The sequence below is a fragment of the Paraburkholderia sp. CNPSo 3274 genome (assembly GCF_024206475.1).
In the GTDB taxonomy this organism is placed as follows: Bacteria; Pseudomonadota; Gammaproteobacteria; order Burkholderiales; family Burkholderiaceae; genus Paraburkholderia.
The window spans coordinates 1-49,039 of the sequence record NZ_JAMBPR010000069.1; the positions used below are offsets into that span (position 1 = coordinate 1).

At 65.0% G+C, this 49,039-nt stretch carries 44 protein-coding genes; 7 read left to right on the forward strand and 37 right to left on the reverse strand.

What is annotated here, in order from left to right:
- The coding region (locus M3I54_RS34015; RefSeq protein WP_254343753.1) for a cupin domain-containing protein at positions 1–1,171 on the forward strand (1,171 nt) is incomplete at its 5' end.
- Between the two features lie 232 nt (positions 1,172–1,403).
- A complete protein-coding gene (locus tag M3I54_RS34020) occupies positions 1,404–1,679 on the forward strand; it encodes a hypothetical protein (RefSeq protein ID WP_081771656.1) in 276 nt (91 codons plus the stop codon).
- A 167-nt stretch (positions 1,680–1,846) separates the two neighbouring features.
- On the opposite strand, the gene M3I54_RS34025 is transcribed toward M3I54_RS34020, so the two are convergent.
- The 3 genes from M3I54_RS34025 to M3I54_RS34035 form a co-directional block, all read right to left on the reverse strand.
- Positions 1,847–4,123 (reverse strand): ATP-dependent DNA helicase, encoded by a 2,277-nt coding sequence (locus M3I54_RS34025; protein WP_254343754.1) that lies wholly within the window; start codon positions 4,121–4,123, stop codon positions 1,847–1,849.
- A 76-nt stretch (positions 4,124–4,199) separates the two neighbouring features.
- On the reverse strand, positions 4,200–4,433 hold the full coding sequence (locus M3I54_RS34030; protein WP_028204122.1) for a DUF465 domain-containing protein: 234 nt from the start codon (positions 4,431–4,433) through the stop codon (positions 4,200–4,202).
- A gap of 86 nt (positions 4,434–4,519) precedes the next feature.
- Positions 4,520–5,527 (reverse strand): colicin transporter, encoded by a 1,008-nt coding sequence (locus M3I54_RS34035; protein WP_254343756.1) that lies wholly within the window; start codon positions 5,525–5,527, stop codon positions 4,520–4,522.
- Positions 5,528–5,706: 179 nt separating this feature from the next.
- On the opposite strand from M3I54_RS34035, the gene M3I54_RS34040 reads away from it, so the two are divergent.
- Positions 5,707–8,058 carry a Tex family protein gene (locus tag M3I54_RS34040; protein WP_254343758.1) on the forward strand — a complete coding sequence of 784 codons (2,352 nt, stop codon included), beginning with the start codon at positions 5,707–5,709 and terminating at the stop codon, positions 8,056–8,058.
- 96 nt (positions 8,059–8,154) lie between these two features.
- On the opposite strand, the gene M3I54_RS34045 is transcribed toward M3I54_RS34040, so the two are convergent.
- From M3I54_RS34045 to ndk, 17 genes are all read right to left on the reverse strand, one after another.
- Entirely contained in the window at positions 8,155–10,041 is a 1,887-nt protein-coding gene (locus M3I54_RS34045; RefSeq protein WP_254343760.1) for a potassium transporter Kup, read from the reverse strand.
- 261 nt (positions 10,042–10,302) lie between these two features.
- Positions 10,303–10,872, reverse strand: coding sequence for a phosphoribosyltransferase (locus M3I54_RS34050; protein ID WP_201697216.1), 570 nt, complete (start codon positions 10,870–10,872; stop codon positions 10,303–10,305).
- 23 nt (positions 10,873–10,895) lie between these two features.
- Positions 10,896–12,242: an adenylosuccinate synthase gene (locus M3I54_RS34055; RefSeq protein ID WP_254343761.1), complete on the reverse strand. Its 1,347-nt coding sequence runs from the start codon at positions 12,240–12,242 to the stop codon at positions 10,896–10,898.
- Between the two features lie 179 nt (positions 12,243–12,421).
- A complete protein-coding gene (locus M3I54_RS34060; RefSeq protein WP_254343762.1) occupies positions 12,422–13,573 on the reverse strand; it encodes an ATP phosphoribosyltransferase regulatory subunit in 1,152 nt (383 codons plus the stop codon).
- A 122-nt stretch (positions 13,574–13,695) separates the two neighbouring features.
- A complete protein-coding gene (locus M3I54_RS34065; protein ID WP_028210024.1) occupies positions 13,696–13,887 on the reverse strand; it encodes a DUF2065 domain-containing protein in 192 nt (63 codons plus the stop codon).
- A gap of 47 nt (positions 13,888–13,934) precedes the next feature.
- A complete protein-coding gene (hflC, locus tag M3I54_RS34070) occupies positions 13,935–14,849 on the reverse strand; it encodes a protease modulator HflC (RefSeq protein ID WP_254343763.1) in 915 nt (304 codons plus the stop codon).
- A gap of 13 nt (positions 14,850–14,862) precedes the next feature.
- Complete coding sequence (hflK, locus tag M3I54_RS34075; protein WP_254343764.1) at positions 14,863–16,353, reverse strand: FtsH protease activity modulator HflK; 1,491 nt, start codon at positions 16,351–16,353, stop codon at positions 14,863–14,865.
- A 98-nt stretch (positions 16,354–16,451) separates the two neighbouring features.
- The gene (hflX, locus tag M3I54_RS34080) at positions 16,452–17,636 is read right to left on the reverse strand and encodes a GTPase HflX (protein ID WP_254343765.1); all 1,185 of its coding nucleotides are present in this window, start codon (positions 17,634–17,636) and stop codon (positions 16,452–16,454) included.
- Positions 17,637–17,695: 59 nt separating this feature from the next.
- Positions 17,696–17,932 (reverse strand): RNA chaperone Hfq, encoded by a 237-nt coding sequence (gene hfq, locus M3I54_RS34085; protein WP_027793540.1) that lies wholly within the window; start codon positions 17,930–17,932, stop codon positions 17,696–17,698.
- 166 nt (positions 17,933–18,098) lie between these two features.
- Positions 18,099–19,433, reverse strand: coding sequence for a ribosome biogenesis GTPase Der (gene der, locus M3I54_RS34090; RefSeq protein WP_254343766.1), 1,335 nt, complete (start codon positions 19,431–19,433; stop codon positions 18,099–18,101).
- 431 nt (positions 19,434–19,864) lie between these two features.
- A complete protein-coding gene (gene bamB, locus M3I54_RS34095; RefSeq protein ID WP_254343767.1) occupies positions 19,865–21,010 on the reverse strand; it encodes an outer membrane protein assembly factor BamB in 1,146 nt (381 codons plus the stop codon).
- 87 nt (positions 21,011–21,097) lie between these two features.
- Positions 21,098–21,727 carry a tetratricopeptide repeat protein gene (locus M3I54_RS34100; protein ID WP_254343768.1) on the reverse strand — a complete coding sequence of 210 codons (630 nt, stop codon included), beginning with the start codon at positions 21,725–21,727 and terminating at the stop codon, positions 21,098–21,100.
- Positions 21,728–21,834: 107 nt separating this feature from the next.
- Positions 21,835–23,172 (reverse strand): histidine--tRNA ligase, encoded by a 1,338-nt coding sequence (gene hisS / locus M3I54_RS34105; protein ID WP_254343769.1) that lies wholly within the window; start codon positions 23,170–23,172, stop codon positions 21,835–21,837.
- Positions 23,173–23,257: 85 nt separating this feature from the next.
- Positions 23,258–24,565 (reverse strand): flavodoxin-dependent (E)-4-hydroxy-3-methylbut-2-enyl-diphosphate synthase, encoded by a 1,308-nt coding sequence (ispG, locus tag M3I54_RS34110; protein WP_254343809.1) that lies wholly within the window; start codon positions 24,563–24,565, stop codon positions 23,258–23,260.
- 125 nt (positions 24,566–24,690) lie between these two features.
- On the reverse strand, positions 24,691–25,878 hold the full coding sequence (locus tag M3I54_RS34115) for a helix-turn-helix domain-containing protein (RefSeq protein ID WP_254343772.1): 1,188 nt from the start codon (positions 25,876–25,878) through the stop codon (positions 24,691–24,693).
- Between the two features lie 202 nt (positions 25,879–26,080).
- Positions 26,081–27,256, reverse strand: a complete 1,176-nt coding sequence (gene rlmN / locus M3I54_RS34120; protein WP_254343773.1) for a 23S rRNA (adenine(2503)-C(2))-methyltransferase RlmN — start codon at positions 27,254–27,256, stop codon at positions 26,081–26,083.
- Between the two features lie 147 nt (positions 27,257–27,403).
- Complete coding sequence (gene ndk / locus M3I54_RS34125) at positions 27,404–27,829, reverse strand: nucleoside-diphosphate kinase (RefSeq protein ID WP_201697227.1); 426 nt, start codon at positions 27,827–27,829, stop codon at positions 27,404–27,406.
- 303 nt (positions 27,830–28,132) lie between these two features.
- On the opposite strand from ndk, the gene M3I54_RS34130 reads away from it, so the two are divergent.
- Entirely contained in the window at positions 28,133–28,831 is a 699-nt protein-coding gene (locus tag M3I54_RS34130; RefSeq protein ID WP_254343774.1) for a Bax inhibitor-1/YccA family protein, read from the forward strand.
- Between the two features lie 122 nt (positions 28,832–28,953).
- Here the strand turns inward: M3I54_RS34130 and M3I54_RS34135 are convergent, their stop codons facing one another.
- The 10 genes from M3I54_RS34135 to M3I54_RS34180 all read right to left on the reverse strand — a co-directional run bounded on the left by M3I54_RS34135 (position 28,954) and on the right by M3I54_RS34180 (position 38,146).
- Positions 28,954–29,730 carry an MBL fold metallo-hydrolase gene (locus M3I54_RS34135; RefSeq protein WP_254343775.1) on the reverse strand — a complete coding sequence of 259 codons (777 nt, stop codon included), beginning with the start codon at positions 29,728–29,730 and terminating at the stop codon, positions 28,954–28,956.
- Between the two features lie 11 nt (positions 29,731–29,741).
- Entirely contained in the window at positions 29,742–30,881 is a 1,140-nt protein-coding gene (gene bamC / locus M3I54_RS34140) for an outer membrane protein assembly factor BamC (RefSeq protein WP_254343776.1), read from the reverse strand.
- Positions 30,882–31,017: 136 nt separating this feature from the next.
- The gene (gene dapA, locus M3I54_RS34145; RefSeq protein ID WP_254343777.1) at positions 31,018–31,923 is read right to left on the reverse strand and encodes a 4-hydroxy-tetrahydrodipicolinate synthase; all 906 of its coding nucleotides are present in this window, start codon (positions 31,921–31,923) and stop codon (positions 31,018–31,020) included.
- A 96-nt stretch (positions 31,924–32,019) separates the two neighbouring features.
- Positions 32,020–32,601, reverse strand: a complete 582-nt coding sequence (locus M3I54_RS34150) for a bifunctional 2-polyprenyl-6-hydroxyphenol methylase/3-demethylubiquinol 3-O-methyltransferase UbiG (RefSeq protein WP_254343778.1) — start codon at positions 32,599–32,601, stop codon at positions 32,020–32,022.
- 8 nt (positions 32,602–32,609) lie between these two features.
- Positions 32,610–33,812 carry a tryptophan--tRNA ligase gene (locus tag M3I54_RS34155; protein WP_254343780.1) on the reverse strand — a complete coding sequence of 401 codons (1,203 nt, stop codon included), beginning with the start codon at positions 33,810–33,812 and terminating at the stop codon, positions 32,610–32,612.
- Between the two features lie 4 nt (positions 33,813–33,816).
- The gene (locus M3I54_RS34160) at positions 33,817–34,482 is read right to left on the reverse strand and encodes a site-2 protease family protein (RefSeq protein ID WP_233881344.1); all 666 of its coding nucleotides are present in this window, start codon (positions 34,480–34,482) and stop codon (positions 33,817–33,819) included.
- A gap of 61 nt (positions 34,483–34,543) precedes the next feature.
- Entirely contained in the window at positions 34,544–35,182 is a 639-nt protein-coding gene (locus M3I54_RS34165; RefSeq protein ID WP_254343782.1) for an L-threonylcarbamoyladenylate synthase, read from the reverse strand.
- Positions 35,183–35,346: 164 nt separating this feature from the next.
- Entirely contained in the window at positions 35,347–36,177 is an 831-nt protein-coding gene (locus tag M3I54_RS34170) for a 3',5'-nucleoside bisphosphate phosphatase (protein ID WP_254343784.1), read from the reverse strand.
- Positions 36,178–36,285: 108 nt separating this feature from the next.
- A complete protein-coding gene (locus M3I54_RS34175) occupies positions 36,286–37,179 on the reverse strand; it encodes an alpha/beta fold hydrolase (RefSeq protein WP_254343786.1) in 894 nt (297 codons plus the stop codon).
- Positions 37,180–37,240: 61 nt separating this feature from the next.
- Complete coding sequence (locus M3I54_RS34180; protein ID WP_254343788.1) at positions 37,241–38,146, reverse strand: ferritin-like domain-containing protein; 906 nt, start codon at positions 38,144–38,146, stop codon at positions 37,241–37,243.
- Between the two features lie 190 nt (positions 38,147–38,336).
- Here M3I54_RS34180 and M3I54_RS34185 point away from each other — a divergent pair, with 190 nt between their 5' ends.
- From M3I54_RS34185 to M3I54_RS34195, 3 genes are all read left to right on the forward strand, one after another.
- The gene (locus M3I54_RS34185) at positions 38,337–38,861 is read left to right on the forward strand and encodes a gamma carbonic anhydrase family protein (protein WP_254343796.1); all 525 of its coding nucleotides are present in this window, start codon (positions 38,337–38,339) and stop codon (positions 38,859–38,861) included.
- Between the two features lie 66 nt (positions 38,862–38,927).
- Complete coding sequence (gene hslO, locus M3I54_RS34190; protein ID WP_254343798.1) at positions 38,928–39,890, forward strand: Hsp33 family molecular chaperone HslO; 963 nt, start codon at positions 38,928–38,930, stop codon at positions 39,888–39,890.
- A 212-nt stretch (positions 39,891–40,102) separates the two neighbouring features.
- Entirely contained in the window at positions 40,103–40,462 is a 360-nt protein-coding gene (locus M3I54_RS34195; protein ID WP_254343811.1) for a hypothetical protein, read from the forward strand.
- Between the two features lie 104 nt (positions 40,463–40,566).
- Here the strand turns inward: M3I54_RS34195 and ftsB are convergent, their stop codons facing one another.
- The 7 genes from ftsB to M3I54_RS34230 all read right to left on the reverse strand — a co-directional run.
- Positions 40,567–40,989 carry a cell division protein FtsB gene (ftsB, locus tag M3I54_RS34200; RefSeq protein ID WP_254343800.1) on the reverse strand — a complete coding sequence of 141 codons (423 nt, stop codon included), beginning with the start codon at positions 40,987–40,989 and terminating at the stop codon, positions 40,567–40,569.
- A gap of 101 nt (positions 40,990–41,090) precedes the next feature.
- The gene (eno, locus tag M3I54_RS34205; RefSeq protein ID WP_064268981.1) at positions 41,091–42,374 is read right to left on the reverse strand and encodes a phosphopyruvate hydratase; all 1,284 of its coding nucleotides are present in this window, start codon (positions 42,372–42,374) and stop codon (positions 41,091–41,093) included.
- Positions 42,375–42,708: 334 nt separating this feature from the next.
- A complete protein-coding gene (kdsA, locus tag M3I54_RS34210) occupies positions 42,709–43,563 on the reverse strand; it encodes a 3-deoxy-8-phosphooctulonate synthase (protein WP_254343802.1) in 855 nt (284 codons plus the stop codon).
- The gene (locus tag M3I54_RS34215; protein ID WP_254343804.1) at positions 43,560–45,221 is read right to left on the reverse strand and encodes a CTP synthase; all 1,662 of its coding nucleotides are present in this window, start codon (positions 45,219–45,221) and stop codon (positions 43,560–43,562) included. The genes kdsA and M3I54_RS34215 overlap by 4 nt, the downstream gene beginning before the upstream one ends.
- A 139-nt stretch (positions 45,222–45,360) precedes the next feature.
- The gene (locus M3I54_RS34220; protein WP_254343806.1) at positions 45,361–46,164 is read right to left on the reverse strand and encodes an alpha/beta fold hydrolase; all 804 of its coding nucleotides are present in this window, start codon (positions 46,162–46,164) and stop codon (positions 45,361–45,363) included.
- A gap of 76 nt (positions 46,165–46,240) precedes the next feature.
- Positions 46,241–48,745, reverse strand: coding sequence for a ComEC/Rec2 family competence protein (locus M3I54_RS34225; protein ID WP_375542263.1), 2,505 nt, complete (start codon positions 48,743–48,745; stop codon positions 46,241–46,243).
- Positions 48,746–48,861: 116 nt separating this feature from the next.
- On the reverse strand, positions 48,862–49,039 hold a 178-nt coding region (locus M3I54_RS34230; RefSeq protein ID WP_254343812.1), incomplete at its 5' end, for a transposase domain-containing protein.

Consider the following 49,039-nt stretch of genomic DNA (forward strand, 5'->3'; position numbering starts at 1 on the left):
GGCATGCCCCGCGCCCGATGTTGCCACGCCGCTTCTGGGCGGCCTGACTCCGGCGCAGTTCATGCGCAAATACTGGCAGAAAAAGCCGCTGTTGATCCGCCAGGCGATTCCCGACGTCGAAGCGCCGCTCTCGCGCGAAGCTCTCTTCGCGCTCGCAGACAGCGACGATGTCGAGTCGCGTCTCATCACACATTTTCGTCGCCGCTGGGCGCTCGAACACGGCCCGTTTTCGCCGGACGAACTGCCCACGCCGAAGACCCGCCAGTGGACACTCCTCGTACAAGGCGCCGACCTGCACGACGACCGCGCGCGTGCCCTGCTCGAGCGCTTTCGCTTCGCGCCGGACGCTCGGCTCGACGACCTCATGATCTCGTACGCATCGGACGGCGGTGGTGTCGGCCCGCACTTCGATTCGTATGATGTCTTCCTGCTGCAGGTGCAGGGCAAGCGCCGCTGGCGCATCGGCGCACAGCGCGACCTGTCGCTGCAGGAAGGCCTGCCGCTCAAGGTTCTCGCGAACTTCCAACCTGAAGAAGAGTGGGTGCTGGAGCCGGGCGACATGCTGTACCTGCCGCCGCACATCGCGCACGACGGCATCGCCGAAGGCGAATGCATGACGTGCTCGATCGGCTTTCGTTCTCCTTCCACGAACGAACTGACGAGCCAGTTTCTTTACTGGCTGGCCGAGCGCGGCGCCGATAACGGCAATGGCAAGCCCACGCTCTATCGCGACCCCGACCAGCCGGCCGTGGCGCATCCGGCGCAGCTTCCTCCGGCACTCGTAGAGCGTGTTGGCGGCGTGCTTGCTAAAGTGCGCTGGAGCGCCGCCGACGTCTCCTCGTTCGTGGGTTCGTGGCTGTCCGAACCGAAAGCCAATGTTGTGTTCGACGCCCCCGCAAAACCGCTCGACGAAACCCGTTTCGTTGCGCAAGCGGCAAAAAACGGGATAACACTCGACCGCAGGACAATCCTGCTTTACGATTCGCGGTCGTATTACCTGAACGGGGAACAGTACTTGCTCAAAGAAGCAAGAAAGTGGCTGCCGGCAATGGCCGACAGGCGCTCTATGGACGGGAAACGCTTTGTAACACTCTCACACGATTCGTGTGTGACAGCGTTGCTACACGAGTGGTATCGTGCGGGCTGGATTCGGACCGGGGTGCTTGCCTAAGCGCTTCGGACTGTTATACCGTACTAAAATAGTGCTTGTATGAGAAAGACAACGTATTGTCCCCGGATTTGTCGACGGTCGATACGAAAGTGCCTATAATTTCCGGCCAGGCCGTAGGGAAGATTCACGCTCTTGCAGTGCGTCTCCACCAGCGGCTCAGGTCGGTGTTGGGGCACATTTACCGGTATTATTTTGCGCTGTTGCTTACCTTTAACCATAAAAGGACGTGATCATGAAGAAATCCCTCCTCGTAGCATCCCTGCTGGCAGCTGTTGCACTCGCTGCGTGCAACAAGAGCAGCGACCAAGCTGCTGCGCCGGCTAGCGATGCTGCTGCTGCTTCGGCACCGGCTGCTGCTGCTTCGGATTCGGCAGCTGCTGCTTCGGGCGCTGCTGCTGCTGCGAGCGACGCTGCTGCTTCGGCTACCGCCGCTGCTTCGGACGCTGGCGCTGCTGCTTCGGACGCAGGCGCTTCGGCTCCGGCTGCTGCTTCGGGCGCAAGCCAGTAAGTTGCGTTCGCGCGACGCTCGCTTGGGACCTCGGTCCCGGTGGGCATCGCAGCGAACCGTCGTACGGTCTGCTGCTTGCGTCAAACGCGCTTCAGACATACGGCGGGCAAGCGAAAAAGCCACGAATTTACGTTCGTGGCTTTTTTGTTATGCGGCGCGCATGAGACTTAACGCGCTTCGCCAGACTCCCCTGCCTCCCCGTTCTTCTCTTCGAAGAACGCCTGCACCACTTCGATCTCCCGGGTCCGCTTGAACGGCGGCAGGCTTTGCCAGATACGTCGTCCATACGGTTTATCGACGAGACGGGTGTCGCAAATCATCAACACGCCGCGGTCGGTTTCCGCGCGAATCAGTCGCCCCGCGCCCTGCTTGAGCGTGATCACTGCCTGCGGGAGCTGGTGGACCGCGAACGGGCTCAGACCTTTCTTCGCCAGCGCATCAAGGCGCGCAGCGAGCACTGGGTCATCGGGCGGCGCGAACGGCAACTTGTCGATGACCACGAGCGAGAGCGCATCGCCGCGCACGTCGACACCTTCCCAGAAGCTCTGGCTGCCCACGAGGATCGCGTTGCCATAGGCCCGGAAGCGCTCGAGCAGTTCCGTGCGGCTCGCGTCGCCCTGCACAAGCAGCGGCGTATTCCAGCCGCGCGCCTCGATCGTGTCGCGCAGCTTCTGCGCAATGCGGTCGACAGCACGCAATGTCGTGCATAGCATGAAGACACCGCCACCCGACGCCTCGATCGCCGGCAGCGCCGCGTCGAACACGGCGTCGGTGAACTGCGGCGAAGACGGCTGCGGCATGTTGCGCGGCACGTAAAGCAGCCCTTGCGTGGGATAGTCGAACGGGCTCGGCAGCGTCATCGAGCGGCGCGAACTCAGGCCCATTTGCGCCGCGTAGTGCGTGAAGTCACCACGCACCGAAAGCGTGGCCGACGTGAAGACCCACGTGCGCGGCACACCGGCGCGCTGCTTGGCGAAGATCGGCGCCACGGAAAGCGGGGTTTCGTGCAACTGCACCGTGTGCGAGAACACCTCGACCCAGCGGACTTTCTCGTCCGCGTCGTCCGGCGCGTGAGCGTTTTCGTCTTGCCCATCCGCATCGGCCTTGCGTGTTTCGCTCGATGGGGCGGCGCCCGGCGGCACGGTCCAGCCCGCGAGGATGCCCTGCAGCTCGCGTGCGCGGCGCAGGCACGCTCCAATCGATTCGGCACGCTCGGCCTGCCCAGCGAGTGCCGTGGCAAGCGCACCCAGTTCGGTCTGCAGCGCGTCGAGCGCATCGAAGAGCGGGTGATCCTCGGGCAACTGCGTGATCGACAGCCGCAGCGAATCTTCCTTGAACGCGAGCCGCACGTCGCGCGCCGCGCGCTCCAGCGCCGCACCGAGCTTGACCCACTCCACCGCGTCGCGCGCATGGCTCAGGCCTTCGGCCACGCAATCGCGCGCGAGCTCGAGGAACTGCGCAGTCGAGAGCGTTTCGCCGAAAAAGAGCGTTGCCGTTTCGGGCAACTGGTGCGCTTCGTCGAAGATGATCGTATTCGCGCTCGGCAGCAGTTCGGCCATGCCGGTGTCGCGCAGCATGATGTCGGCGAAGAACAGATGGTGATTCACGACCACGATGTCGGCCTGCTGCGCCTCGCGACGCGCCTGCATCACGAAGCAGTCCTTGTAATGCGGGCACTCCTGGCCAAGACAGTTATCGCGCGTCGACGTGACCATCGACCACACGGCCGCTGTCTCGGGCACGCTCGCGAGCTCGGCCTTGTCGCCCGAGCGCGTGATCTTCGCGAAGCGCACGATTTCCTGCAGATATGCGGTTTCCTGGCGCGACGGCAGCCGGCCGTTGTCGGCCGTGCGCTGCAGATAGTAGTGGCACAGATAGTTGGCGCGGCCCTTGAGCATCGCCACGCTCACGGGCACCGCCAGGGCATCGCGCACCGTGGGAATGTCGCGCGCGAAGAGCTGGTCCTGCAAATGCTTCGTGCCCGTCGAGACGACCACCTTGCCGCCCCACAGCATGGCCGGCACAAGGTACGCATAGGTCTTGCCAGTGCCCGTGCCTGCCTCGACGATCAGCGTGTTGTCGCCGTTTTCGGCCGCGGCGCGCACCGCTTCCTCGGCGCCGGGCTGCGCCGGCGCCGGCGCACCACGCTCGACCCGCCGCGCCGGGCGCGACTGGAGTTCGAACATCGCGGGGTCGGCCAGAGATTGCGCGGCGGCTTCCATCGCGGCCGCGACCGCGCGAGCCATTTCGATCTGCGCAGCGCGTGGGCGATAGCCGTCGATCTCGCGGGCGAGCAAGCCGTCGGCCGCGAAGAGCTCCTCGAGCTCGGCAGCGCGGCGTGTGCTCAATACGGGTGCAGCGGCTGTTTGCGTCGCACGCGCGTCGGCCTCCGGCGCGCCGCCTTCGCGCGCGGGCCGGGAACGGGAAACGGTCGTTGAATTCAAGGCAAGCGGTTCCTGCTCGGTCCGGAAGGGCGCAACCCGCCGACTGCCGCGCCCCGGCGCCTGCCAGGACCCGGAATCAGGCGTGCCCGTCCGAAGTCTTCGTTGAATCGGGGTCCAGCTGCAGTTGCAGCAGGAGGATGTTGTCCTTGACCTTGAGCTTGCGCTTCTTCAGTCGCTGCAGTTCGAGATCGTCATAGTCCGGGGTGTCGGACATCCTGTCTATCAGGCGGTCCAGATCGCCATGTTCCGATTCCAGTTGCAGAATGCGGTCACGAAGGACCTCGGTCTTGACTTCACGATGCTCGCGCATGCTCGCCTCCTCGACATATGCGGCGCGCGCTTGCGAAGGACGACGCGCCTGAGGTTGCAGTCTGGCTGAAAAGCGTGCTACTCGTGCTACTGGTCCTGCTGTTCTTCCTGCTGCTTTTGCTGTTGCTGCTGCTGTTCTTCTTGTTGCTGCTTTTGCTGCGCCTTCTCGGCCGCCTGTTTCTGACGCTCTTCGACATCGCCCTTATGCTTCGCCGCGTCTTCCTGCTTCTGCTGGTAGCGCTGGGCCTTGTCGGCGCGTTCCTGAGCCTTTTGTTCGCCCTGGCGGCGCGCTTCATCAAGCTGGTTCTGGTAGTTTGCCTGCTTCTGGTCGTACGCCGCCTGGTTCGCATTGCGCTGCGATTGCTCGCCCTGGCGCTGTGCCTGAGCCAGCGCATGCTGCCGCTGCTTTTCCTGATACGCCTGCTCGTTCGCCGCACGCTGCGGCGCCTCGGCCTGGCGCTGCGCCTGATCGAGCGCGTGTTGCTGCTGCTTCTGTTCGTACGCCTGTGCGCTTGCCGTTTCGTTGGCGGCGCGCTGCGGCGCATTGGCTGCGTCCTGCGCGCGTTGCAATGCGGCCTGCTGGTCGCGCTGCTGCGCATGCGCGGCACGTTTTTCGTCGTCGAGCGCCAGTTGCTCGCGGCGGATATCGGCCTGCACGACACGCATCTTGTCGCGCGCCTTGCCGATGCAATGATTCACGAAGAACGTGCTGTAGCAGTTGTGCTGCGCGACTGCATACTGATAGTCGTTCTCCGCGCTACGTCGGTCCAGCACCTGTTGCCGCGCGTCGAAATCGCTCTGCTGCGATTGTGGCGTGCCAGCGCCCCCAGCCGCGTCAGACGCCGCGAACGGCGCGCTGCCCGAAGCCGCCGGCTGCACCGGCGCAGTTGCCGCACCTTGCTGCTGCAGCGGCCCTGACACCCCGACCGCCTGCCCGAGGGCCGGAACGCTTGCACCAAGGCTCAACGCGACGGCACAAATTGCCCCAAGAGCGGGGAACCGCCGAGTGACGCCAACAGGCGTGCAAAACCGGGCAAGGGGCAAATCAGGCGAGAAGCGGGAGGTCGTCAACGTCTTCTGTGGGCAGCGGAACATGGCTGAAATTCTAACACCGCCCGGGTTGAGCGCTCGGCCATTTATGGCAAAATGCCCCGCTCCACCGGCCGGCGGGCGCACCCGGCAACGTGCCTTTTTGCACACTGGGCGCTTCGGGCGCTCGCGCCTGCACCGGCCGCCGGACCGCAAACCGATCCTCGCAGGAATATCCAGACCCTATGACGGAAACCGTAGCACTCAAGATCGTCCAGCGTATCGCCACTGAACTGAGCGTGCAGCCGCGCCAGGTCGCAGCCGCCGTGCAGCTTCTCGACGAAGGCTCGACCGTTCCGTTCATCGCCCGTTACCGCAAGGAAGTCACGGGCAATCTCGACGATACGCAACTGCGTACGCTCGAAGAGCGCCTGCTCTATCTGCGCGAACTCGAAGACCGCCGCGCGACGATCCTCGCGAGCATCGAGCAACAAGGCAAGCTCACCGACGAATTGCGCAGCGCCATCGAAACCGCTGACAGCAAGCAGGTCCTCGAAGACCTCTATCTGCCCTACAAGCCCAAGCGCCGCACGCGCGCGCAGATCGCACGCGAAGCCGGTCTGCAGCCGCTCGCCGATGCGCTACTCGCGAACCCGCTGCTCGACCCGCAAACGGAAGCTGCACAGTACGTGGACGCCGAAAAAGGTGTCGCCGACGTCAAGGCCGCGCTCGACGGCGCGCGCGACATCCTCTCCGAACAGTTCGGCGAAACGGCCGAGCTGCTCGGCAAGCTACGCGACTGGCTGCACAACCAGGGCGTTGTGATGTCGAGCGTGGTCGAGGGCAAGGAAAACGAGGAAGGCGAGAAGTTCCGCGACTACTACGACTATTCCGAGACCATCAAGACCGTGCCGTCGCACCGTGCGCTCGCGCTGTTCCGCGGCCGCAACGCCGGTGTGCTGATGGTCAAGCTCGGCGTCGGCGGCGAGCTGGACACGCAGGTGCCGCATCCGGGCGAAGCGATGATCGCGCGCCACTTCGGCATTGCGAACCAGAATCGCCCGGCCGACAAATGGCTCTCCGATGTCTGCCGCTGGTGCTGGCGCGTGAAGGTGCAGCCGCATATCGAAAACGAGCTGCTCACCAACCTGCGCGAGCAGGCGGAAAATGAAGCGATCCACGTGTTCGCGCGCAATCTCAAGGATCTGCTGCTTGCCGCGCCGGCCGGCCCCAAGGCCGTGATCGGCCTCGATCCGGGCCTGCGCACGGGCGTGAAGGTCGCCGTGGTCGACCGCACGGGCAAGCTGCTCGCCACCGACACGATCTACCCGCACGAGCCGCGCCGCGACTGGGACGGCTCGCTCGCGAAGCTCGCGCGCATCGCCGCGCAGACGCAAGCGGAACTCATCAGCATCGGCAACGGCACGGCCTCGCGTGAAACGGACAAGCTCGCGAGCGAGCTGATCTCGAAGCATCCCGAATTCAAGCTGCAGAAGATCGTGGTTTCCGAAGCCGGCGCGTCGGTTTATTCGGCGTCCGAACTGGCTGCGAAGGAATTCCCCGAGCTCGACGTGTCGCTGCGCGGCGCCGTTTCCATCGCGCGCCGTCTGCAGGACCCGCTCGCCGAACTCGTGAAGATCGAGCCGAAAGCGATTGGCGTGGGCCAGTACCAGCACGACGTGAACCAGCGCGAACTCGCGCGCTCGCTCGACGCCGTGGTCGAGGACTGCGTGAACGCCGTGGGCGTCGATGCGAACACGGCCTCCGTTGCCCTGCTCGCCCGCGTGTCGGGCCTGAACTCGACGCTCGCGCGCAATATCGTCGATTACCGCGATGCGAACGGCCCGTTCCCTTCGCGCGAGCACCTGAAGAAAGTGCCGCGTCTGGGCGACAAGACCTTCGAGCAAGCCGCTGGCTTCCTGCGCATCAACGGCGGTGACAATCCGCTCGATCGCTCGTCGGTGCACCCGGAAGCGTACCCCGTCGTCGAGCGCATGCTCGCGAAGATCAAGCGTACGATCGGCGACGTGCTCGGCAGCCGCGAAGCGCTTTCGGGCCTCGCACCCACCGAGTTCGTGGATGAACGTTTCGGTCTGCCGACGGTGCGCGACATCCTGAGCGAGCTGGAAAAGCCGGGCCGCGATCCGCGCCCCGAGTTCAAGACGGCAACGTTCCGCGATGGCGTCGAGAAAGTGTCCGACCTCGTGCCGGGCATGCTGCTCGAAGGCGTCGTGACGAATGTGGCCGCGTTCGGCGCATTCATCGACGTGGGCGTGCATCAGGACGGGCTCGTGCACGTCTCTGCCATGTCGACGAAGTTCATCAAGGACCCGCACGAAGTCGTGAAGGCCGGTCAGGTCGTGAAGGTGAAGGTACTCGACGTCGACGTGAAGCGTCAGCGCATCGCGCTCACGATGCGTCTGGACGACGACCCCGCAAGCACCGGCGCGCCGCGTAGTGGCGGCAGCGCGGGCCAGCCGGGCAACCGCGACAATCGCGGCGGCGGCAATCGCGATAACCGTGGCGGCCAGCGTTCGCGCGATGCGGAGCCGGCGGGCGCGATGGCGGCGGCATTTGCGAAGCTCAAGCCACGCTGATGTCCGCATGACGCAACGTGGGCCGCAACGGCTCACGTTGCATGCGCAACAAAAAAGGCACCCAGGGTGCCTTTTTTACTGGTCGAAACGACGCGATCAGATCTCGATCTTCGTCCCGAGTTCGACCACGCGGTTCGCGGGAATGCTGAAAAAATCGGTGGGCTTCGCGGCGTTCTGATGCATCCACGCGAACACGCGTTCGCGGAAGATCGACATCCCCGGAAGTTGCGTCGGCACGACCGTCTCGCGCGCGAGGAAGAACGACGTGTCCATCATCTCGAACGTCATGTTGTGTGTGCGCGAAATGTCGTCAAGCACCGCCTGCACGTCGGGCGTTTCGTTGAAGCCGTAATCGGCCTGCACGAGATAGAGCCCGCCGCCGACATCCTTCACCGCCGCGCGCTCTGCGTCCACCACATACGGAATGTCGCGGATCACGAACGTGAGGAAGACCGTGCGTTCGTGCAGCACCTTGTTGTGCTTGAGGTTGTGCAGCAGGCTCACCGGCACGAGCGATTCGCTGCCCGTGAGATAGATCGCCGTGCCGGACACGCGATGCGGCGGGTGCGCGAGCAGCCCCTGCAGGAAGGGCATGAGCGGAATACCGTCGGCGGCCGTGCGCTCCTTCACGATCATGCGACCCTTGAACCAGGTCATCAGCAGGAAGAACAGCAGCGCACCGATGCCGAGCGGCAGCCAGCCACCCTCCTCGACCTTCAGCAGGTTCGCGCCGAAAAAGCCCAGATCGACGGCCAGCAGCACAGCGATGATGCAGGTGACGAGCGCCTTGTTCCACTTCCACACCTTCGTCATCACGACGGCGACGAGCACCGTGGTGATCACCATCGTCGCGGTCACGGCAATACCGTATGCGGCGGCCAGATTGTCCGAACTCTTGAAGGCGACCACGATGCACAGAATGATGAAAAGCAGCATCCAGTTCACGACCGGCACGTAGATCTGGCCGATGGCGAGGTCCGACGTGTGTAGCACCTTCATGCGCGGCACGTAGCCCAGCAGAATGGCCTGACTCGTGAGGGAGTAGGCGCCCGAGATCACGGCCTGCGAAGCGATCACGGTCGCCACCGTGGAAAGCACGACGAGCGGCAGCAATGCCCAATCCGGCGCAAGCAGGAAGAACGGATTTTCGATCGCGCGATGGTCCTGCATCAGCAGCGCACCCTGCCCGAAGTAGTTCAGCACGAGCGAGGGCATCACGAGCACGTACCAGGCGTAGCGAATCGGCTGCGCGCCGAAGTGACCCATGTCGGCGTAGAGCGCTTCCGCGCCGGTCAGCACCAGCACGACCGAGCCGAGCACCACGTAGGCCTGCAGCATATGTGCGCCCATGAAGGCGACCGCATAGTACGGATTGAGCGCGGCGATGACACCCGGCGCCTGCACGATGCGCGAAACGCCAAGCACGCCGATGGTGATGAACCACAGCACCATGATCGGCCCGAACAGGCGCCCGACGAGCGCCGTGCCGTGACGCTGGATCCAGAACAGTGCGACCAGGATCACCATGGTGAATGGCAGCACGAGGTGCGAAAGCTTCGGCGCGGCGATCTCGAGGCCCTCCACCGCCGATATCACCGAGATGGCTGGCGTGATGACCGCGTCGCCGTAAAACATGCACGCGCCGAAGATGCCGAGCGCCGTGAGCAGCGCGGCAGCCTTGCTCTTGCGATTGAACGAGCGCATGGCGAGCGCCATAAGCGCGAGCACGCCGCCCTCGCCGTTGTTGTCGGCACGCATCACAAAAAGGACATATTTGACGCTCACGACGATCACGATCGCCCAGAACAGCAGCGAGATGACGCCGAGGATGGACGTCTCGTTGAGCGGAATGCCGTGTGCCGGGCTGAACGCCTCTTTCAGCGAATACAGCGGGCTCGTGCCGATGTCGCCGAACACCACGCCGATGGCCGCTACGGCGAGAGAAGGTAGCGGCTGTTTGGCCACGTGTGTGCTAGTTGTCATATACGCGGTAATCCGTTGCGAGGCGGAAAAAACGAGCGCTATTCTAAACCGGGCTGCGGCGGAAGCCGAGCGGTCGTCGCGGCACTGCGACATCCTCTTGTCCCCGCGCAGTTTAGCACCGGCCCCAGATGCCGTCTGCCCGCCTGCGCCAGCGCTGGCGAATCGTGGGGCGATGCACAAAAAAAACGGAGCCATGAAGGCTCCGTCGCTGGATCTGGCCGCCGCGGGTTTGGGAACACTGGCGGCGGCACAACCCCTGCATTACTTCTGTGCGTCTTGCGCTTGCTGCAGACCACGCTTGATCCACGCACCGAGATTGTGCGGGCGCACCGTATCCCACTCCTCGAACGGCTGGTGGATCCACGGATTGGTCGGCAAATGCTGGACGAAATAGTCCGGCGTCACCTTCGAGCAGCCCTTGTACCAGAGCACCGCCGAGCGCACGCCGGTCACGGCCGGGTAACGCTCCTTGAGGTGCTCCTGTACGCGTGCGAGCGTGACGCCCGAATCGACGAGATCGTCGACGAGCAGCACGTTGCCCTCCAGGTGACCGCGCGTCATCGTGATGTACTGCGCGATGTCGAGCTCGCCCTGCTCCGTGCCGGCGGCTTCGCGGTACGAACTGGTTGCGAGGATCGCCAGCGGCAGGTCATAGATGCGCGAGAGCTGGTCGCCCACGCGCAGACCGCCGCGTGCGAGGCACAGGATCTGGTCGAACTTCCAGCGCGACTCGTGCACCTTGAGCGCGAGCAGTTCGATCAGCCGGTGATACTCGTCCCAGCCGACCCACAGGTTCTTTTCATCGTTGCGCGGGTCCATCATCTGAATCATTTTTGCTTCTGCCTTCTTGCTACTTAGACCTTGAACGGATGACGCAGCAGGATCGTTTCGTCGCGATCCGGGCCGGTCGAAACCATGTCGATCGGCACACCGGCGACTTCCTGCACGCGCGTGAGATACGCCTGCGCGCTCCTGGGCAGCGCGTCGAACTGCGTGATGCCGATGGTGCTTTCGTTCCAGCCTTCAAACGTCTCATAGACCGGCTCGCACGCGGCCACTTGCGAGGCGCCGCGCGGGAGAATGTCCACGTCCTTGCCGTTCACCTTGTAGCCGACGCAGAGCTTCACTTCGTCGAGACCGTCGAGCACGTCGAGCTTCGTGATGCACAGACCCGTCACGCCGTTGATCTGGATCGAGCGGCGCAGCGCGGCGGCGTCGAGCCAACCGGTGCGGCGCGGACGGCCGGTGACCGAACCGAATTCCTTGCCGACCTTCGCGAGCGTGAGGCCCACTTCTTCCTGGCGATCGGCGTTGTCGGCGTCGTACAGTTCGCTCGGGAACGGGCCCGAACCGACGCGCGTACAGTACGCCTTGGTGATGCCGAGCACGTAGTTGAGCTTTTGCGGGCCCACGCCCGCGCCTGCCGATGCCGCACCCGCGACGCAGTTACTCGACGTGACGAACGGATAGGTGCCGTGATCGATGTCGAGCAGCGTGCCTTGCGCACCTTCGAACAAGAGGTTGCCGCCTTCGTGGTTCACGTCATACAGACGACGCGAAACGTCCGTTACCATCGGCTTCAGACGATCGGCGTACGAGAGCATCGTCTCGAGCGTTTGCTGATAATCGACGGCCGGCGCACCCAGGTACTGCGTGAGCACGAAGTTGTGGTAGTCGAGGTTCTCGCGCAGGCGCTCGGCGAAGGCTTCCGGCTCGAACAGGTCCTGCACGCGCAGACCGCGGCGTGCCACCTTGTCTTCGTATGCCGGACCGATGCCGCGACCCGTCGTACCGATCTTCGCGGCGCCGCGCTTGGCTTCGCGCGCCTGGTCGATAGCGATGTGGTACGGCAGGATGAGCGTGGTGGCTTCGGAGATGAACAGACGCTTCTGGACGTCGATGCCCGCTTCTTCGAGCTCGCCGATTTCCTTGAAGAGCGCTTCGGGCGAAAGCACCACGCCGTTGCCGATGTAGCAGGCGACGCCGGCTCGCATGATGCCCGACGGGATCAGCCGGAGAATGGTCTTCTTGCCGCCGATGATGAGCGTATGGCCGGCGTTGTGACCGCCCTGGAAACGCACCACGCCTTGCGCGTGGTCCGTCAGCCAGTCGACGATCTTGCCCTTGCCCTCATCGCCCCATTGGGTGCCCACGACGACGACATTGCGCCCCGGGGTTACATTCACTGCGCTGGCAGACATGGTGTTTCGTTAGCTGGTTAAAAACGTATTCTACCTGGGTTCAGCGGCAAGGCCGCCTTTTTTTCCCGGGATTCGCGGAATTTCCTTTTGCACTCAATGGCATGCGCGATGCGAAGCGTACTTTGGCGCGCTTGCGCGGCGGCTACCGGGGCGGCGTGAATAGCCGCCCGAGTGCGGTATCAGGCGTGCTTTTCGACGACCCAGACGCCGTCGCGCTCGATGAGCACGCGGTCGCAGGCGAACTCGTCCATGTCGTGCTCGTGGCCCGGCAGCGCCTGAATCACGACCTCGCCTGCATCGCGCAGCGCGGCGACAGCGGTGCGCAGCGCCTCGTCATGGCGCCACGGCGCGAGGATCGCGCTGCTGCGCGCTTCGACCGGTGAAATACGCGCCACTTCGCGCAAATCGAGCGAGAAGCCCGTTGCCGCGCGGGCACGCCCGTAGGCCTCGCCCACCTTGTCGTACCGGCCACCACGGGCCACGGCGTTCGGCACGCCGTCCACGTAGGCCGAGAACATCACGCCGCTGTGGTACGCGTAGCCGCCGAGATCCGCGAGGTCGATCATCAACTCCGCTCCCTCGATCTCACGCACGAGGAACGCGAGGTCGTCGAGCGCGCGAGCGATGCCCGGCAACGCCGGCAGACGCGTGCGCGCCTCGTCGATCACGCTCGCGTCGCCGTAGAGCGACGGCAGCGCGCGCAGGGCGTCGCGCGTGGCGGCACCGAGGTCCTGCGTGAGTTCCGCGAGACGCGGCACGTCCTTGCCGGCGAGCGCTTCATACAATGCATCGCCAAGCGCGGCCGCAGCCGGATCCGCTTCGAAGATCGCCGCGAGCACACCTGCGTGCGAAAGGTCGAGGCGCACCTTGGCGAGGCCCGCGAGACGCAGCGCATCGAGCATCAGCTGCTGGATTTCGAGGTCCGCTTCGAGGCCCGCGTGACCATAGATTTCCGCGCCGGTCTGGATCTGTTCGCGCGTGGCGTGCAGACCGCGCGGCAGCGTGTGCAGCACGTTGCCCGCGTAGCACAGGCGCGTCACGCCCTGGCGGTTCAAGAGGTGCGCGTCGATGCGCGCGACCTGCGGCGTCATGTCGGCGCGCAGGCCGAGTGTGCGGCCCGAGAGCTGATCGACGAGCTTGAACGTGCGCAGGTTCAGGTCGCGCCCGCTGCCCACGAGCAGCGACTCGAGATATTCGAGCAACGGCGGCATGACCATTTCGTAGCCATAGGTGCGAAAACGGTCCAGCAGGCGGCGGCGCAGCTCTTCGATCTTGCGCGCTTCGGACGGCAGCACGTCCGCAATATTCTCGGGGAGTAACCAGGTCGACATCGGTTGAGTCCTACCACAATGAGGGCCGCGCGCGGCGAAACGCCACGCGGCCCGATAATTCGGAATCCGTCAAAAAACGCCAATCGCACACCGCATCTGAAGACAGCGACGGCACCAGGCCGTCAGGTCGCCAGCATCAGCAGGACGAGGCCGAGCCCCATCACGATGAGCCCGCCAATCCTGATGTGATGCGGCGGCCGTTCCGCGATTTTACGGAATGTGTCGCGCCACGCCGTCGGAAAGACGAACGGGAACATGCCCTCGATAATCAGCATCAGCGCGATCGCGAGCAAGAGGGAGCCAGCTATGTCCATGCGAAGAAATACGCCGCGCAGTGCGCGGCGCGTGTGTCTCGTTTTGTCTAGTGTTTGCGCGGGGTGGCCGAAGCCGGAGTGTTATCTCCGCCATTCGCGCCGCCGTTCGGACCACGCATGAAGCGGAAGAAGTCGCTCGACGAATCGACCACGATGACGTCGCCGGGCCGGAAGCTCTCGCGGTACGCGAGCATGCTCTGATAGAACCGGTAGAAGTCCGGGTCGCGCCCGAACGCCTCGGCGGCAATCGCGGCGGCCCGGCCGTCGCCCTCGCCCTTGATCGCTTGCGCCTGGGCATAGGCATCGGCCAGCACGCCCTGCTGCTTGCGCCCCGCGTCGTCCTTGATCTGCTGCGCTTCGGCCGCGCCCTTCTCGCGAATCTCGGCAGCGGCCTGCTCGCGCGCGGCGCTCATGCGCTTGAAGACCGTCTGCGCCAGCTCCGGCGGGTAATCGACGCGCGTGAGTTCGATTGCGATCACGTCGATGCCGAGCGGCGCCGCGGTTTGCCTCAGCGCATCGCGCGCGCCGTTGGCGATGGCTTCCTGCTGCGCCAGCGCTTCGGTGAGCGTAACTTTCGAGATCGCGTCGCCGAGCGCGTCGCGTGACAGCGAGGCGAGACGGTCGGAAAGCGTCTGCGCATCGCCCTTCGTGGCCGCGAAGAGCTTGAGCGGATCGGAAATGCGATAACGCACCACCGGGTTCACGAGCAGCTCGGTCTTGTCCGAGGTCGTGTAGCGGTCGGCGTCGGGCGCATCGAACGCCTGAATGCGCGTGTCGATGAACGTGACGGTCTGGAACGGCGGCGGCAGCTTTACATGCAGCCCGGGACCGGCGAGCGTGGCATTGGCCCCGCCCGACGAAGAAATGATGGCGACGTGGCGCGGATCGACCATGAAAACGGCCGACGACGCAACCAGCACGACAACCACGACGGCAACGACGAGCGCAATGATCTTGTTCATATCGGCGCGCCCCTTATTGCACGTCGCTTTCGCGGCCGCGCGAGCGGAACGCATCGCGCGAACGGAAGGCGTCGCTCGCGGCGGCTGCCGCATCGCTAGCCGTGGTTGCGGGAGCCGCGCCCGGCTGCTGGGCGCCCTGCTGTTGCGCGCCCGGTTGTACGCCCGGTTGCGCGCCTTGCTGTGAGTCGCTGCCGGCTGCCGGCGCGGAAGCCGCATTGGCGTCCGAAGCCGCGCCTGCCGTTGCCGCCGTTGCCGCACCAGCGCCTGAGGCCGAGGCCGCAGCCGCGCCCGTTGCGCCCGCCGCCACGGCGGCGCGCTGCCGTGTCATGTCGACGAGCTTGTCGAGCGGCAGATAAATCACGTTGTTGCCCGACTTGCTGTCGACGAACACTTTCGTCGCATTCGAATAGATGTGTTGCATCGTCTCGAGATACATACGCTCGCGGATCACCGCCGGCGCCTTCGCATATTGTTCGTAGACCTGCGTGAACCGTTGTGCGTCGCCTTGCGCCTGCGAAACCACGCGTTCGCTGTACGCCTTGGCTTCGTCGACGAGACGCGCCGCGTCGGTCTGCGCGCGCGGCAGCAGCTGGTCGGCATAGGCCTGCGCGTCGCGCGTCGCGCGGTCGCGGTCCTGGCGCGCCTTGGCTTCGTCGTCGAGCGCAGCCTGCACCTGATCAGGCGCCGAGACGCTCTGGATCGCGACGCCGGTCACGCCGAGGCCTGTCTTGTACTCGTCGAGCGCGTGCTGGATCGTGTCGGCAAGCTGGGCGCGAATCGGCTCGCGGTCCGCGTAAAGCATGTCATTCGTGCTGCGCGCGCCCACCACGGTGCGCACCGCCGCCTGCGCGGCCTGCGTGACGGTGAGGTCGGGATCGACGCTGAGGAACAGATAGTCGGTTGGCTGCTTGACCTGGTACTGCACGGTAAAGCGCACGTTGAGAATGTCGCCGTCGTGCGTGATGACCGCGGCGTCCTTCACGTTTGCCGGACGCACGAGGTTGCTGCGGCCGATCTCGACGGTGCGGATCTGCCCGACATTGACGATTTCGTGAGTCTGGAATGGATACGGCATGCGCCAGTGCACGCCCTGGCCTACCGTGTGGCGATACTGGCCGAACTGCAGCACGACGCCGGCCTGCCCTTCCTGAACGACGAACACGCCGCTGCCCACGTAGATCGCGATGAGCACGCCGAGCACGATGCCCACGCCGATACGCGCGCCATGGCCATTGTCCGGGCGCGGCCCGAAGCCGCCCGGGCCCTTGCCCTTGCGACCGAAGAAAGCGGAGACGCGGCGGTTGAAGTCGCGCCACATTTGGTCGAGATCCGGCGGACCGTCGCCCTTGTCGCCGTTGCCACCCTTGTTGCCGTTATTGCCCGGCGGGCGGCGCCCGTCGTCAGAACGCTGGCCATTGTCGTCGCCTCGACCCCAACGCGGGTCGTTCAGCGAGAAAATGGCGCGCGCGCGCTGCCAGCCAGTCCGCTTGTTGTAATCGTTCACCTGTGTTCGTTCACCAGAGTAGACAGCGGGTCAATTGCGTGCGGATTCCATCGGAGCCGCTGGGCCGGCCTTGCGTGCAAGACAATGCCGGGCGCGCTTCAGCGCTCGTGTTCGGGTTCCCAGCGAGGTTCTTCCTGCACCGCGCTCCAGTCTGCGGCCAGGGACTGCGACGCATCGGCAAGCGGCTCGGCAGTCGCGATTTCGGCGATGGCGGAGCGCAGCGCATCCAGTCCGACACCTGTGCGCGCGCTCAAAAAGACGCGCGAAATATTACCATATTCATCACGCTCGACCGTTCCGCCGCGGGCCGCCAGTTCCGGCACGGCGTCGACCTTGTTGATGACCAGCACCTGGCGGATCGTGTCCGCGCCGATATCGTGCAGCACCCCGTTCACCTGATCGATCTGATCGAGGCGCACGGTGCTCGACGCGTCCACCACGTGCAGCAGCAGGTCGGCCTGAACCGTCTCCTGCAGCGTTGCGCGAAACGCGGCGACGAGCTGGTGAGGCAACTCGCGGATGAACCCGACCGTATCAGACAGCACGATCTGCCCCACTGCGTCACCGAGCCAGACGCGCCGCGAGGTTGTGTCGAGCGTCGCGAACAGCTGATCGGCGGCGTAGGCCTGCGCCTTCGTGAGCGCATTGAAGAGCGTGGACTTGCCGGCGTTCGTATAGCCCACGAGCGACACCGACATGGTGCGGTTGCGTTCGCGCTGACGCCGTTGCGTGCCGTGCTGGCGACGCAGCTTCGCAAGCTTGCCTTGCAGCATCTTGATGCGCTCGCCGATGAGCCGGCGGTCGGTTTCGAGCTGCGTTTCACCCGGGCCACGCAGGCCGATACCGCCCTTCTGGCGCTCGAGGTGAGTCCAGGCGCGCACGAGGCGCGTGGCTAGATATTGCAGCTGCGCGAGCTCGACCTGCAGCTTGCCTTCGTGGCTGCGAGCGCGCTGGGCGAAGATGTCGAGGATGAGGCTCGTGCGGTCGACCACGCGGCGATTGAGCGCGCGTTCCAGATTACGTTGCTGGGCGGGCGACAGCGCGTGATTGAAGATGACGATTTCGATGTCGTTCGCTTCACAGGCGAGACGCAGTTCCTCGGCCTTGCCGCTGCCTATGAACATGGCGGCGTCGGGGCTGGAGCGGCGCCCGGTGAGCGTGACAGCGGGAGTGGCGCCCGCGCTTTTGGCGAGCAGGCTGAGTTCTTCGAGACTGGCTTCGAAGTCGGTCTTGCCGAAGTCGATGCCGACGAGTGCGGCGTTGATCAAATTAGAGGATGTCAAAATGAAAGCGGCCGGACCAGAGCAGCCTGCGAGGCGCCCCGGGCCGGCCGCGTCATGGGTCAGGACGCTTCCGTATCCGGGTGGAAGTTCACCGGACGGGCCGGAACCACCGTGGAGATGGCGTGCTTGTAAACCATTTGCGTAACCGTATTACGGAGCAACACGACGTACTGGTCGAACGATTCGATGTTCCCTTGAAGCTTGATGCCGTTGACCAGATAGATCGAAACAGGCACGTGCTCCTTGCGCAGCGCGTTCAGAAACGGGTCTTGTAACAATTGCCCTTTGTTGCTCATAGCAAACTCCGTATTTTTTTGCAGGTTTAACTTACATCGGGGTGAAGAAAAAGAAATCCACCACCAATCGCTACACTATAGCCGATTCTCGTTCCCCCGCGCGGTTCCTGGCGGTTCGGCCAGGAGGCCTTTGCGGGCTAGCGAACGCTATTCAGCAACAGCCTCGTTATTTTTCCGTATAGGGATTCGTCGAGGAGCGAAACTCTATGCGCAATGGAGTGCCGGTAAGCGAGAAAGTTTCCCGGAAACGGTTCTCCAGATAGCGCTTGTAGGTCTCCGTCACGGCGTCGAGTGCGTTGCCGTGAATGACGATAATGGGCGGGTTCTGTCCCCCCTGGTGCGCGTAGCGCAGCTTCGGACGCACCGGGCCGCGGCGACGCGGCTGCTGGAACTCCACGGCTTCGATGAGTGCACGCGTGAGCTTCGGCGTGGGCAGTTTCGCCATGGCGGCGGCATAGGCGTCGTCCACCGAGCGCATCAGCGGGCCGATGCCGAACTTCTCAGTCGCCGAGATGAAGCGCATTTCCGCGAAGTCGAGGAACTTCAGCTTGCGCTGCAGATGGTGCTTGGTACGCTCGCGCGCGTGGTCGTCCATGCCGTCCCACTTGTTCACGCCCACCACGAGCGCGCGGCCCTGTTCCACCACGAAGCCCGCGATATGTGCGTCCTGATCCGAGATTTCCTGCTGCGCATCGAGCAGCAGAATGACCACGTTAGCGTCGGCGATCGACTGCAGCGTCTTCACCACCGAGAACTTCTCGATCGCTTCGAACACCTTGCCGCGGCGGCGCAGACCCGCGGTGTCGATCAGCGTGTACTTCTTGCCGTTGCGCTCGAAATCCACGTAGATCGAATCGCGCGTCGTGCCCGGCATGTCGAATGCGATCACGCGGTCTTCGCCGATCAGCGTGTTGACGAGCGTCGACTTGCCCACGTTCGGGCGGCCGACGATCGCGATCTTGACGCCGTGCTTCGCGGCGTCCTCTTCGCTTTCCTCGGGCTGATCGGCGTACGCCTTTTCAAGCGCCTCGTTGATCATTTCCGTCACGCCGTCGCCGTGCGCCGCGGAAATTGCGCGCGGGTCGCCGAGGCCGAGTTCATAGAAGTCGGCGGCGACGGCGCTGTACTTCATGCCCTCGGCCTTGTTGACGACGAGGTAGATCGGCCGGCCGGTCTTGCGCAGGTAGTCGGCGATGTGCTTGTCCTGGGGTGCCAGGCCATTGCGGCCGTCGCAGATGAACACGACGATATCGGCCTCTTCGACGGCCTGGCGCGTCTGGCGCGCCATCTCGTGCAGGATGCCGTCCTTGGCGACCGGCTCGAAGCCGCCGGTGTCGACCACGAGATACGGGCGATCCCCCGTGCGCCCTTCACCGTAGTGACGGTCGCGCGTGAGGCCAGGCAGGTCGGCCACCAGCGCATCGCGCGAACGCGTGAGCCGGTTGAACAGCGTGGATTTCCCCACATTGGGGCGCCCGACGAGGGCGATTACGGGTTTCATCTGATCTTTTCTACAGTAAGGCACAGCGCCGGAGAGTCCGGCGCGCTGCGCGGCAAGCCCCGCGCCTGCGGGGCTGCTTCAGTTGCAAATTATCACGAATTTCACGAGCGGGGCCGCGGCCCCGCGCCGAAAGCGCAGCGCGACCGGGGCTGGACACCACGCAAGCGCCTGGTGGCGGCAACGGTGAACGGCGGGGTCGTGTGCGCCGCCATCCCAAAATGCGCATGGCCGGCTTGAGCCGGCCAGCGGCGAGGCGTCGGAACTTGCCGGCTCCAGCGCCTCATGCCTCTGCATGCATCGCAGCGCCGCGCGTGAGGCGCGGCCGACTGCTTTTGCTTGCAGCGTGAATGTCTTGCCTGGCACGCCGGCCCCGCAGGCCGGCGCGATGCGCAATCGCGGCGAGCGCCCGAGGGAGCCGCCGCAGATCGCGCTTAGTGCGGACGCAGACCGTACAGGTCGCCGTCCTTCGTCAGCACGACCAGCGTGTTGCCGGCGAGCACCGGCGCGGCCGCAATCGGGCTCCCGTCGGTCTTCACGCGCGAGACGAAGCTGCCGTCGTCGAGCGAGAGGAAATGCACGTAGCCCTGATAGTCGCCGAGCACGACCGCGTGGCCCAGCAACGCGGGCACGCTCACGTCGCGGCTCTTGAGCTTTTCGTTCGTCCAGGTCGGCTCGCCCGTCGAGACGCTGAATGCCTTCACGACCGACCAGTCGTCGCCGCCCACCACCGTGGATTCATCCTGAGCGATGCCGCTCGTGCTCGAGAACGGCTTTTGCCACATCGGACGACCCGAATTGGCGTCGAAGCAGCCAAGCTGACCCTGGAACGTGACCGCGCAGGTCGTAGCGCCTACCAGCGTGGGCGGACCGCTCACGTCGTTGATGCGCTCGACTTCCGTCACGCCCTTCGGGTACGAAACCGGCGTCTCCCAGAAGGCGTCGCCGCTCTGCACGTTGATCGCCGCGAACGAGCCGCCCGGAAAACCGGCCAGCACGGCCTGATCGCCCGCGAACGTCATGCCCGCCGAAACGCGCAGGTTCAGCGGCACGGCGCGGTTGCGGTAGAGCCACTTCTGCTCGCCCGTCTGAGCGTTGAAGGCGACGATCTGGCCGTCGATCGTGCGTACGATCACGAGGCCATTGCCGACAAGCGGCGGCGAGATGATCTCGCCCGGCGCCTTGGCCTGCCACGAGAGCTTGCCATTCGAGTCGAGCACGTAGACGTCGCCCTTCAGGCCGCCGACGGCCGTGAAATTACCGTCGCTGCCCACGCCCGCCGAGAGGTCGTCCTTGAGCTTGGTGCGCCAGACGTCCTTACCCGACGCGGCGTCGATCTTGGCGACCGAGCCGTTCTCGCCCGCTGCGTAGACCATGTCGCCCACGGCGACCGGCGCGAACAGATAACGGCCGGCCTTGCCGACACTCGAACTCCACACCTGCTGGACATCCAGCGCCGGCTTGAATTCGGTCAGCGGCACCGGCACGCGGCGCACGTCTTTCGTCGATGAGCAGGCTGCGAGAGCCAGGACGGTCATCGCGAGAGCGACGGGCACAACGGTTCGTTTCAGCAGATTCATCGGTGAACGACGCATGAATGAAGTTGGTTTGAATGGTTTCGCAATGCCGCGCGCACGCTGCACACGCTTCGCAATGTAGCTGGCAACTTAGCCGCCGAGCGCATCCAGCTTGAACTGGATCAGCTGACGCTCGGAAGCGTCGCTCTTCGGCAGGCTGTCGAGGGCCAGCTTGTAGGCCGCGCGCGCGTCGTCGCGCTTGCCGGCCGCGGCCAGCAGATCGCCGCGACCATCGGCCACGACGCCCTTGAACGGACCCGAATCGGGTTGCGGAATCAGCGCGAGGCCCTGATCGTAGGCCTTTTCGTCGAGCAGAAGCGAAGCGAGACGCAGCTTCGCGACCTGGCGGAATTCGTCGTCCTTCGCGTGGTCGGCGGCCCATTGCAGCTGCGACTTCGCGCCGGCCGTGTCGCCCGCCATATAGAGCGCCTTGGCCACGCCGAGCGCTGTCATCTGCGCGTACGCCGTGCCGCCGAAGCGATCTTCCATGTCGGATGCCACGCGCGTGAGCATGGCCTTGTCGCTGCTGTTCGCGGCCTGCTGCACCTGGTCGTACAGCACGGCGGCTTCAGCGGTCTGGCGGCGCTGCCAGAAGTTCCAGCCGTTCCACGCTGCGAGCGCGAGCAGAACGATCAGCACAACCCACGTAGTGGCGTTACCCCACTGCCCCCACCATGCCTTGAAGCTTTCGATCGATTCCTGTTCGTCGTGGTAACTCATCGCGTAGCGATTCCTCGTTTATTCTGTAGCCTGTTTTCGAATGCGCAGCGACCCGAGCAGCCCCACCGGGGCGGCCCCACCTAGGCGGCCCCACCTAGGCGGCCCCATCAATCGTCGCCGTCTTCGGCGGATGCAACCATCGCATTGATCAGATATTCGGTCAAGTCCTCAAGCGCTACCGTTTGTTGCTCGCTGCGGGCCTCCGCGGCCGTGCCGCGCAGTGCCTTCACACCGGCCTCGCCTCTCGCCACTTCGTCCTCGCCAAGCACCACGGCAAAGGCCGCGCCGCTTGCATCCGCGCGCTTCATCTGCGACTTGAAGCTCGCGCTCTGACCGTCGGCGCTGCAATGCAAAATAACGTCGAGGCCCGTATCGCGCAGACGCTCCGCCACGATGAATGCCTTCTCGCGCGCGGCTTCGCCCTGGTGGACAACGTAGACATCGCAACCATCTTCTTCCGGCACGAGGTCTTCTTCCTTGAGCAGTTCGAGAATGCGCTCGATGCCCATGGCCCAGCCGCACGCCGCCGTCGGCTTGCCGCCCAGTTGCTCGATCAGCGGATCGTAACGGCCGCCCGCCGCAACGGTGCCCTGCGCGCCGAGCTTGTCGGTCACCCACTCGAACACGGTCAGATTGTAGTAATCGAGACCGCGCACGAGACGCGGGTTGATCTTGAACGGAATGTTGTTCGACTTGAGAATGCGCTGCAGCGCTTCGAAGTGCGCGCGCGAGTCCTCGCCGAGGAAGTCGATCAGCTTCGGCGCCTTGTCCGCGATCTCCTGCAGCGCGGGATTCTTCGTGTCGAGCACGCGCAGCGGGTTCGTGTAGAGGCGGCGCTTGCCGTCTTCGTCGAGCAGATCGACGTGCTGCTCGAGATACTTGATCAGCTCGACGCGATGCGCCGCACGCTCTTCGGCCACGCCGAGCGAGTTGATCTCGAGCTTGATGCCGGTGAGGCCGAGATCGTCCCAGAGGCGTTGGCACATCAGGATGATTTCAGCGTCCGCATCGGGGCCCGCGAAACCGAGCGCCTCGACGCCCACCTGATGGAACTGGCGATAGCGGCCGCGCTGCGGACGCTCGTGACGGAACATCGGGCCGATGTACCACAGGCGCTTCGGACCGTCGTAGAGCATGTTGTGCTCGATCGACGCCCGCACGGCCGCCGCCGTGCCTTCCGGGCGCAGCGTGAGGTTCTCGCCGTTGAGCGCGTCGGTGAAGCTGTACATCTCCTTCTCGACGATGTCGGTCACTTCGCCGATGCCGCGCGTGAAGAGTTGCGTATGCTCGACGATCGGCGTGCGGATATTTTGATAGCCGTACGAACGAAGCAGCGACTTCACCGTGGATTCAAAGAATTCCCACAGCCCCGCCTCCTGCGGCAGGATGTCGTTCATGCCCTTTACGCCTGTGAGCTTTTCGGGCTTGCGTTTTTGTTCAGTCATTGCGTTGCAAATTGGCTTTATTCGGTTGTGCGTATCGAGCTACAAGCGGGCTACCAGCGAACTACAAGCGGAGCGGCCGGCTTGCTCAGTTCGTCGCTTCGGCCTTGCCGTACTTGCGTGCGACGTAGTCGCTCACGATTTGCTGGAATTCTTCGGCGATGCGCTCGCCGCGCAGCGTCTTCACCTTCTCGCCGTCGATGAAGACCGGCGCCGCGGGGTTCTCGCCCGAGCCCGGCAGGCTGATGCCGATGTTCGCGTGCTTCGACTCGCCCGGACCGTTCACGATGCAGCCCATCACGGCGACGTTCATCGTCTCGACGCCCGGATGGTCGTCGCGCCAAAGCGGCATCTGCGCACGCAGATAGCTCTGGATCTGCGAAGCAAGCTCCTGGAACAACGTGCTGGTCGTGCGGCCACAGCCGGGACAAGCGATGACCATCGGCGTGAACGAGCGCAGGCCCATGGTCTGCAGGATTTCCTGGCCGACCACGACTTCGCCCGTGCGCGCACCGCCCGGTTCCGGCGTGAGCGAGATGCGGATCGTGTCGCCAATGCCCTGCTGGAGCAGCACGGAAAGCGCCGCTGTCGAAGCGACGATGCCTTTCGAGCCCATGCCCGCTTCCGTGAGGCCCAGGTGCAGCGCGAAATCGCAGCGCTTCGCGAGTTCCTGGTAGACGGCGATCAGGTCCTGCACGCCGCTCACCTTGCACGACAGGATGATCTTGTCGCGGCCCAGGCCGAGTTCGACCGCGCGTTCCGCCGAGCCGATGGCCGACTGAATGAGCGCTTCGTACATCACGCTTTGCGCTTCCCACGGCTCCTTGCGCGCGCCGTTCTCGTCCATCATGCGCGCGAGCAGGTCCTGGTCGAGGCTGCCCCAGTTCACGCCGATACGCACCGGCTTGTCGTACTTGATGGCGGCTTCGATCATTTGCGCGTACTGCGTGTCGCGCTTCGCGCCCTGGCCGACGTTGCCCGGGTTGATGCGGTACTTCGACAGCGACTCGGCACAAGCGGGATAGTCGCGCAGCAGCAGATGGCCGTTGTAGTGGAAGTCGCCGACGAGCGGCACCATCACGCCCATGCGGTCGAGCTGCTCGCGGATATGCGGCACGGCCGCCGCCGCTTCTGGCGTGTTGACCGTGATACGGACGAGCTCCGAACCCGCCTGCGCGAGTTCCTTGATCTGGATCGCGGTGCCGATGGGGTCCGCGGTGTCGGTGTTGGTCATCGACTGCACGCGCACCGGCGCGTCGCCGCCGATCGTCACCAGCTGGCCGCCCCAGCGCACATGCACAGCATGCGACTTGCGGCGCGGCGCGTGGCCGCCGAGAACCGGCTCGTTCGAGCAGATCTGACTGTTGCTGGTCGAGGATTGCGTTTCGCTTTGCATCGAAAAACCCATTTACGCCTCACGCGCGCTTCTCGCCGACTAGCCGGCGGCGGCACTGCGTGAATTGAAAAAGCGTCGCGGCCGGCAATGAGACTTGCCTGGCCGCGACGCACGCCATGTCTTGATCAGGGCAGCACGAAGCGCGCGACATTGCCACGCGCCGACGCGTACTTCGACGTGTCGACCGGCTGGCCGTCGATGGTCATCGACTCGATGCCGGCCTTGTTGCCCACGGTGACCTTGAGCGGCTCGGTGCCGGTGATCTCACGCGCGTCGCTGCCGTGGATCATGCCCGAGAAAACTTCCTTGCCATCCTTCTGGCGCACGCTGACCCAGGTGTCCTGCGTCACGCGGATCGCGAACGTCGAGGTGTCAGCGCCGTTGTCGGCTGCCGCAGTCTGCGCCGCCGCTGCGGCCGGCGCGCTCGCCGCCTGGGCGCGCGCAGCGCTTGCCGCGTTGGCAACGGCCGCAGCCGGCGCTGCGCTTGCAGCGGCAGGCTTCGCGGCCTGGGGCGCCGGTTGCGTAGCCTGGGGCGCCGGCTGCGTGGCTTGCGGCGCCACTTGCGGTGCGCTCGCCGCGGCGCCTTGATCGGGCGCGGCGTTGGCGTTGGCGTTGTCGCCCGCATCGTTCGCGTCACCGGCCTGCGGCGCAGCGGACTGATCCGCGCCCTCGACGGCAGATGCACCTGCGCTGTCGGTCGCAACGCCCTGTGTCACCGTGGGCGACGACGCGCCCGGCTGCACGCTCGCGCCGTTCGCCATCGCCTTCAGGCGCGCAAACCAGGCCGACGATTCGCCACTGTTCGTGTGCCACATGGAAATCGCGAGCACCGCGACCACGATGATCGCCACGCCCCACAACCACGAGGCACGGCGGCGCGGAGCCCGCGCGCCACTGCCACCGAGCGAGAGCGAAACGCGGCCACGCGGCAGATCGGACCCAGCCGAAGCCGGCATCGACAGATCCGGCTGCGCAATGCCGCGCTCGCGGCGCAGCGCCTGCGTGAACGGCGCGGAATCGGCACCGAGCAGCTTCGCGTAGGCGCGCACCACGCCGAGTGCGAACGTCGTGTCCGGCAGATGGCTGATATCGCCCGCTTCGAGTTCGCGCAGCTTCGACACCGACACCTTCAGGCGCGCCGAGACGTCTTCGATCGCCCAACCCTTGGCCTCGCGCAGCTGCGCAAGACGCGCGCCGGCCGCGGCCAGCGTGTCGGGCACTGCCTGCACCGGCGAAGGCGTCGCGCCCGGCACCGAACGACCTGCGTTGCTGTCAGTTCCGTCTGTCCCGAAAGGGTGCTGCGGCTCGCTCATCCCAAAGTCCTTGCGTCGATTCTTTTCAATACTGGAACCGGTCAGGCGCGTCCCGCCCCGCCTCTACCCGATTCGCAGACCGTTTATAACAAAATGTGCGGCCAGTGTGCCGCTTCCGATCGCTTCTGCAACGTTTCTTTTACTACTGCCTACGGCCGCGCGTTTCCCCCGCACGCCGCCGTGGGCCCTCCTTCATGCCGGCTCAGTGCTGAACCGGCCGTACTTCGATGACCTTGCCTGTGCCCCGGCCCATGCGCCCGGCAAGGCGCGTGCGGTCCTTCACCTCGCCGGCGAGCTGCCCACAGGCCGCGTCGATGTCGTCGCCGCGCGTCTTGCGCACGGTCGTGACGACGCCCGCATCCATCAGAATCTGCGCGAAGCGCTTGATCTGGTCCGATTTCGAGCGCAGCAAGCCCGACTCGGGGAACGGATTGAACGGGATCAGATTGAATTTGCAAGGCACGTCCCGCGTCACCGCGAGCAATTCTCGCGCGTGCTTTTCGGTGTCGTTGACGCCGTCGAGCATGCAGTACTCGAACGTAATGAAGTCGCGCGGCGCGACTTGCAGGTAACGCTGGCACGCCGCCATCAGCTCGCGCAGCGGGTACTTGCGGTTAAGCGGCACGAGTTCGTCGCGCAGCGCGTCGTTCGGCGCATGCAAGGAAACGGCGAGCGCCACGGGCAGTTCGGCCCCGAGGCGATCCATCATCGGCACGACGCCCGACGTGGAAAGCGTGACGCGCCGGCGCGACAGGCCGTAGGCGTTGTCGTCCAGCATCAGACGCATGGCGGGCACGACCGCGTCGTAGTTCAGAAGCGGCTCGCCCATACCCATCATCACGACGTTCGTGATGACGCGTTCGCCCTTGCCGTCACCACCGGTCGCACGGCCTCCGCGATTTTCGACGGCGTCGCCCAAAAGCGAAGCACGCAGGGCGAACTCCGCCATGCGCAGCTGGCCGATGATCTCGGCGGTGGTGAGATTGCGTGAAAAACCTTGCTTGCCGGTGGAGCAAAACCGGCAGTTGACCGCGCATCCCGCCTGCGAGGACACGCACAGCGTGCCGCGGTTGTCTTCGGGGATGAACACGGTTTCGACCGCGTTGCCGTTGCCGACGTCCACGAGCCATTTGCGCGTGCCGTCGGAGGAAACGTTGTCGCTGACGATGCCGGGCATGCCGATGGTGGCGCGCCCTTTGAGCTTCTCGCGCAGCGATTTGGCGAGATCCGTCATGCCGTCGAAGTCGGCGGCGTTGTACTGATGGATCCAGCGCTGAAGCTGTTTGGCGCGAAACGGCTTCTCGCCCAGGCTTTCGCAATAAGCGACGAGCCCTTGGGCGTCGAGATCGAGAAGGTTGACGGTGGAACTGCTCGTCATGTCGAATCCTGCCATTTCAGTGCGAGAGCGCGCGCACTGTCCGCGTTGCCCGGGTGCCTGCGCACTTGCGCGGCCTCGGGAACTGGACGGTGCGCGTCATCGCCGTTCGCGACCCTATGCTACTACTGCAATCTGCTCGCGCCGTGCTTAGCGCGAGTAGACGTTGACTTGCGGGAAGAAGAACGCGATTTCCACGGCAGCCGTTTCAGCGGCGTCCGAGCCGTGCACGGCGTTCGCGTCGATGCTGTCGGCAAAGTCGGCGCGGATCGTGCCCTTGTCAGCCTTCTTCGGATCGGTCGCGCCCATCAGTTCGCGGTTCTTCAGGATGGCGTTCTCGCCTTCCAGCGCTTGCACCATCACCGGGCCCGAAACCATGAAGTCCACGAGGTCCTTGAAGAACGGACGCGCTGCGTGAACAGCATAGAACTTCTCTGCGTCAGCGCGCGAGAGGTGAACCATGCGAGCGGCAATGATCTTCAGACCAGCGTTTTCGAAGCGGCTGTAGATCTGGCCGATCACGTTCTTTGCCACTGCGTCCGGCTTGATAATCGACAGGGTGCGTTCGATCGCCATAAAAGCTCCAAAAAATTAAGAGGTTACAGATTCAAATGAATCCGCAATTGTAGCATGTTCCCATGTATGATTGCGATTGAACCCTCATAGCCCGGCAAACCGGGGCAAATGAGCGCAATCCGGACACACGCACCGCGCTGCCGTACCTTTCAGAGAGGTTTAAGATTGGCGGCATACGCTGTGCAAACATAACGGAAACTGTGTGGCAACCCGTTGAAACTCTGGGTCGGCACACTTATCTTATGGGGGAGCGGACCGCGCACCTGCGCGCCCTCACCCACGCGTCTCACGCAAGGAGAAAGCATGAACGAGTATCCCTATAACTTCGGCCGCGGCGGCGCCGTCACCTCGGCGGAGACCCGCAACCGCGTACTGCGCAACACCTATTGGCTGCTCGCGCTGTCGATGGTGCCGACGGTGCTCGGCGCGTGGGTGGGCGTCGCGACCGGCTTCTCGCTTTTTGCCGCTACCAGCCCGGCCATGAGCCTGCTCGCGTTCTTCGCGATCGCCTTCGGCTTCATGTTCGCGATCGAGCGCACCAAGGACAGCTCGGTAGGCGTGTTCGTGCTGCTCGGCTTCACGTTCTTCATGGGCCTGATGCTCTCGCGCCTGCTGTCGTTCGTCCTCGGCTTTTCGAACGGCCCGCAGCTCATCATGCTCGCGTTCGGCGGCACCGGCATCATTTTCACCGCCATGGCTACCATCGCCACGGTCAGCAAGCGCGACTTCTCGGGCCTCGGCAAGTGGCTCTTCATGGGCGTGATCGTGATCCTGCTGGCCGGCGTCGCGAATATGTTCCTGCAGCTGCCCGCGCTGATGCTCACGGTTTCGGTGCTCGCCATCGCTATCTTCTCGGCCTACATGCTGTTCGACGTACAGCGCGTCGTGAACGGCGGCGAGACGAACTACATCTCGGCGACGCTCGCGATCTATCTGGACCTGTATAACGTGTTCACGAACCTGCTCGCCATCCTCGGCATCTTCGGCGGCAACCGCAACTGAAGCGCAACCAGAGCCTGACGGGGCCGGTTCGACAGATTCTGGCCTCATCAAGCAAAAAGCCCATGACTTTCGTCATGGGCTTTTTTTCGTCTATTCGCCTGACCGTCGCAGGGACGCAGGCCTCAGAGCGCGATCCAGTCGAAACCGTCGGCTTGCGAAGCGACCCCGATTTCCGTCGCGGCAGTTCCCAGAACCGCGGCCATCGCCGCACGTGCAAGCTCCGGTGTGTTGTTCTGCTGGCTGAGATGCGCAGCGATCAAATGCCGCAGCTTTGTGCGATCGAGCCCCGCAAGGATACCGCCGGCCGCCTCGTTGTTCAGGTGACCATGCGACCCGCCAATACGCGCCTTGAGCGAAGCCGGATAGCGGCTCGTCGCGAGCATATCGAGGTCGTGGTTGCATTCGAGCACCAGTGCGTCACAACCGCTCAGCACATTGCTGATATGCGAGGTCGACTCGCCGACGTCGGTCAGCACGCCAAGCCGGCTCATGCCGTCGCTGAACACGAATTGCAGCGGCTCGCGCGCGTCGTGCGGCACCGTGTAGGGCAACACGCCGAGTTCGCCGATCTCGACCGTCTCGTCGCCCCACAACACGTTGAGCTCGACGCCTGCGGCGTCGTCGGCACCCACGGCCTGCGCCGTGCCCCAGCTCATGTAAAGCGGAATCGACCAACGGCGCGCCAGCGTGAGCGCGCTGCCGATGTGATCGCTGTGTTCGTGTGTGATGAGAATCGCGCTAAGCCAGTCGGCGGCCAGCCCCACGCGGGCGAGGCGCCGCTCGACTTCTTTCGCTGAGAATCCGCAGTCGAGCAGGACGCGCGTGGGCGTCGTGCCGCTGCCTGCTTCTACGACCAGTGCGTTGCCCTCGCTGCCGCTGCCGAGGCTCGCAAATCGCATATCAGCGCACGTCAGTTCAGCTGCGCGTGGAGCGCGGAGACGATACGCTGCGCGTCCGACGAGGTGTCGATGCGGCCGCTCTGGTCGACCACGGCAACCTGGGTTGAATTGCCCGTCGAGCGCACCGCCACGACGTATTCCGGACCCTGATCCTTCGTGGCCTTCTTCGGATTGTAGAAAAGCTTGCCGAGCAGGCCGTCACCCTTGAGCTCCTGCATCGAATCGGCGTAGCGCACGAAGTAGAGGCCCTTCTCGCGGTCGCGGTTGTCGACCGTGAAGTTCGTACGGTCGAGCGCGAGGCCCACGCGCAGCCACGCGGTATCGAACGCTTCGGGCAGGTCGAGCGTCGTGCCGTCAGGACCGGCAGCGATCTTGACGCCAGCCGTCGATGGGCGCGCATCGGTCAGCAGTTGCTTGGACTGTGCGTCGGTCAGGCCGAACTTCTGCATGATCTTTGCGAGGAACGCGGCTTCGAGTGCCGGGTCGCGCGGACGCTCCACCCACTTCGACCCCGTCTTATCCTGGCCCGTCAGCACTTCTTCCATGGCGTTATGCGTGACGGAAATATCGGTTTGACCGTCCGGGCCACGCGAAACCAGCACGCGGAAACGGTCGCGCGTGCCCGACGAGTACGCGAAGTCGATCACGCGGCCGATCGTGCGGCGGAACCAGTCGTCCGGAATGTTGGCGCGGTTCTCGGCCCAGTCGGTCGTCATGATGCCCGTGGACGGCGAATCGGTCGTCAGCGTGAAGCCATTCTCCGTCCAGAATTCCTGCAGCTGCGGCCAGACGTCGTCAGGCGAGCGGCCGTCCACCACGAGCCAGCGGCGGTCGCCGTCGCGCTCCACGTGCATGCCGAACGGATCCTGCGCATCCGGCACGCCGAGCGTGGCGTTGCCGGCCGGCGTGATCGTGCGCTGCGCGGCGCCGCCAAGCGTGATCGTGGGCGGCGGCGCGACGTACTTCTGGTCGTTCGGCGCCGACGACAGGTCCTGCGGCACGTTCAACGGCGGCGCGGTCGGCGTGTCCTTGTAGTTGACGCGATCGGACGCGAACATGTCGTTCAGCGACTCGCAGCCTGCGAGCGAGCCAAGTGCAAGCGCCAGCACCGCCATGCGGGTTGCGTGGAAGGAAAAAGCGGAACGTTTCATGTGGGCCTTCGTGATACGGGAACGCTAAGCCTTGCTCTGCGAGACGGTGGGTCCGAGGTCGGTCCGAAGTCTTTCAGTGATTGGGCGGGTGGGCCGTGGCGGCGTCGGTTGAAAAATCGGCGACTGGATGATCGGATCAACCAGCCAGGCCGGCTTCGCGCAGCGCGGTGCGCACCACGTCGTGGTAGCGCGCGTCGAGCGGCGTGAGCGGCAGTCGGATGCCGCCTTCGATGCGGCCGAGTTCCTGCAGCGCCCACTTCACCGGAATCGGATTCGATTCGATGAACAGGTTCTTGTGAAGCGACAACAGCTTCATATGGATCGCACGCGCCGTTTTCGCGTCGCCGGCGAGCGCGGCCTTGCACAGGTCGCTCATCTGGCGCGGCGCAACGTTCGCGGTCACCGAAATATTGCCGTGTCCGCCGAGCAGCATCAGCGCGATCGCCGTGGGATCGTCGCCGCTAAAAATCTTGAAGCCGTTCGGCGCATGCTTGATGAGGTACGCGGCGCGGTCGATGTTGCCCGTCGCTTCCTTCACCGCGATGATGCCCGGCACTTCGGCCAGACGCAGGACGGTCTCGTTCGCCATGTCCGCGACCGTACGGCCCGGCACGTTGTAGAGGATGACCGGCAGGTCCACGTCCTCCGCGATCTTCGCGAAGTGACGGTACATGCCTTCCTGGGTCGGCTTGTTGTAATAGGGCACGACCTGGAGCGACGCCTGCGCGCCCACTTCCTTCGCGTGCTTCGTGAGTTCGATCGCCTCGGCGGTGGAATTGCCGCCGGCGCCCGCGATGATCGGCATACGGCCAGCGGCGTGCTCGACCGCCGTCTTGATCATCAGGATGTGTTCTTCGACGTCAAGCGTGGCGGACTCCCCGCTCGTACCGACGACGACGAGGGCATCCGTCCCCTCTTCCACGTGCCAGTCGATCAGTTTGCGGAATGCCGGCAGGTCGAGACTGCCGTCCTCGTGCATGGGGGTGACGATCGCGGGAATGCTGCCTTGCAGCGTAATGCCGTCCTGAGTGCCGTTAGCCATGAAACGCCAGAAAAATGAGTCGGTTAAACCGCGATTGTAGCGGATTAGCCGGTCAGATCGTAACGCGTTACGGGTAGTACCTGGTTCTCAGGTACATTACTGGCTCTTTCGAGGGACACTGAGGTCGTTTTTTTCCCGTACCGCGCAGATGCGCTGAATATACGCCTCACGGGGTTGCGAGAGAAAACCGTCCTGATAGGCGATTACCCGCAGCGCGGGCGTACAGACGGCCAATAACTCGCCGGGAGCGAGCAGGAAGGCGGGGTTCGATGGTTTCCCCACAGTCTCGTTGCCCTGAGCGAAGGTTTCGTAGATCAGGACGCCGCCCGGCGCCAGCGCCTCGATGAGACGGGGCATGAGCGGGCGGTGCAGATAGTTCGTGACGACCACGGCAGCAAAGCGGGCGTCCGGCATGAGCGGCCAGGGCGCGCCTTCGAGGTCGCACGCCAAAGTCGCGACGCCTGCTACGTCATGCAACGTGGCGAGCGCGGCGGCGTCGCGATCGAGCGCCGTCACCGGGTGGCCTTGGCCAGCCAGCCAGCGCGTGTGTCGGCCCGCGCCGGAGGCCACGTCGAGCACCGTGCCGCCGGGCGCGATGAGGTGCGCCCAGCGGCGCACCCAGCGCGAAGGCTCGGAAAGCCCGTGGGCCAGCGAACCGGCGGCAGGCGTCGACGTCATCAGCTCGATCAGTTGTACGAGAGGCCCATGGCCTCACGCACATCGCGCATCGTCTCGTTGGCGAACTTGCGCGCCTTGTCGCAGCCGTCCGCGACGATTGCACGCAGCAGCGACGGGTCGTCCATGTACTTCTGCGCGCGCTCGAGCATAGGCTGCTGCTCGCGCAGGATGCCCTCGATCACCGGCTGCTTGCACTCCAGACAACCGATGCCGGCCGAACGGCAACCTTTCTGCACCCAGTCGTGTGTCTGCTCGTCCGTGTAGACCTGGTGGAGTTGCCACACCGGGCACTTGTCCGGATCGCCCGGATCGGTGCGGCGCACGCGCGCGGGGTCGGTCGGCATGGTGCGGACCTTCTTCGTGATCGACTCGGCGTCTTCACGCAAGCCAATCGTGTTGCCGTACGACTTCGACATCTTCTGGCCGTCGAGGCCCGGCATGCGCGAGGCTTCCGTAAGCAGCACCTGCGGCTCCGGCAGGATGATCTTGCGCGAGCCTTCGAGGTAGCCGAAGAGACGCTCGCGATCGCTCATCGAGAGGCTTTGCGACTCCGAGAGCATCGCGCGGGCCTGTTCGAGCGCCTCTTCATTGCCTTCCTGCTGATAAGCGTTGCGCAGCTCGTGGTAGAGCTTCGAGCGCTTGCCGCCCAGCTTCTTCGCCGCATCGTTGGCCTTCTCTTCGAAGTCCGGCTCGCGGCCGTACATGTAGTTGAAGCGCCGCGCCATTTCGCGCGCCATCTCGACGTGCGGCACCTGATCCTCGCCCACCGGCACGAGCGAAGCACGGTACAGCAGAATATCGGCTGCCATGAGCACCGGGTAGCCAAGGAAGCCGTAGGTACCGAGGTCCTTGTCGCGCAGCTTCTCGATCTGTTCCTTGTAGGTCGGCACGCGTTCGAGCCACGACAGCGGCGTGCTCATGCCGAGCAGCAGCGCGAGTTCGGCGTGCTCCGGCACGCGGCTCTGGATGAAGAGCGTGGCCTGGTTCGGGTCGATGCCCGAGGCGAGCCAGTCGATCAGCACGTCCCAGACGCTCTTCTCGATGACATCCGGCGTTTCATAGTGCGTGGTGAGCGCATGCCAGTCGACCACGCAGAAGAAGCACGGATACTCGGACTGCAGCCGCACCCAGTTTTTCAGCACGCCGTGATAGTGGCCGAGGTGCAGCGACCCGGTGGGCCGCATGCCGGAGAAGATACGGTCTGGGAACATGATGTTATGAAAAGAGCGACACAAGAGGGGTAAGGATGGCCGTGACCGCGTCGTAACCTAGACTTACGAGCGGGCGCAGCCAGAATCGCGTGAAGATGCCACTCACGAGCAACCCCATCACGATGATGAAACCATAGGGCTCGATACGGGCGAGCGCAATGCTCGCGCGCGTGGGCAGGAGCGCCCCGAGCACGCGGCCGCCGTCGAGCGGCGGCAGCGGAAAGAGGTTCAGCACGCCGAGCACGAGATTCACCCCCACGCCGGCGGCGGCCATCCGCGTGAAGAACGGCTCGTCCACGCCGAGCACCGCGAGCCCCACGCCGAACACGCCCCAAACGATGGCCTGCACGAAGTTGCACAGCGGCCCGGCCGCCGCGACCCACAGCGTGCCCCAGCGCGGATTGCGCAGATTGCTGAAGGCGATCGGCACCGGCTTCGCGTAACCGAACACGAACGCGCCATTCGTCAGGAAATACAGCACGAGCGGCATGGCGATGGTGCCGATCGGGTCGATGTGGCGCATCGGGTTGAACGAAACGCGGCCGAGCACATACGCGGTGTTGTCGCCGAGCATGCGCGCGACGTAGCCGTGCGCGGCTTCGTGCAGCGTGATCGCGAAGATGACCGGCAAGGCGTAGACGACGATCGTCTGAATCAGATTGGCTTCCATGGCGGGCTATTGTATCAATGCGTCAATGCGCTCTGGCCGCGTTCACGCCGCGTATGTTTCGTCACGCTTCTTCTTCTTCGATGCCGAACGGCGCCAACGCGCCCCGCCCCGGCCGCACGAGCACCGGTTCCTCACCCGTGAGATCGATCACGGTGGACGGTTCGCATGGACATGCCCCACCGTCGATCACGAGATCGACCTGCTTCTCGAGGCGCTCGCGAATCTCCTCGGGGTCGTTGAGCGGCTCGGTGTCGGGCGGCAAGATCAGCGTGGAGGCAAGCAGCGGCTCGCCCAGTTCTTCGAGAATCGCAAGCGGAATCGGATGCCCGGGCACGCGCAGGCCGATCGTCTTGCGCGACGGATGCGAGAGGCGCCGCGGCACTTCCTTCGTCGCCACCAGCACGAACACATACGGCCCCGGCGTCACCGACTTGATGAGCCGGTATTGGCGGTTGTCGACCATGGCGAAGTTCGCGAGTTCGGACAGATCCCGCACCATCAGCGAGAGCAGCGCCTTTTCGTCGAGCCCGCGGATGCGGCGCAGGCGCTCGGCAGCTTGCTTGTCGTCGATGCGGGCGGCGAGCGCGTAGCTCGAATCGGTCGGCAAGGCGATCACACCGCCGTCACGAATAATCTCCACCGCCTGCTTGACGAGACGCGGCTGCGGGTTTTCTGGGTGAAGCCGAAAGAACTGGGACATGGCAGTAATCAGCTGACGAATGGCGATGAAAAACAGCGGGATGGTGCGCGAAAACGGCTGCCGCCTGCACGTAGTATCACAAAGCGACGACAAAGCTGGATTGAGCGGCGCGAAACGCCTTGCAGCAAACAGGCGGGGTCAGCGGGCCACGCGCCGTGCGCGACCTACAGCCATCGCTCCCAGACAGGCTTGAGATCGGAAGGCAAAGGCGGCAGCGTGCCCGGCTCGATCGCGTCGGGCCCAGGCGCATGGAAGTCCGAACCGCGCGACGCCTCGAAGCCAAAGCGCCTCGCGACGGCCGCGTACTCGGCGTACTGGTCGGGTGTATGGCTGCCGGTGACGACTTCGATCGCCTTGCCGCCCAGATCGATGAATTCGCCGAAGAGCGCGTCGAATTCGAGCTGCGTGTAAGCATAGCGGCCCGGATGCGCGATGATCGCCTCGCCGCCCGCCGCCTTGATCCACGCTACGGCGTCGGCGAGCTTCGCCCAGCGGTGCGCGACGTACCCGGGCTTGCCGTCGCCGAGCCAGCGCGAAAACGCGTCCTGGGTGTTCTGCGCACGGCCGCTTTCCACGAGAAAGCGCGCGAAGTGGGTACGCGAGATCAAGTCGGGATTCGAGACGTACTGGAAAGCGCCTTCGTACGCGTCGGGAATGCCGAGTTCGCCGAGCCGCTCGCCAATGGCTTCGGCGCGCGCCGCGCGGCCGTCACGTGTGCGTGCGAGCCCGTCAACGAGCGCGGTGCACGCCGTATCCACATGCAAACCGACGATGTGCACCGTGCGCGACGCCCAGGTGACCGAAATCTCGACGCCGCTCAAATAACGCATGCCGAGCGCCTCGGCCGCCTCGCGCGCTTCGCGCTGGCCGCCGAGCACGTCATGATCGGTGAGCGCCCACAAGCCCACGCCACCCGCTTTCGCCAGCTGCGCGACGGCAGCCGGGGCCAGTTGCCCGTCGGAGACAGTGGAGTGACAGTGGAGATCGGCGTTCATTGGATGCGGGAAAAGGATGAACGTCTATTTTACTGCAACGCAGTGAAGTCGTCGGGCGGCGCCTGGTGCCACGCCGCCGCCCGAATGAGCGCTCGACGTGCCTTACGCTCAGGCGCAGAACGCCTCGATCAGGCGCGCGACCTCTTCCGGCTGGTCGTGGTGCACCATGTGCCCCGCCCCATCGACGATACGTTCGCGCCAGTCGGGAAACGCCTCGAAACGCTTCTTGAATTCGTCGATGGGCACCGCCCCCGCGATCCGCGCGAGCGTTTCGGAGCCGCCCGCCTCGACGTGCAGCACCCTCGCACTCACCTGCGACCAGATCGCCATCACCTCGTCGAGTTGGTACAGCAGCGGACCGCGCATTTTGTGCGCCGGATCGCCGAGCAGCACATAGCCGCCCTCGCCGTCCGGCTTCGACCAGTGGTCCGCGAGAAAGCGCGCGCGCGGCGCGATCAGGCGCGGATTTGTCTTCACGAGCCTCGCGGCGACTTCATCGAGCGACGCGTACGTGCGCAGTTGCGGCGGCGTGCGCACGTCGTCGAGCCACTCGCGCATGCGCCCGGGCGCCTGCTTGGGTGACGGCGCCGGCAGGCCGAACCCCTCCAGATCGACCACGCGCCGCACGCGCTCGGGCCGCACGCCCGCATAGAGGCACACGATGTTCGCGCCGAGACTGTGCCCGACGAGATCCACCTGGCCCTCGGGCGCGTAGTGCGCGAGCAGTGCATCGAGATCGGCGAGGTAGTCGGGGAACCAGTAGTTGCTGCCCTGTCCCCGCGCAACGGGCCAGTCGGAGAGGCCGAAGCCGCGCAAGTCGGGCGCGATGACCTGCCAGTCACCGCCGCGTGCATCCAGTGCATCGACGACAAACTGGAACGACGCCGCCACGTCCATCCAGCCGTGCAGCATGAAGAGCGCGGGCGCGCCCGCCGCGCCCCAGCGGCGCACGTGCAGCCGAATGCCATTGACATCGACGAATTCGGATCGGGATTGACTCATTTGCGCTGCCGAAAAAAAGAATGATCGTTCGATTATATAGGCGCTGGACGTCTGCGGTAGATCATTCGGTTGAGTGACGCTCCGTTGACTGTTTCGCAGCGTCCTGCGCCGCCAGCGTATCCAGTTCGGCTTCGTCGAAACCCGCCGAGCGGCGCGCCTCGAAGTTGAACGGACCGCGCATGCGAGGCGCGTGGTACTGCTCGGCGAGCGCGAGCCATGCCGCGTGCGGGTCGAGATCCCGCGCCGCGCACAGGTGGCGGAACCAGTGATTGCCGATGCGCACGTGTCCCACTTCGTCGCGCAGGATAATGTCGAGGATCGCGGCCGATTCGTCGTCGCCCGCCTGTTTGAGACGCGCACGTATGGGCGGCGAGGCGTCGAGCCCGCGCGCCTCCAGCACGCGCGGCACCAGCGCCATGCGTGCGAGCACGTCGCCGCTCGTGCGCTCGCACATCTCCCACAGGCCGTTGTGCGCGGGGAAGTCGCCGTATGCGTGACCATAGTCGGCGAGCCGCGCGCGCAGCAGCGAGAAGTGATACGCCTCTTCCGCCGCGACCTTGAGCCAGTCGGCGTAGAAGGCGTCAGGCATGGCGGGGAAGCGCCAGACCGCGTCGAGCGCGAGATTGATCGCATTGAATTCGATGTGGGCCAGCGCGTGCAGCAGCACTACGCGGCCCTGCGGCGTGCTCATGCTGCGGCGCTGCAGTTCGCGTGGCTCGACGAGCGGCGGCTCGGCGGGGCGGCCAGGCAAGCCGGCCGGCGTCGGGATAGCGCGTTGCGGTTCCCAGCGAGGCGCAGCCGCCTGAGCCTGACTCTGCGCGTATAGCGCGCGCACCGCATCGGCTTTGGCGACCGGGTCACATTCGCGCAGCGCGGCGAGCGCGGCGAGGCGCCAGCAGGTGGGCTCGGCATCTGTTGGTCTTGGGACATCAGCGCTGGCGCTAGCGGCGGAGAAAACGGAATTCATCGGCAGAAGAAACAGGGACCGAAAAGCGGGACTGGAAAACTGTCGCGCGGGGGCGCCCGAAAAGCACACCAAGCGGACCGCGCACGCAACCGTTTACAATACGCGATTCACCTGCCCTGCGTCGTGCGCAGCCATTGCGCGTCGCCAGCAGACCGGCAGCAGCCCCGAAAGACATAGGAGACTCAACACCGTGGCCATCTACAAGCTAGGCGTTGCCGCACCGACCATTCACGAGAGCGTGTTCGTCGCGGACAACGCGGTCGTCATCGGCAAGGTTGAACTGGCCGAAGACTCGAGCGTCTGGTTTGGCGCGACGCTGCGCGGCGACAACGAGCCGATCACCGTCGGCGCGCGCAGCAACGTTCAGGAAGGCGCGGTGCTCCACACGGATCCCGGCTACCCGCTCACGCTCGAGGCGAACGTGACTGTGGGCCATCAGGCCATGCTGCACGGCTGCACCGTGAAGGAAGGCGCACTGATCGGCATTCAGGCCGTGGTCTTGAATGGCGCGGTAATCGGCCGCAACTGTCTGGTTGGCGCGGGTGCGGTGGTCACGGAAGGCAAGGTGTTCCCCGACAACTCGCTGATTCTCGGCGCGCCGGCCAAAGTCGTGCGTGAACTGACCGAGGCCGACATCGCCGGCCTTAAGCGCAACGCGGACGTCTACGCGCAGCGCCGCGAATATTTCAAGGCGCAGCTCGTGCGCATCGGTTGAGAGCGGCACGCTCTCGCCGTGTGCGGCGCGTGCCGCGCCGCCCCGATTGAAACGAAGGAAAAGATTGTGAACGACCAGTTGCAAAAATTCATGTTCAGCGCCGCGCCGGTGCGCGGCGAGATTGTCTCGCTGGGCAACACCTGGCAGGAAGTGCTCAAGCGCCGCCAGTATCCGACGCCCGTGCGCACCGTGCTCGGCGAGATGATGGCGGCGTGCGCGCTGCTCTCGGCGAATCTCAAGTTCGACGGTACGCTGATCATGCAGATTTTCGGCGACGGCCCCGTGAAGATGCTGGTCGTGCAGTGCGGCTCCGATCTGACGATGCGCGCCACCGCGCGCCTCGGCGAAGACTTCACGGGCGAAAACGCCCTGCCGCTCGGCGAAGAACTCACGTTCGCCGACCTCGTGAATCCGGACGGCCAGGGCCGCTGCGTGATCACGCTCGACCCCGCGAAAAAGCAGCCAGGCCAGCAGCCCTACCAGGGCATCGTGCCGCTGAATGGCGAAGATGGCCCGCTCAAGTCGATCGCCGCCGTGCTCGAGCATTACATGCATCACTCGGAACAGCTCGACTCGCGCCTTTGGCTCGCCGCAAACGACGACCGCGCAGTCGGCATGCTGCTCCAGAAGCTGCCGGGCGATGGCGGGATCGTGCCGCACCAGGGCGAGCACGACCTCGATACCTGGGAGCGCGTTTGCACGCTCGGCGGCACGCTCAAGCGAGACGAAATGCTCAAGGAAGACGGCGAGACGTTGTTCCGCCGCCTCTTCTGGCAGGAGAACGTGCGTCACTTCGAGCCGCTTGCCCCGCGCTTCCAGTGTTCGTGCTCGCGCGAGAAGGTGGGCGCGATGCTCAAGATGCTGGGCCGCGAGGAAGTCGACGGCGTGATCGAGGAACGCGGTCATGTCGAGATTCATTGCGACTACTGCAATCAGCGTTATGAGTTCGACCCTGTGGACGTCGCGCAACTTTTTGCCGTGACCGGGCTCTCAGAAAGCGTGAGCCCCGCTGCGGAGCGTCGCCACTGAGGCAAACTGAAGCGCACGAGGGCACACTGAGGCGATAACGCCTGTGCGGCGCAACGCGTGTTGCGTCGCCGCCCTGCGCAGCGCGCACGTCGAGAGGCCCGGGGGCCGAATCGAAATGTGGACCTGCCTTCATCTCGAATTACTTAGGCGTCCGATAGATGGAGAGAAGCATGATCAAGAACAAACGCTTCGTACTTCCGTTACGCGACCGCATGCCGCGCGTGAGCGCGCTGCTAGTACTCACGACGCTCGGCGCGGCCATTGCGTCGATGAGCGGCTGCATGATGGACCCCCCGGGCCCGTCGCCGATCTACAGCCGACTGCCCCCGGCGCAGTCGGGCCTCCCGGCCACCGCGCCAGTGCTTACGCCTGACGAAAAGGCGCGCTACGACGCGATCGACCGTCAGGCGCTCGCCGAACAGGACAACGCCATGGCAGCGGAAGCTGCCGCACAAGCCTGGTCGCGCGCGTATGCGCCACCGGTCACCGTCTACGGCAGCTATTACAGCGGCGGTTGGGGGCACGGCTGGGGTACGGGTATTGGCTACGGCTATCCAGGTTGGGGCTGGTGATCGCGCGGCTTCGCGACGCGAACGCGTACAACGAAAAAAGGCGCGGCTCAATGCCGCGCCTTTTGCTTGCTTGCGTCCTTGCCTGCTCAGCGCAAGCGCAGTACTTAACCCGCCTTCTTCGCTTCCTTCCCGTGCCCGTGCCTCTTCTCCGGCACACGCGAAACGGGGTTCGGCACCACCCTCACCGGCGCCGCCGACATCTCGCCGCGCGTCGAGGTATTCGACGAACCGCTCGGCGTAACCGGCGGCGTCTGGTTCGGCGAGACGAACTGCACGAACACCTCGCTGTCCTTCACCATGCCCATCTCATAGCGAGCACGCTCCTCGACAGCAGCCGTGCCGTTCTGCAGATCCTGCACTTCGCCCGCTATGCGTTCGTTGCGCAGTTTCTCGTCGTCGTTCTGCTTTTGCTGCTGCGCGAGTTGCTGCTGCAGTTCGTGCACGCGCAGCCAACCACCATGGCCCCACCAGAGCGGATACTGGATCAGCACAAGCAGGATGATCAGAACGACAGTGACAAGCCGCATGAAAGGTGCCGGATAAATACACGCCGCCCTGCGCTATACGCAGGGCGGCGGAGAGAGATGACGAAGGGTGACAGCAAGGCTGCTGCCGGCGCTGGGTCCGCTTAGCGGAGGTTATAGAACGCCGACTTGCCCGGGTAGCTGGCGATATCACCGAGATCTTCCTCGATGCGCAGCAGCTGGTTGTACTTCGAGATGCGGTCGCTGCGTGAGAGCGAACCGGTCTTGATCTGACCCGCGTTCAGGCCCACGGCGATGTCAGCGATCGTCGAGTCTTCGGTTTCGCCCGAGCGGTGCGAGATCACGGCCGTGTAACCGGCGCGCTTGGCCATTTCGATTGCCGCGAAGGTTTCCGTCAGCGTGCCGATCTGGTTGATCTTGATAAGGATCGAGTTGGCGATGCCCTTCTCGATGCCTTCCTTCAGGATTCGCGTGTTGGTGACGAACAGGTCGTCGCCCACGAGCTGGACCTTCTTGCCGAGCTTGTCGGTGAGCGTCTTCCAGCCTGCCCAGTCGCTTTCGTGCATGCCGTCTTCGATCGAGACGATCGGGAACTTGTCGGCGAGGTTCGCGAGGTAGTCCGCGAACTCCGTCGACGACAGTTGCAGGCCTTCGCCCGCGAGCTGGTACTTGCCGTCGTGGTAGAACTCGCTCGCTGCGCAGTCGAGCGCGAGCAGGACGTCTTCACCGGCGCGGTAGCCTGCCTTCTCGATGGCTTGCAGGATGGTCGAGAGGCACTCGTCGTTGCTGCCGAAGTTCGGTGCGAAGCCGCCTTCGTCGCCCACTGCCGTGCTCATGCCACGATCCGAGAGGATCTTCTTGAGCGCGTGGAACACTTCCGCGCCGCAACGCAGTGCTTCACGGAAGGTCGGCTGGCTCACCGGCACGATCATGAATTCCTGAATGTCGAGGCTGTTGTTCGCGTGCGCGCCGCCGTTGACGATGTTCATCATCGGGACCGGCAGTTGCATCGCGCCCGAGCCGCCGAAGTAGCGGTACAGCGGCAGGCCGGCCTCTTCAGCGGCGGCCTTCGCAACAGCCATCGAAACGGCCAGCATGGCGTTTGCGCCAAGGCGCGACTTGTTGTCGGTGCCGTCGAGCTCGAGCAGGGTCTTGTCGAGGAAAGCTTGTTCCGACGCGTCGAGGCCCATGATCGCCTCGGAGATTTCGGTGTTGATGTGCTCGACGGCCTTCAGCACGCCCTTGCCGTTGTAGCGGCCGGCTTCGCCGTCGCGCAGTTCGATCGCTTCACGCGAGCCCGTGGATGCGCCCGACGGCACCGCCGCGCGGCCCATCGTGCCCGATTCGAGCAGCACGTCGCATTCGACGGTGGGATTGCCGCGCGAATCCAGAATCTCGCGACCGATGATATCTACGATTGCACTCATGGTTTCCTCAGGAAATGACAGTAATTCTTGCGCGAGCTGCGCCGCCTGCTGCATCGGCCCGCGAGGCACAGTTTCTATGCTCGTTCGGGGCACACTGTCACATGGGACAGGCTGCGTGCTCGCCAGGTTCAACTTGCCGCAGCGCGACGGTCACGTTCCAGTGACCGATGCGCTGCCACGCTGCCTTGTACATCGAGCGCGGTGCCTTGGCTCCGCTGCGCACAGCATGATGTCGTTGCATGACACCGCTGTGCGCGCGTTCCTGCGCCGCGCTGCTCCTCCATCGCGCCGCTCATGCAATCGAAGCGGCGCGCTGTACTACGTAATTGCCGGCTTAGCTGAAGTCGTTCTCGAGGAACGGCGTGCGCTTGACCGCCTGGTCGAGCGTCACGAGGGTTTCGAGCAGGTCGGCCATGCGGTTAAGCGGCACGGCGTTCGGGCCGTCGGACTTCGCCTGCGCGGGGTTCGGGTGCGTCTCCATGAAGAGACCCGCCACGCCCGTAGCGACGGCCGCGCGAGCCAGCACCGGCACGAATTCGCGCTGACCGCCCGAGCTCGTGCCCTGCCCGCCCGGCAACTGCACCGAGTGGGTCACGTCCATCACGACCGGCGCCCCCGTCTCGCGCATGATAGCGAGCGAGCGCATGTCCGAGACGAGGTTGTTGTAACCGAACGAAACACCACGCTCGCAGGCGAAGAAGCGGTCTTCGGAAAGACCCGCCTCACGCGCGGCTTCGCGAGCCTTGTCGATCACGTTCTTCATGTCGTGCGGCGCGAGGAACTGGCCTTTCTTGATGTTGACAGGCTTGCCCGAGCGCGCGCATGCGTGGATGAAGTCGGTCTGGCGGCACAGGAACGCGGGCGTCTGCAGCACGTCTACGACCGAAGCCACGGGCCCGATCTCTTCTTCCGCGTGCACGTCGGTCAGCACGGGCAAGCCGAGCTGACGCTTCACTTCGGAAAGGATGCGCAGGCCCTCGTCCATCCCGAGGCCACGAAACGACTTGCCGCTCGAACGATTGGCCTTGTCGTAAGACGACTTGTAGATGAACGGAATGCCGAGCTTCGACGTGATTTCCTTCAGGCGGCCCGCCGTGTCGATCGTCATCTGTTCGGATTCGACGACACAGGTGCCCGCGATCAGGAAGAACGGCTTGTCGAGGCCTACCTCGAAACCGCACAGATTCATGCTTTCTCCTCGGCGCGCGCCTCATGGTGCGCGACTGCCGCTTCGACATACGCCTTGAAGAGCGGATGGCCGTCACGCGGCGTGGACGTGAATTCCGGGTGGAACTGGACGCCGACGAACCACGGGTGCATGTCGCGCGGCAGTTCCATCATTTCCGGCAGATCTTCAGTCGGCGTACGGGCGCTGATGATAAGGCCGCCGGCTTCGAGCTTGGGCACGTAGCCGTTATTGACTTCATAACGGTGACGGTGGCGCTCGTTCACGTCCTTGCCATAGATTTCTGCCGCGAGCGTGCCGGGCTTGATCGGGCAGCGCTGCGAACCCAGGCGCATCGTGCCGCCGAGATCCGAGTTTTCGGTGCGCTTCTCGACCTTGCCTTCGCGGTCGGCCCATTCGGTGATGAGCGCGACGACGCGGTCGGGCGTGTCCGGATCGAATTCCGTGCTGTTCGCGTGCTTCAGGCCCACCACGTCGCGCGCGAATTCGATGACGGCGAGCTGCATGCCGAGGCAGATGCCGAGGTACGGCACCTTCGCTTCGCGAGCGTACTGGATGGCCTTGATCTTGCCTTCGGTGCCGCGACGGCCGAAACCGCCCGGCACGAGGATCGCGTCGAGATGCTTGAGGCCCTCGACACCCTCTTCGTCGATCTGCTCGGAGTCGATGTACTCGATGTTCACCTTCGCCGAGGTCTTGATCGACGCGTGGCGCAGCGCTTCGATGAGCGACTTGTACGACTCGGTCAGGTCGACGTACTTGCCGACCATGCCGATCGTGACTTCGTGCTTCGGATGCTCGAGCTTCTCGACCATTTCCGCCCACATCGACAGATCGGCCGGCTTGGCGGATAGCTTCAGTTCGTCGCACACGATCGAGTCGAGGCCCTGGTCGTGCAGCATCTGCGGGATCTTGTAGATGCTGTCGGCGTCCCACACCGAGATCACGGCGTCTTCGGGCACGTTCGAGAACATCGAGATCTTCGAGCGCTCGTCGTCGGGAATGCGGCGGTCGGCGCGGCACAGCAGCACGTTCGGATAGATACCGATTTCGCGCAGCTTCTGCACGCTGTGCTGCGTGGGCTTGGTCTTGAGCTCACCCGCCGTGGCGATGAACGGCACGAGCGTGAGGTGCACGAAGCACGCGCTGTTACGGCCAAGGCGCAGGCTCATCTGACGCGCGGCTTCGAGGAACGGCAGCGACTCGATGTCGCCCACCGTGCCGCCTACTTCGACGATCGCGACATCCGGCTCACCGCACGTCGCCGATGCGGCGCCGCGTTCGATGAACGCCTGGATCTCGTTCGTGATGTGCGGAATGACCTGCACGGTCTTGCCCAGATAGTCGCCGCGGCGTTCCTTGCGGATCACCGATTCGTAAATCTGGCCCGTGGTGAAGTTGTTGGCCTTGCGCATCTTCGTGGAGATGAAGCGCTCGTAGTGGCCAAGGTCGAGGTCGGTTTCCGCTCCGTCTTCCGTCACGAACACTTCGCCGTGCTGAAACGGGCTCATCGTGCCGGGGTCGACGTTGATGTAGGGATCGAGCTTGAGGAGGGTGACTTTCAGACCGCGCGATTCGAGGATCGCGGCGAGGGAGGCGGCGGCAATACCCTTGCCAAGGGAGGAAACTACGCCGCCGGTGACGAAAACATATTTGGTCATCGCTGGATGCTCGCGGGAAAAACGGATTATACCTGAAAGCAAGGGCTAACCCTGCATTTTGAGCGAGCAGAAACGATGCGCGGCGCGTAGCCCTGCGCTGTACCCTGCCCCGCAAGCAGCCGCGCCGAAAGACGGCCGCTCAGGCTCCGTTTTCCATGGCGTAAAGCATGCGCTGCACCGCGCGCGCGGTCTCGATCGGACGCTCCATGGGATACAGATGACTGCCCTCGATCCACTCGAAGCGCTCGCCGGCAATGCGCCGTGTTGCCGCAAGCCCGACCTGGCGGACTTCGCGCGACTGCGTGCCCGCGACGAAGCTCACCGGCACGGGCGACCCGTGCACGAGTCGCGCGCCGAGCGTGTGCGGCAGCGTGCGGTAAATCATGTATTCGGTGTGGCGGTCGAAGGCGAGCGTGCGGCCGCCGTCGACCGAGGTCTGAGGAATGCCGAAGTCGACATAGTCGGATAGCACGCGCTCGTCCCAGCGCGCGAACGCCGCCTTCGAATGGAAATGCCGCCAGGCCTCGTCGCGGCTCGCCCAGTTCGTGCGGCGCGTGCGCGTGGCGACGGCAGGCGACAGGCGGTCGTCGAGGCCGGTCCACTGCGAAACCCGCAGCATGCTGCTGCGCCAGCCCGCGATCACGGGCGAATCGAGCATCACGACGCCCTTGACCCACTGCGGCTTTTTCAGCGCGGCCATCAACGAGAGATAGCCGCCGAGCGAATGGCCGACGAGCCACACGGGCTCCTCGTAGGTGCGGCCAATGTCGTCGAGCAGTTGCTCGACGAGATGCGGCCAGTCGCGGGTGACCGGAAAGCGCGCGTCGTGGCCGATGCGCTCGATGTAGCGCAGCTCGTAGTTGTCGCCCAGTTCGGCGAAGAACGTGCGATACGTCGAGGCCGGAAAGCCATTCGCGTGCGAGAAATGGATGACGTTTTTCAAAGGCGGCTTGTCTCTCTATTTTGTTGATCTCTTTCGTCGTTCGCGCTTTCGCTCACGCTGCTATCGGCCCGGCGCGTCATTCCTGCGTTGGCAGGTCCATCCAGTAGCGCCGCTGCGTATCGCGAAAGCGCTCGACGGCGAGTGCGCCGGGTCGAGCCTCGACCCGCGCGGCGCCATCCGCGTCGCTGCGCGCGAGCACGATCTGGCGGGCCGCGTAGCGCGCGTAGACGCCCGGATGCGGATGATGAAAGCGGTTCAGATAGCCTACCTGAAATATCGCGACGAGCGGCCAGACAGAATCGAGGAACGGTTCAGTCGACGAGCTGCGGCTGCCGTGGTGCGGCACGACCAGCACCTGTGCGCGCAGCCGCACAGGGTCGCGCGCGACCAGCGTGCGTTCGACGCCCGCTTCGATGTCGGCGGCGATCAGCGCGGAAACCAGGCCGTCTCGCGCGTTGGGCGCGGCGCTTGCCGCCGCCATCACCCGCAGGACGCAGCAATGCGCATTGGGTTTGCCCGCGAGCGGCCCGGGGTCGGGCCACAGCACCTCGAAGTCGACGCCATCCCATCGCCAGCGCTGTCCCGCGGCGCACTGCACGGTCCGCGCGCCCTTTGTGCGCGCGCTCGCCCACAGCGGATGCGAGGGCAGTATGGCGGCCACGAATGTCCCCACGTCGACGGCATCGAGCACAGCTTGCGCGCCGCCCGAATGATCGGAGTCGTCGTGGCTGATCATCAGCGCGTCAAGGCGCCCTATGCCGTGCGCCTGCAGGTACGGAACGACGATGCGCTCGCCCGCCTGCGTGGACTCGGGGCCCGGGCCCGCGTCGAAAAGCAGGCGATGCCGGGCGGTTTCGACCAGCACCGATGTGCCCTGCCCAATGTCGAGCGCCGTGAGCCGGAAAGCGCCCGGCGGGGTGCCCGTGGGCGCAGGCAGCAGTAACGGCAGCCACGTGAAGGGCGCGATCCAGCGCAGCGGCCAGCCGCGCGGCGCAAGCCACCAGGCGACGCCCACGGCAGCACAGGCGAGCGGCCACGCTCCGGGTTGCGGCAACCGCAGAACCGCCCACGGCAGGCTCTCCATCGCGCTCAGCGCCACGGCCAGCCAATCGAGGCAGCTATGCGCCGCGCGCAGCGCGAGCGCGTCGATCGGCGCGGGCAGCGCTGCGCTCGCGATGACCAGCGGCGTGACGAGCATGCTCACCCAGGGAATCGCAAACGCATTGGCGACCGGACCGATGAGCGGTATTTGCGCGAACCAGTACGCTGTGAGCGGCGCGAGCGCCAGCGTCACGGCCCACTGCACACGAGCGCTATCGCCAAGGCGTGACGCAAGACGTCGTAGCGCCCCGCGCCAGCCGCCGGCCGGAAAAATCATGGCGGCAAGACGTCGCAGCCAGCCGTCGCGCGCGGTCGGCCCCGCCAATGGCTCAGTTCGGTCGCGCATCGGATCGGCGGCGTCCGCGGCAGAATCCTGCGGCGCGTCCCTGTGCAAACGCGGTACGCCACTCGCCGCGAAGAGGATCGCCCCGACCGCGCAAAACGAAAGCCAGAAGCCGGCTGCCGTCACCGCCCACGGATCGCGCAGCAGCACAAGCCCGAGCGCCCACGCGAGCACGTGCGAGCGCGCGACCTCGCGCCCGGCGAACAGCACGAGCGCGACGACCGCCAGCATCCAGAGCGCGCGCTGCACCGGCACATTGAAGCCGGCGATCGCGGCATACACTCCCGCTACGAGCAACGCGCCCGCAACGGCAACCCTCTGCGCGGGCACGATGAGCGGCGCCTCGACGCCGCGCCAGCGGGCGCGCCGCCACAGCACGCCCGCGCCCCACCCCGCGAGCCCCGCGACGAACGCGAGATGCAGCCCGGAAATCGCCACCAGATGGCTCGTGCCCGTATTGCGCATGAGACGCCTGTCCGCGTCGCTGACCGCGTCCTGCGCGCCGATTGCGAGCGCGATGACGATGCCGCGATGCGGCGCATCGCCGAGCACCGCGTCGACGCGCGCACGCAGCGCGGCGCGAGCCCGCTCGATGCGCACGCCGATGCCGGTGGCGTCAACGGGCAGACGCACGGCATGCCCGGGATCGCTGACATAGCCGCTGGCGCGCACGCCGCGCGCGAGCAGCGCGGCTTCCGTGTCGCGCAGGCCGAAGTTGCCGTTGCCATGCGGGCGTTTGAGCCGCACGGCAAGGCGCCAGCGCGCGCCGGGCACAAGCGGCGGCGGCGGAGCCTCGCGCGCCACCCACGACAATTGAATCAAATGCGGTAGCGGCGTGGCGGCTTTGTGCGCTTCCCAGGATTCGACGCGAAAGAGGAAGCTCGCGCCGTTCGCGCCGTAAGAAGGCAAGCTGGAGATATAGCCGGTGATGTCTATGTCGCGCGTCTGCCAGGCAGCCGGAAGCGCCTCTGCAAGCCGCGTTTCGGCGCGCCACGCCGCGTAGCCAAAGCCCGCGCATCCGGCCGCAAACCACACCGCCGCCCAGCCGCTCGCGATGCGCCAGCGTCGCCCGCAAGACAAGCCGAACACCCGGCGAGACGTTTCGCGAGACTCATCCGCCGGTTGCGCGACGCCCAACGCCCATGCCGCCCACCCGGCCGCAAGCACGGTTGCCAGAACGAGCGTATGCGATCCACGAACGACGCCCTTCAGAGTATGGTAGCGGAGCGCGTGAGGTGTGATAGTGATGCGGGTCAGCGGAGGTCCGCCGGCATTTTCCAGGGAAGCAACGCGTCGTAGTCGTCGACGGTTTTCGCCAGAGGCAGGTGTTGGAACAGCCAGGTGAGGTACCGGTAGGGATCGATGCTGTTTGCCTTGCAGGTCTCGACGAGCGTATAGAGATTGGCGCTCGCGTTCGCGCCTTCGACGGTG

Bases quoted from the DNA above. Each gene is read 5' to 3' on its own strand.
- M3I54_RS34020 (WP_081771656.1), top strand. From the start codon at position 1,404: ATGAAGAAATCCCTCCTCGTAGCATCCCTGCTGGCAGCTGTTGCACTC.
- M3I54_RS34030 (WP_028204122.1), bottom strand. From the start codon at position 4,433: ATGCGCGAGCATCGTGAAGTCAAGACCGAGGTCCTTCGTGACCGCATT.
- M3I54_RS34035 (WP_254343756.1), bottom strand. From the start codon at position 5,527: ATGTTCCGCTGCCCACAGAAGACGTTGACGACCTCCCGCTTCTCGCCT.
- M3I54_RS34040 (WP_254343758.1), top strand. From the start codon at position 5,707: ATGACGGAAACCGTAGCACTCAAGATCGTCCAGCGTATCGCCACTGAA.
- M3I54_RS34045 (WP_254343760.1), bottom strand. From the start codon at position 10,041: ATGACAACTAGCACACACGTGGCCAAACAGCCGCTACCTTCTCTCGCC.
- M3I54_RS34050 (WP_201697216.1), bottom strand. From the start codon at position 10,872: ATGATTCAGATGATGGACCCGCGCAACGATGAAAAGAACCTGTGGGTC.
- M3I54_RS34055 (WP_254343761.1), bottom strand. From the start codon at position 12,242: ATGTCTGCCAGCGCAGTGAATGTAACCCCGGGGCGCAATGTCGTCGTC.
- M3I54_RS34060 (WP_254343762.1), bottom strand. From the start codon at position 13,573: ATGTCGACCTGGTTACTCCCCGAGAATATTGCGGACGTGCTGCCGTCC.
- M3I54_RS34065 (WP_028210024.1), bottom strand. From the start codon at position 13,887: ATGGACATAGCTGGCTCCCTCTTGCTCGCGATCGCGCTGATGCTGATT.
- hflC (WP_254343763.1), bottom strand. From the start codon at position 14,849: ATGAACAAGATCATTGCGCTCGTCGTTGCCGTCGTGGTTGTCGTGCTG.
- hfq (WP_027793540.1), bottom strand. From the start codon at position 17,932: ATGAGCAACAAAGGGCAATTGTTACAAGACCCGTTTCTGAACGCGCTG.
- der (WP_254343766.1), bottom strand. From the start codon at position 19,433: ATGAAACCCGTAATCGCCCTCGTCGGGCGCCCCAATGTGGGGAAATCC.
- bamB (WP_254343767.1), bottom strand. From the start codon at position 21,010: ATGAATCTGCTGAAACGAACCGTTGTGCCCGTCGCTCTCGCGATGACC.
- M3I54_RS34100 (WP_254343768.1), bottom strand. From the start codon at position 21,727: ATGAGTTACCACGACGAACAGGAATCGATCGAAAGCTTCAAGGCATGG.
- hisS (WP_254343769.1), bottom strand. From the start codon at position 23,172: ATGACTGAACAAAAACGCAAGCCCGAAAAGCTCACAGGCGTAAAGGGC.
- ispG (WP_254343809.1), bottom strand. From the start codon at position 24,565: ATGCAAAGCGAAACGCAATCCTCGACCAGCAACAGTCAGATCTGCTCG.
- M3I54_RS34115 (WP_254343772.1), bottom strand. From the start codon at position 25,878: ATGAGCGAGCCGCAGCACCCTTTCGGGACAGACGGAACTGACAGCAAC.
- rlmN (WP_254343773.1), bottom strand. From the start codon at position 27,256: ATGACGAGCAGTTCCACCGTCAACCTTCTCGATCTCGACGCCCAAGGG.
- ndk (WP_201697227.1), bottom strand. From the start codon at position 27,829: ATGGCGATCGAACGCACCCTGTCGATTATCAAGCCGGACGCAGTGGCA.
- M3I54_RS34130 (WP_254343774.1), top strand. From the start codon at position 28,133: ATGAACGAGTATCCCTATAACTTCGGCCGCGGCGGCGCCGTCACCTCG.
- M3I54_RS34135 (WP_254343775.1), bottom strand. From the start codon at position 29,730: ATGCGATTTGCGAGCCTCGGCAGCGGCAGCGAGGGCAACGCACTGGTC.
- bamC (WP_254343776.1), bottom strand. From the start codon at position 30,881: ATGAAACGTTCCGCTTTTTCCTTCCACGCAACCCGCATGGCGGTGCTG.
- dapA (WP_254343777.1), bottom strand. From the start codon at position 31,923: ATGGCTAACGGCACTCAGGACGGCATTACGCTGCAAGGCAGCATTCCC.
- M3I54_RS34150 (WP_254343778.1), bottom strand. From the start codon at position 32,601: ATGACGTCGACGCCTGCCGCCGGTTCGCTGGCCCACGGGCTTTCCGAG.
- M3I54_RS34155 (WP_254343780.1), bottom strand. From the start codon at position 33,812: ATGTTCCCAGACCGTATCTTCTCCGGCATGCGGCCCACCGGGTCGCTG.
- M3I54_RS34160 (WP_233881344.1), bottom strand. From the start codon at position 34,482: ATGGAAGCCAATCTGATTCAGACGATCGTCGTCTACGCCTTGCCGGTC.
- M3I54_RS34165 (WP_254343782.1), bottom strand. From the start codon at position 35,182: ATGTCCCAGTTCTTTCGGCTTCACCCAGAAAACCCGCAGCCGCGTCTC.
- M3I54_RS34170 (WP_254343784.1), bottom strand. From the start codon at position 36,177: ATGAACGCCGATCTCCACTGTCACTCCACTGTCTCCGACGGGCAACTG.
- M3I54_RS34175 (WP_254343786.1), bottom strand. From the start codon at position 37,179: ATGAGTCAATCCCGATCCGAATTCGTCGATGTCAATGGCATTCGGCTG.
- M3I54_RS34180 (WP_254343788.1), bottom strand. From the start codon at position 38,146: ATGAATTCCGTTTTCTCCGCCGCTAGCGCCAGCGCTGATGTCCCAAGA.
- M3I54_RS34195 (WP_254343811.1), top strand. From the start codon at position 40,103: ATGCCGCGCGTGAGCGCGCTGCTAGTACTCACGACGCTCGGCGCGGCC.
- ftsB (WP_254343800.1), bottom strand. From the start codon at position 40,989: ATGCGGCTTGTCACTGTCGTTCTGATCATCCTGCTTGTGCTGATCCAG.
- eno (WP_064268981.1), bottom strand. From the start codon at position 42,374: ATGAGTGCAATCGTAGATATCATCGGTCGCGAGATTCTGGATTCGCGC.
- kdsA (WP_254343802.1), bottom strand. From the start codon at position 43,563: ATGAATCTGTGCGGTTTCGAGGTAGGCCTCGACAAGCCGTTCTTCCTG.
- M3I54_RS34215 (WP_254343804.1), bottom strand. From the start codon at position 45,221: ATGACCAAATATGTTTTCGTCACCGGCGGCGTAGTTTCCTCCCTTGGC.